The 57,671-nt window shown below is 73.1% G+C and carries 40 protein-coding genes and 2 pseudogenes (2 of these 42 running past the window's edge); 19 read left to right on the top strand and 23 right to left on the bottom strand.

Annotated features, from left to right (window positions below):
- The 4 genes and pseudogenes from J7I97_RS18375 to J7I97_RS18360 form a co-directional block, all read right to left on the bottom strand.
- On the bottom strand, window positions 1-174 hold the 5' portion of the coding sequence (locus J7I97_RS18375; RefSeq protein ID WP_214936202.1) for a PLP-dependent cysteine synthase family protein. Its footprint begins 930 nt before the window's first position; the window shows 174 of its 1,104 coding nt (coding positions 1-174); the start codon lies at window positions 172-174; the stop codon falls past the left edge of the window.
- Window positions 175-234: 60 nt separating this feature from the next.
- The gene (locus tag J7I97_RS18370; RefSeq protein ID WP_251058918.1) at window positions 235-669 is read right to left on the bottom strand and encodes a hypothetical protein; all 435 of its coding nucleotides are present in this window, start codon (window positions 667-669) and stop codon (window positions 235-237) included.
- 158 nt (window positions 670-827) lie between these two features.
- Window positions 828-1,220: pseudogene (locus J7I97_RS18365) on the bottom strand (fasciclin domain-containing protein); the annotation flags it as partial.
- Window positions 1,220-1,864: pseudogene (locus tag J7I97_RS18360) on the bottom strand (molybdopterin-dependent oxidoreductase); the annotation flags it as partial. The pseudogenes J7I97_RS18365 and J7I97_RS18360, both read right to left, overlap by 1 nt.
- A gap of 326 nt (window positions 1,865-2,190) precedes the next feature.
- Here J7I97_RS18360 and sigK point away from each other — a divergent pair.
- Together sigK and J7I97_RS18350 are read left to right on the top strand one after the other, a co-directional pair.
- Entirely contained in the window at window positions 2,191-2,796 is a 606-nt protein-coding gene (sigK, locus tag J7I97_RS18355; protein WP_374103671.1) for an ECF RNA polymerase sigma factor SigK, read from the top strand.
- Entirely contained in the window at window positions 2,793-3,539 is a 747-nt protein-coding gene (locus tag J7I97_RS18350) for an anti-sigma factor (protein ID WP_214936200.1), read from the top strand. The genes sigK and J7I97_RS18350 overlap by 4 nt, the downstream gene beginning before the upstream one ends.
- A 29-nt stretch (window positions 3,540-3,568) precedes the next feature.
- Here the strand turns inward: J7I97_RS18350 and J7I97_RS18345 are convergent, their stop codons facing one another.
- The 4 genes from J7I97_RS18345 to J7I97_RS18330 form a co-directional block, all read right to left on the bottom strand.
- Window positions 3,569-4,234, bottom strand: coding sequence for a hypothetical protein (locus J7I97_RS18345; RefSeq protein ID WP_214936197.1), 666 nt, complete (start codon window positions 4,232-4,234; stop codon window positions 3,569-3,571).
- A gap of 7 nt (window positions 4,235-4,241) precedes the next feature.
- The gene (locus J7I97_RS18340) at window positions 4,242-5,240 is read right to left on the bottom strand and encodes an SCO0930 family lipoprotein (RefSeq protein WP_308364860.1); all 999 of its coding nucleotides are present in this window, start codon (window positions 5,238-5,240) and stop codon (window positions 4,242-4,244) included.
- A gap of 145 nt (window positions 5,241-5,385) precedes the next feature.
- Window positions 5,386-6,801, bottom strand: a complete 1,416-nt coding sequence (locus J7I97_RS18335) for an NADH-ubiquinone oxidoreductase-F iron-sulfur binding region domain-containing protein (RefSeq protein WP_308369174.1) — start codon at window positions 6,799-6,801, stop codon at window positions 5,386-5,388.
- A gap of 29 nt (window positions 6,802-6,830) precedes the next feature.
- Window positions 6,831-7,874 (bottom strand): hypothetical protein, encoded by a 1,044-nt coding sequence (locus J7I97_RS18330; protein WP_214936194.1) that lies wholly within the window; start codon window positions 7,872-7,874, stop codon window positions 6,831-6,833.
- A gap of 460 nt (window positions 7,875-8,334) precedes the next feature.
- On the opposite strand from J7I97_RS18330, the gene J7I97_RS18325 reads away from it, so the two are divergent.
- Window positions 8,335-9,534 (top strand): CdaR family transcriptional regulator, encoded by a 1,200-nt coding sequence (locus J7I97_RS18325; RefSeq protein ID WP_214936193.1) that lies wholly within the window; start codon window positions 8,335-8,337, stop codon window positions 9,532-9,534.
- Window positions 9,535-9,613: 79 nt separating this feature from the next.
- Here the strand turns inward: J7I97_RS18325 and J7I97_RS18320 are convergent, their stop codons facing one another.
- The 3 genes from J7I97_RS18320 to J7I97_RS18310 all read right to left on the bottom strand — a co-directional run bounded on the left by J7I97_RS18320 (window position 9,614) and on the right by J7I97_RS18310 (window position 12,822).
- Complete coding sequence (locus tag J7I97_RS18320; protein WP_251050388.1) at window positions 9,614-10,432, bottom strand: RNA polymerase sigma factor; 819 nt, start codon at window positions 10,430-10,432, stop codon at window positions 9,614-9,616.
- 273 nt (window positions 10,433-10,705) lie between these two features.
- Window positions 10,706-12,112: a DUF1996 domain-containing protein gene (locus tag J7I97_RS18315; RefSeq protein WP_214936190.1), complete on the bottom strand. Its 1,407-nt coding sequence runs from the start codon at window positions 12,110-12,112 to the stop codon at window positions 10,706-10,708.
- 11 nt (window positions 12,113-12,123) lie between these two features.
- Entirely contained in the window at window positions 12,124-12,822 is a 699-nt protein-coding gene (locus J7I97_RS18310; RefSeq protein WP_308364854.1) for a DUF4142 domain-containing protein, read from the bottom strand.
- Window positions 12,823-13,146: 324 nt separating this feature from the next.
- Between J7I97_RS18310 and J7I97_RS18305 the strand changes: the two genes are divergently transcribed.
- The 3 genes from J7I97_RS18305 to J7I97_RS18295 all read left to right on the top strand — a co-directional run bounded on the left by J7I97_RS18305 (window position 13,147) and on the right by J7I97_RS18295 (window position 16,309).
- Window positions 13,147-14,814 carry an alpha/beta hydrolase gene (locus tag J7I97_RS18305; protein WP_214936188.1) on the top strand — a complete coding sequence of 556 codons (1,668 nt, stop codon included), beginning with the start codon at window positions 13,147-13,149 and terminating at the stop codon, window positions 14,812-14,814.
- 209 nt (window positions 14,815-15,023) lie between these two features.
- Window positions 15,024-15,677 (top strand): helix-turn-helix domain-containing protein, encoded by a 654-nt coding sequence (locus J7I97_RS18300; RefSeq protein ID WP_214936187.1) that lies wholly within the window; start codon window positions 15,024-15,026, stop codon window positions 15,675-15,677.
- A 167-nt stretch (window positions 15,678-15,844) separates the two neighbouring features.
- Window positions 15,845-16,309 carry a hypothetical protein gene (locus tag J7I97_RS18295; RefSeq protein WP_214936185.1) on the top strand — a complete coding sequence of 155 codons (465 nt, stop codon included), beginning with the start codon at window positions 15,845-15,847 and terminating at the stop codon, window positions 16,307-16,309.
- A gap of 9 nt (window positions 16,310-16,318) precedes the next feature.
- Here the strand turns inward: J7I97_RS18295 and J7I97_RS18290 are convergent, their stop codons facing one another.
- From J7I97_RS18290 to J7I97_RS18265, 6 genes are all read right to left on the bottom strand, one after another.
- The gene (locus tag J7I97_RS18290) at window positions 16,319-16,732 is read right to left on the bottom strand and encodes a PaaI family thioesterase (protein ID WP_214936184.1); all 414 of its coding nucleotides are present in this window, start codon (window positions 16,730-16,732) and stop codon (window positions 16,319-16,321) included.
- Between the two features lie 47 nt (window positions 16,733-16,779).
- A complete protein-coding gene (locus J7I97_RS18285) occupies window positions 16,780-18,804 on the bottom strand; it encodes an NADPH-dependent 2,4-dienoyl-CoA reductase (protein ID WP_214936182.1) in 2,025 nt (674 codons plus the stop codon).
- An 835-nt stretch (window positions 18,805-19,639) separates the two neighbouring features.
- Window positions 19,640-22,663 carry a glycoside hydrolase family 38 C-terminal domain-containing protein gene (locus J7I97_RS18280; protein ID WP_214936181.1) on the bottom strand — a complete coding sequence of 1,008 codons (3,024 nt, stop codon included), beginning with the start codon at window positions 22,661-22,663 and terminating at the stop codon, window positions 19,640-19,642.
- A gap of 58 nt (window positions 22,664-22,721) precedes the next feature.
- Entirely contained in the window at window positions 22,722-23,594 is an 873-nt protein-coding gene (locus J7I97_RS18275; RefSeq protein ID WP_214936180.1) for a carbohydrate ABC transporter permease, read from the bottom strand.
- Window positions 23,591-24,523 carry a carbohydrate ABC transporter permease gene (locus tag J7I97_RS18270; protein ID WP_374195490.1) on the bottom strand — a complete coding sequence of 311 codons (933 nt, stop codon included), beginning with the start codon at window positions 24,521-24,523 and terminating at the stop codon, window positions 23,591-23,593. The genes J7I97_RS18275 and J7I97_RS18270 overlap by 4 nt, the downstream gene beginning before the upstream one ends.
- Window positions 24,520-25,854 (bottom strand): sugar ABC transporter substrate-binding protein, encoded by a 1,335-nt coding sequence (locus tag J7I97_RS18265; RefSeq protein WP_214936178.1) that lies wholly within the window; start codon window positions 25,852-25,854, stop codon window positions 24,520-24,522. The genes J7I97_RS18270 and J7I97_RS18265 overlap by 4 nt, the downstream gene beginning before the upstream one ends.
- 348 nt (window positions 25,855-26,202) lie before the next feature.
- Between J7I97_RS18265 and J7I97_RS18260 the strand changes: the two genes are divergently transcribed.
- Window positions 26,203-26,664, top strand: coding sequence for a universal stress protein (locus J7I97_RS18260; RefSeq protein WP_308364849.1), 462 nt, complete (start codon window positions 26,203-26,205; stop codon window positions 26,662-26,664).
- Between the two features lie 78 nt (window positions 26,665-26,742).
- On the opposite strand, the gene J7I97_RS18255 is transcribed toward J7I97_RS18260, so the two are convergent.
- The gene (locus tag J7I97_RS18255) at window positions 26,743-27,723 is read right to left on the bottom strand and encodes a serine/threonine dehydratase (RefSeq protein ID WP_214936175.1); all 981 of its coding nucleotides are present in this window, start codon (window positions 27,721-27,723) and stop codon (window positions 26,743-26,745) included.
- 14 nt (window positions 27,724-27,737) lie between these two features.
- Window positions 27,738-28,379, bottom strand: coding sequence for a TetR/AcrR family transcriptional regulator (locus J7I97_RS18250; RefSeq protein WP_214936173.1), 642 nt, complete (start codon window positions 28,377-28,379; stop codon window positions 27,738-27,740).
- Between the two features lie 202 nt (window positions 28,380-28,581).
- Here J7I97_RS18250 and J7I97_RS18245 point away from each other — a divergent pair, with 202 nt between their 5' ends.
- From J7I97_RS18245 to J7I97_RS18220, 6 genes are all read left to right on the top strand, one after another.
- Window positions 28,582-30,267, top strand: coding sequence for a ricin-type beta-trefoil lectin domain protein (locus J7I97_RS18245; protein ID WP_308369175.1), 1,686 nt, complete (start codon window positions 28,582-28,584; stop codon window positions 30,265-30,267).
- A 154-nt stretch (window positions 30,268-30,421) separates the two neighbouring features.
- Window positions 30,422-32,722 (top strand): alpha-N-acetylglucosaminidase, encoded by a 2,301-nt coding sequence (locus tag J7I97_RS18240; RefSeq protein ID WP_251058917.1) that lies wholly within the window; start codon window positions 30,422-30,424, stop codon window positions 32,720-32,722.
- Between the two features lie 206 nt (window positions 32,723-32,928).
- Complete coding sequence (locus J7I97_RS18235) at window positions 32,929-33,210, top strand: hypothetical protein (protein ID WP_214936169.1); 282 nt, start codon at window positions 32,929-32,931, stop codon at window positions 33,208-33,210.
- A complete protein-coding gene (locus tag J7I97_RS18230; protein WP_308369176.1) occupies window positions 33,203-34,291 on the top strand; it encodes a polyprenyl synthetase family protein in 1,089 nt (362 codons plus the stop codon). Before J7I97_RS18235 ends, J7I97_RS18230 begins: the two co-directional genes overlap by 8 nt.
- 59 nt (window positions 34,292-34,350) lie before the next feature.
- On the top strand, window positions 34,351-35,532 hold the full coding sequence (locus tag J7I97_RS18225) for an oxygenase MpaB family protein (protein ID WP_308364839.1): 1,182 nt from the start codon (window positions 34,351-34,353) through the stop codon (window positions 35,530-35,532).
- 106 nt (window positions 35,533-35,638) lie between these two features.
- Complete coding sequence (locus tag J7I97_RS18220; protein WP_214936167.1) at window positions 35,639-37,222, top strand: molybdopterin-dependent oxidoreductase; 1,584 nt, start codon at window positions 35,639-35,641, stop codon at window positions 37,220-37,222.
- Between the two features lie 256 nt (window positions 37,223-37,478).
- Here J7I97_RS18220 and J7I97_RS18215 read toward each other — a convergent pair whose 3' ends face one another.
- On the bottom strand, window positions 37,479-38,351 hold the full coding sequence (locus J7I97_RS18215; RefSeq protein WP_214936165.1) for a hypothetical protein: 873 nt from the start codon (window positions 38,349-38,351) through the stop codon (window positions 37,479-37,481).
- Window positions 38,352-38,570: 219 nt separating this feature from the next.
- Here J7I97_RS18215 and J7I97_RS18210 point away from each other — a divergent pair, with 219 nt between their 5' ends.
- The gene (locus J7I97_RS18210; RefSeq protein WP_214936164.1) at window positions 38,571-39,638 is read left to right on the top strand and encodes an esterase family protein; all 1,068 of its coding nucleotides are present in this window, start codon (window positions 38,571-38,573) and stop codon (window positions 39,636-39,638) included.
- A gap of 12 nt (window positions 39,639-39,650) precedes the next feature.
- Here the strand turns inward: J7I97_RS18210 and J7I97_RS18205 are convergent, their stop codons facing one another.
- The 3 genes from J7I97_RS18205 to J7I97_RS18195 all read right to left on the bottom strand — a co-directional run bounded on the left by J7I97_RS18205 (window position 39,651) and on the right by J7I97_RS18195 (window position 43,292).
- Window positions 39,651-40,946 carry a cytochrome P450 gene (locus J7I97_RS18205; RefSeq protein ID WP_251058916.1) on the bottom strand — a complete coding sequence of 432 codons (1,296 nt, stop codon included), beginning with the start codon at window positions 40,944-40,946 and terminating at the stop codon, window positions 39,651-39,653.
- A gap of 82 nt (window positions 40,947-41,028) precedes the next feature.
- Complete coding sequence (locus tag J7I97_RS18200; RefSeq protein WP_214936161.1) at window positions 41,029-42,288, bottom strand: Ig domain-containing protein; 1,260 nt, start codon at window positions 42,286-42,288, stop codon at window positions 41,029-41,031.
- Between the two features lie 110 nt (window positions 42,289-42,398).
- Window positions 42,399-43,292 (bottom strand): LysR family transcriptional regulator, encoded by an 894-nt coding sequence (locus J7I97_RS18195; RefSeq protein WP_214936159.1) that lies wholly within the window; start codon window positions 43,290-43,292, stop codon window positions 42,399-42,401.
- Between the two features lie 626 nt (window positions 43,293-43,918).
- Here J7I97_RS18195 and J7I97_RS18190 point away from each other — a divergent pair.
- The 5 genes in view from J7I97_RS18190 to J7I97_RS18165 are tightly spaced (at most 7 nt apart) and all read left to right on the top strand, a layout consistent with a single transcriptional unit that may run on beyond the window.
- Complete coding sequence (locus tag J7I97_RS18190; protein WP_308369177.1) at window positions 43,919-51,442, top strand: SDR family NAD(P)-dependent oxidoreductase; 7,524 nt, start codon at window positions 43,919-43,921, stop codon at window positions 51,440-51,442.
- Window positions 51,435-56,039 carry a type I polyketide synthase gene (locus tag J7I97_RS18180; protein ID WP_214936158.1) on the top strand — a complete coding sequence of 1,535 codons (4,605 nt, stop codon included), beginning with the start codon at window positions 51,435-51,437 and terminating at the stop codon, window positions 56,037-56,039. Before J7I97_RS18190 ends, J7I97_RS18180 begins: the two co-directional genes overlap by 8 nt.
- Window positions 56,029-56,391 (top strand): acyl carrier protein, encoded by a 363-nt coding sequence (locus tag J7I97_RS18175; RefSeq protein ID WP_214936157.1) that lies wholly within the window; start codon window positions 56,029-56,031, stop codon window positions 56,389-56,391. The genes J7I97_RS18180 and J7I97_RS18175 overlap by 11 nt, the downstream gene beginning before the upstream one ends.
- A 7-nt stretch (window positions 56,392-56,398) precedes the next feature.
- Window positions 56,399-57,253 carry an alpha/beta fold hydrolase gene (locus J7I97_RS18170; protein WP_214936155.1) on the top strand — a complete coding sequence of 285 codons (855 nt, stop codon included), beginning with the start codon at window positions 56,399-56,401 and terminating at the stop codon, window positions 57,251-57,253.
- Window positions 57,250-57,671: the start of a glycosyltransferase gene (locus J7I97_RS18165; protein ID WP_214936154.1), read on the top strand. The gene runs 742 nt beyond the window's last position; 422 of the gene's 1,164 nt are visible here — the first part of the coding sequence; the start codon lies at window positions 57,250-57,252; the stop codon falls past the right edge of the window. The genes J7I97_RS18170 and J7I97_RS18165 overlap by 4 nt, the downstream gene beginning before the upstream one ends.

Raw genomic sequence — 57,671 nt, 5'->3', positions numbered from 1 at the left:
GAACAGGCCGGGCCGGTCCTTGATGCCGCCGGGATTGAATCCCTCCAGCTTCGCCCAGAAGCCGCGGCCGGCCGGAGTCAGTGGCTCCGACACGCGCAGCAGTGGCGTGTTGCCCACCAGTGATGACAGCTCGGACTGGGCAGGCTGGGGCGTGGTGTTGATCAGTGGCTGCATGTCTGTTCTTTCGTTCTCGCTCGATGAATGCGCGGGGCGGGTTCATTTCGGGCGAGTGCTTCAGATGCGCCACCGGGACGTGCGGACAAGGGCCAGCCTGCCCGTGCGCGCTCGTCGGCGTAACGATTCGTCAGGGCGTCCGAGCAGGCGCCGCCCGGACATGGACACGGACGCGGATACGGCAGCGAGCACGCTCGCTGCGAGCGCTGCCGCGGGCGGATATCCCGCGGCCCTGGCCGTCGCGAGGACCACCGCCGCGGGCGGCGCGCACTGCGCAGCCCCGTGTGGCCGGTGAGGTCCGTAGTGCCCCGCGAAGTCCGCCACCACCACCGGTACGGCGGCGCGGGCGGGCACCGCCCCGTGCGTCCCTTCGGTCGTCCCGTGCCCCACGGCGCACAGGACGGCCATCAGCAGCAGGGTGCCGTGCACCAGGGAGAGGAGGCAGCGCAGCAATGGGCGGCCGGGCCGGTGATCCTTCGCCACAGCCGTAACCATGTCGTGATACTAGCTGCCTATAAACATTGTTCGATCAACTCCCCTTGAATTCAGCCCTAACGAGCCACGCAAATGGCCTATTCGCTGCGGCGAGTTGTTGCGCATGCGCTGGGCCGGCACCCCCTGCGGTGTCCGGCCCAGCGGCCCTGCGGGCTTGCCTACTTGGGCATGAGCACGGTGTCGATGATGTAGACCTGTGCGTTGGCGGTCCTGACGTTGCCGCAGACCACGTTCGCGCTGCCGTTGACCTTGTAGGACTGGCCGGAGCCGGAGCCGGAGCCCGAGCTGGTGAGCATCCCCTTCTGCAGGGTTTCGAAGGAGCCGTTCTCCAACTGCCGCGGGGTCAGCGGCCGGCCCACCACGTGGTACGTGAGGATCTTGGTGAGCAAGGCCTTGTCGGCGAGAACCTTGTCGAGGTCGGCCTTCGGGATCTTGGCGAAGGCGTCGTTGGTGGGGGCGAAGACGGTGATGTCCCGGGCGTTGTTCAGGGTGTCGACGAGTCCGGCCTTCTTGACCGCGGCGACCAGGGTGGACAGGGCGGGGTTGTTGTTTCGGCCAGCGGTACGCCGAGCCAGCGGGCGTTTCCCGCGTACGGGCCGCCGACCTCGTTGGACACGCAGGTCAAGGTGATGTCGCGTTCGCTGAGCGGGCGGGAGAGAAGGTCTTCGAACGTGTAGGTGCGCGGGCGGGCCACCCCTTTGCCGTGGATGCGCAGCCGCCAGGTCCCGGCGTCGATCCTCGGGACCACCAGGGCGGTGTCGACCCGGTAGAAGTCCCGGTTCGGTGTGGTGAACGCACTGATGCCGGGCACGTTCAGTACGGCGCCCCGGGGGATCGCGGGGGCCGGGGATGCGGGAGGCGGCAGGACGACCGTGTTGCGCGAGGCGGCCGCGCCCCGGCCGCGGCGGCCGTTCACCGCACGGCCGAGGACGCCCGCCCCCGTGGCGGCCACCGTGGTGGCGGAGGCCGCCAGCAGGAACCCCCGCCGGCTCCAGCCCGCGCCGACGCCCTCATCGCCGGACGGCGTGGCCGCGGGCGTGAGTCTTCCCGAGAGCACGGAGAGCGCCAGGGCCCCGGCGAAGCCGCCGGCCAGCGAGGGCAGGGCATCGGCCGCTCCGCCCGCGTCGGGCCGCAGCACGGCCGCGGCCGCGCCCACGAACCCGAAGGCCACCATCCCCGCGCCGCCCGCCCGCCGGTCATCCTCACCGTCGTCGGCCTGCTCGCGGCGGCGCTGGGCCTGCGGAAGTTGCTCACACCCGCCATTCGGCACCCTCGGCGAGGCGGATTGGCCTAGCCTCCGATGAGATGAAGATCGGTTGCGGAGTTGACGTTTCCGGGCCGCCGCCGGGACGCCGGATCACCGGCCCCATCCGCAGGCGCGGGCGCTACGAAGTCCGGTCAAGAAGCGAACTGGGCATCACCGGCATCACACCGAAGGACTGCCATGAGACGGACGCACCTTGACGGACCACCCCCGACCACCGGGCGACCCCGCACGCCGTGCGGCGGAGAGGGGCACCTGTGAGGGAACCCCTCCCCTTCATCGGCACCGGGACCGGGAGCGGGGCCGGCGCGGCCGGCGGCAACCGGCTCGAAGACCTGATGGCCCAGGTGGCCCGCGGCGACAAGGACGCCTTCGCCGCCCTCTACGACGCCATCTCCGGCACCGTGTTCGGCATCGTCGTCAAGGTCGTACGCGACCGCGCCCAGTCGGAGGAGGTCGCCCAGGAGGTCATGATCGACCTCTGGCGGCAGGCCGCCCGCTACCGCCCCGAGCAGGGCAGCGTCACGGCTTGGGCCGCCACCGTCGCGCACCGGCGCGCCGTCGACCGGGTCCGCTCCGCCCAGGCCGCCACCAACCGCGATCACCACCAGGCCACGCGGGAACAGCAGCGGCCCTTCGACGAGGTGGCCGAGCAGGTCGAGATCCGGCTGGAGAGCGAACAGGTCCGCCGCTGCATGCACGGGCTGACCGAACTGCAGCGCCAGGCCGTCACCCTCGCCTACTACCAGGGCCTGACCTATCGCGAGGTCGCGGAAACACTGCGCACCCCGCTGCCTACCATCAAGACACGCATGCGCGACGGGCTGATCCGGCTGCGCGACTGCATGGGGGTGACCACATGAGAAACGACGACATGCACACCCTCACCGGCGCGTACGCCCTTCACGCGCTCACGCCCGAGGAGCACGACGCCTTCACCGCACACCTGGCGCACTGCGCCTCCTGCCGGCAGGAGGCGGCCGAATTCACCGCCACCGCCGGCCGTTTGGCCGGCGCGGCCGCCCTGCCCGCGCCGCCCGGCATGAAGACCTCGGTCATGCACGGCATCGACTCGGTCCGCCAGCTGCCTCCGCGGCTGTCCGGGCCGGACACACCCGTCACCTTCACCGGCGTCGTGCGCCGGAAGGCCGCGCCGCTGGTGATCGCCGCCTGCCTGGCCGCGGCAGCCGCCCTGGCGGGCATCGCCGCGTGGCAGCACCAACAGGCCGACGAGGCCAGGCAGCAGGCCCAGCGCACCGAACGACGGCTCCAGGACCTCAGCACGGTCATGGCCGCACCCGACGCCCGTACCGTCCACGGCCGCACCGCTGGCGGGGCCACCACCTCGGTCGTCAGCTCGCGGCAGCGGAACAGGGCCGTCTTCATCGGCGCCGGCCTGTCGGATCCCGGAGCGGGCAGGACCTACCAGCTCTGGTTCGACGACCACGGCACCATGCGCCCGGCCGGCCTGCTGCGGCACGACGGCGCCACCCTCATGCAAGGCGACCTCGCGGGCGCCAATGCCGTCGGACTCACCCTCGAACCCGAAGGCGGCTCCCTCCAGCCCTCCAGCAAGCCCCTCATCCTGTTGGCCCTGCCCGCCTGACGGCGGACAGGGCCACGGAGGAGGAGGTGTCAGGGGGTCGGGGGCGAGACGGTGTGCTCCGGGTGGGGGTGCGCTGGGGTGTCGGGGTCTGCGGTGTCGGGGTCTGCGGTGTTGGCATCTGGGGTGCTGTGCTCTGCAGTGCTGTGCTCTGAGCCGCCGTGCCCCGGGGTGTGCTCGGCCCCGTGGGAGTCACCGGTTTCGACGGTTCCGCCGAGGTGCTCGCGTAGGGGTGCCAGGGCCTCGGCCGAGGCGGCGGTGACCACCCAGCGGTTCCCGACGAGGTAGGTGCCGCCGTACATCCGGGACTCCGCGAGCCACGCGCGCTGGCCCTGGTCGGCGCTGAAGGTGACCATGCGGTACCCCTCCTCCCCCGCCCCGCAGGCGCCTTCCTTCAGTTCCTCCGCGTCGACCGTGACCTCGGCCGCGCAGCCGAGGGCGGCAGCGATCTCCTGGAGCGTGGCGGGACGGGCGGAGGAAGCCGGGCCGGAGGAGACCGAGCCGGACGCGGCCGGGGCGGAGGAGACCGGGCCGGAGGAGACCGGGCTGGAGGCGGGCGTCTCGACCGGATCGGTACCGCCCGCGCCCCGGTGGGCCGCCTGCCCCTGCCCGGTGCACCCTCCGCACACCAGGGAGGCGATCAACACGGCGACGCAGGGCACCACGTGGCGGGCGGTGATACGGGGTGAATCCGGCATGGCTCGCTCACCCGCCCGCCGGGACCTTCTTGCCGGCGTCGTTGACCGCGAACCAGAGCCCCTGCTTGTTGTGTCCGTTGGTCTGGCCGGGCTCGGTGTCGCCGGTGAACAGATAGACCGGCCAGCAGTCGATCGTCAATTGTTCCGTGCCGTCGGGGCGCTTCACCGATCCGACCAATTTGCCGGGAATTCCGGACGCCTTTGTCTTGTCGACGGGCGCGGCGGGTTTCCAGGTGTCCAGGCAGGCACCGAGGCAGCCGAACTTCATCGGCCAGGCACTGTCCTTGTTGAATCGGTAGAGCGTGCGTCCCTGGCCGTCCACTAGAATCTTTCCGAGCTTTTCGTTCGTGGCCACGGAGAGTTCGTCACCGGACTTGGAATTCTGGTCGATGGCCTTCTTCCCGTCGGCTGCCAGCGCGTGCCACGTACCGCCGACACCCTCGCCCTTCGCGTCGCCCGCCTGACCGTCCTTGGCGTAGCGGTACACGGGCCAGCCCGCGAGGGTCAGCTGCTTGCTGCCGTCGGACCGGACGACCTCGCCGAGGAGGCCGGGGTCGATGCCTTCGGCGGCTGAGGCGTCGGACGCCGACACCGGCGGCCACGCCGTGGCGCAGTCGCCTTCGCAGGCGGACTTCGGGGGCTTGGCCGTGTCCTTGTCGAAGCGGTAGAGGGTGGCCCCGGCGCTGTCGGTGACCACCTTGCCCACCTCCGGGATGTCCCGCAGGGCCAGCTGTCCGGCCGGCCCGGTCTTCCCGGCGGCGGAGTCACTTCCGGTGCCGGTTCCGGAGCCGCTTCCGTAGCTCGATCCGGCGCCGGCCGCGGAGTCCGCCCCGTTTCCGTTCGACCCGTATCCCGAGTCATACCCGCTTCCGAGGACCTTGCTGCCGCCAGCGGGCTGTACGGAATTCACCGTACGGGCGGTGTCGGCACCGCTTCCGCATCCTGCCGCCAGCAGCAGTACCGCGGCGACCGATCCGACAGCTGCCCCACGACGCTTCTTGTTCACGATCTCTCCTTCGGGTCAATCCCGGCGCTTTCGTGTCCTCGGTCATTCATAGGGCCTGCTGGGCCTGTCGAATTCAGATTCCCGGGAATTTGTCAGATCGCGCCAAAGGGTGAACTCCTATCGGCCACAGCCGTTTACCGGCAGCTCATTCCTGAATGCGCAGGGCGAGCGCCGGACAGCGGCGCACCGCGCGGAGCGCCTTCGGCCGCAGCCTTCCGGGGACGGGCATGACGCCCTGCGCCGGGTATCCGTCGGCGCCCAGCCGGACGACGTCGGGCAGCAGGTCCACGCACAGCCCGTGGCCCTTGCACAGCGTCCAGTCCACGACGAGCCGTTCGGGGTTCTCGTCGGCCGGCAGCGGCAGGGCCCCGAGGACGCGGCGCCCGCAGCCGCTGCCGAGTGCGTGGTCGCGGAGCTCGTCGGGGAAGACGGCGAGCCCGGAGGCCACGAAGGAGGACGTGCCGTCAGGGTGGCTGCACGCACCGCGGCCGCGTACCGCGCGCATGCGCGCCTCCACCGCTTCGAGTGCGGCTCGCCCTCCCCCGCCCACCAGCTCCTCCACGGCGTCGGCGAGCGAGGGCAGCCCTCTGACGCACGGCCCGCACTGGCCCGCGGACTCGTCCGCCATCCAGCGGGTCACCCGGGCGATCTCGCCGGCCGGGCACGTGTCCTCGGGCAGCGGCAGGACCGCGCCGGCCCCCAGCACCGCGTCGTACGAGGCCAGGGAGTGCCGGGAGAGCGCCGCCGAGCGGGCCGCGGCCGGGCTGAGCCACCGGCCGTGGTACCCGCCGACCAGGACACCCTGGCCCGGCCCCGTCCCGCACAGGTCCAGGACGTACGCCAGCGATGTCCCGGTCGGCACCTCGACGACCGTGGCTCCGGCGACCGTCAGCAGAATGGTGCCCGGCTCGGCCGGCAGCCCGGCCATGCGGTAGCCGGCCGCGCCGAGGCGTGCGGCGACGGCCAGTTGGGCGTACGTCTCCGTATTGGACAGCAGGGTGGGCTGCCCGCCCAGCCCCCGCTCGCTGGTCCGCACCTTCTGCCCCGAGGGGAGCGCGGCGCCGCCGTCCAGCCCGTTGACGAGGGAGGTCCCCTCGCCCGTGACGAAGCGCTCGGGCAGCCTGATGACGCGGACCCGGCGGCCGGCCGGGCCCCGTTCGGCGACGGCTTCGCGCACCGACTGCTCCACGTCCTCACGGGTCACGCCGACGACGACGTCCTCCGCGCCGAGCGCGCCGGCGGCCAGCAGGGCGCCGTCGAGCACCATGTGCGGGACGTGCAGCAGCAGGGCCGTGTCCTTGAGGCAACTCGGCTCGCCCTCACTGCCGTTGACGACGACGGCGGTTCCACCGTCCCGCCCGCGGGCGGACCGGGTGACGGCCCGGAGTTTGCGGGCGAAGGGGAAGCCCGCTCCCCCGCGGCCCCGCAGGTCGATCCCCTCGGCGAGCTCCACCAGGTCATCGGGGCGGTACGCGGGCAGCGCGCCGTGCACGGAGAGGTGGCCGGTGCGATCGAGCCGCGCGGCCGTGTCGAGTCCTGCGAGCAGCCGGGGCTGTCCCACGCACCCCAGCGCCGGCCGCGGAACACCGGTCACTGCCGCCCCCGGACACCGTCGAGCGGCTCACCCGGCCGGTCCTCCGCGGCGACTCCCCGCGCCCTCGGGATGAAGACCGCGGTGTACTCCCCTACTGGCTGCCCGCTGAACGAGGGCCGGGGCGCGGGCTGTTCCGGGGTCGGCGCGAAGGGGCGCCCTTCCAACTGCCCGGCGAGCCGCGCCGTCAGCCGGGCCGCGGACTGCTCCGCGGGCTGCCGGACGAACGGCCTCGGGGTGCGCGGCGGCGCCTGCTCCGGCTTCCGGGGAGCGGAGGGCGGCACGACGGCCGGCCGGGTGGGCTCGGCCCGCAGCCTCGCCCGGAGGCGGACGGCGAGCACGCCCGCGACGCCGATCAGGCACAGGGCGTACGCCACGGTCACCCAACCGCTCGCGGGACGGCCTGCCTTCAGCCCGTGCACCAGGGAAGCGCCCCACGCCGGGTACGCGCCCATGTGCAGGGCCCGCCACCACATGGACCGGCCCTTGGTGGCGAACGCGCTGCGGACCGCGCCGGAGACCGCCACGGCGACGAAGAGGTATCCGGCCAGGGTGCCGAGTCCGATGAGGAGGGGCCTGTCCCGGTCCGCGAAGGGCACCAGTACGGACGCGGCCCCCGTCTGCGCCTCGGCCACCTTGACCCAGATGTGCAGGGCGAGGAAGCCCAGTCCGGAGACGGCGAGGCCGCGGTGCGCCCCTTGGGCGAGGAGCCGGTGACCGGACGTCAGCAGGGTACGGTCCGTGGCCACCAGGCCCCACAGGACGGCGGAGGTGAGCGAGACGAGCGAGAGCACGCCCGCCCCGTAGTCGAGGAAGTCCCACAGGTGCGTCAGGGCACCCGCCCGGGCCGCCACGGCCAAGGAGGCCAGGGAAGCCAGGACGGCGACGCCCAGGGCCGAAGGGTGCAGACCGCCGGCGGCGGAGAGCAGGGGCGGGCGTCGGAAGGCCCGCCGCCCGGCGGCCGCGGCAGTGGCCGCACTGGCATGACGTCTGGTGCGGCGGGCCCGATGTGAGCGCGGAATACGCGTCTGGGGCAAGGGCATCTGGTACTCCCATACGCCCAGGCCCGAGCACTCCACCTCGCACTCGGCGCCCGGGGCAGTCGTCGGAACTGCTCCGCAGCGGGCGGGAGATGGGTGCCTCGCCGACCGGGAGCGGGGGCCGGAGTGCAGAAGCATCGTGGAGGTTCGCAACCTCTCCACAGTATTTATCGAATCGTGACAAGTTCTTGCGACCACGGCATCATCAGATCGAACGTCCCCGGAAGATTCCCTTCCAGTGGTGGGGCGGCGACCGGGCTGACGCCTTGTCCGCCGCCACACCTCCCCGACGGCAAATATGAGGCAAAGCCGCGGGACTGCAAGTGGATGGCACGCTCCTGGAAGGAGTACGAGGTGCTCAACTCCCCCGTCGCCACTGGCGCCGACGGGGAGGGGCGGCGGCCTCGACGGGCTCGTCACCCTTCCACGGGACTGGCCATACCCCGGCATGAACGAGGTAACAATGTGCGAACTTCTGAACCGCATCTGGTCCCGCCCGCGCGGCGAATGGACCCGGGTCCTGCGAAAGGAACTGCCCGCGCTGGCCGCCGGGATCGTGGAGGAGCTCCGCGACGGGATCCCCGGATTCTCGGAACTGATCGAGGACATCGACGAGGACGTGGTCAGACGGCAGGTCGAGGCGGGCCTGCTCGCCACCCTCGGATATGTCGAGCCCGCGGTCCCGAAGCACGAGCAGCAGCCGGCGCCCCGCAATGAGGACCGGGACGGGCGGACGGACCCCGCCCCCGACCCGGACCGGGACCCGGACCGCGATCGGGACCAGCACCAACAGCCTCACCGAGGGCGGCTGGCCCCGCTGACGGTCGTCGCCCGCGACGGTCTCTGCACCACACCCGAACGAGCCCGGCGGGAGCTCTTCACCGCTCTTACGGGTGACATGACCATGTCTGAAATTGCCCTTGTCGAGCTCGCCCGGACGGCCGGCTGGCCCCTTCCCTCCGCCGTGCGGGCGATAGCCCTGGCCAGCCCCGGGGAGACTCAGCAGCTGGCGGCCGTCCTGGAAGACGGCCTGGCCGGGATGGTCGGCGCCCAGCCGTGCCTGCTCGTCCCGAGCCCCGACCCCGATCCCGATCCCGACGCCCGTACCGCCCTGGAGGCCGCACTGCGCGGCCGGTTCGCCGCCGTCGGGCACACCGTGGCACTGCGGGACACCGCCTCCTCGCTGCGCTGGGCGCTGCGGCTGCTGAGCCTGACCCCGGCCCGAGCCGGCCTGGACGCGCGGCCCGTCTTCGTCGACGACCACCTCTCGACCCTGTTGCTGCTCCAGGACGAGCCCCTGGCACACGCCCTGGCCGCGCGCTGGCTGCGGCCGCTGGCGAACCTGACCCCGCGACAGAGCGAACGGCTCGAAGTGACCCTGCTCGCCTGGCTGGAGGGCGGCGGCGCACCCGAGGCCGCGAAGGCGCTGAGTGTGCATCCGCAGACCGTGCGCTACCGCATGCGGCAGCTGGAGAAGCTCTTCGGACCCGGACTGCGTGACCCCCGTACGCGCTTCGAACTGGAGATGGCCCTGCGCAGCCGCCGCCTCATGGCCCAAGTACGGCGCCAGCACTCCCGTGTGACCCGCAGGGCGCGCGCCGTGACCACGGAATTCCGGCCACCGCTGGGCGTGGGACGCATGGCCCGCGTCAACGGCCTCTAGTGAGCCCGCGCACCAAGGCCCCCGGCTTCCGGCCCCCGTCACGGCGACGTGCGGGCCGGGGGCCGGGGGCCGCCGTGTGCTACCGGGCCGCGAGTACCGCCGGCCCGCCCGCGCGCAGCGCGGCGTTGAGGTCGACCAGCTCGGCATACGCCTCGGAGCAGGACCGGCACGCGGCGAGATGGCGGGCGAGGCCGGCGCCGCGGGGCGCCCCGCGGCGCCGGATCGCGGCACCGAGCGCGGTGCCGTAGTGGCGGCACCGGTCGTCGGCCGCCGTGTCCACGTGGGCGCTCAGGTACGCCTCGCGCAGGCCCTCGCGGGCGCGGAAGGCCAGCGACGTGACGGCGCTCGGGGTGATGCCCAGCAGCATCGGGACGTGGTGCGGGCAGTCGTCCTCGACGAGGGTGTGCCACAGGACGGCCTTCCAGCGTTCGGGCAGGGCGTGGAAGGAGCGGGCGACGAGCCGGCGGTCCTCGCTGTCCAGCAGCTCGCGCTGCGGGTCGCCCTCGGGCGGCGCCGGACGGCACCAGGGTTCGACGTCGGGCGTCAGGACGGTCCGCCCGTCGCCGGCCCGCCACTCGACGGCTGTGTGGCGGACCACCGCCAGGAGGTACGGGCGCCAGTGCTCGCGGGGCCCGGCGCCGGACCGGACGGCCTGGAGGGTCCGGATGAAGCCCTCCGAGACGAGGTCCTCCGCGTCCTGCGGAGCCCGGCAGCAGGCGCGCGCACACGCGAGGGCGGCGCCGCTGTGGCGCCGGTACAGGAGATCGCAGATCGCCTGGTCCACCGCGCCGGACGCGAAGGACCGTCGGAGCTGCCGGATGAGTTCCCGGTCGGAGGGTGCGGTCTCGGGCCCGACCTCGCGGTGCGGACCCGCCGGGGTGTGATGAGAGCCGGACATGACACTCCTCATGTGTTCCGGAGCCCGCCGCCCCTTCGGGCAGCGGCCGTGCACGTACGCGGTGCCGGCCCGAAGTCGGCTTCGGAACCGGCACCGCTCTCGGGGCGACGCAGGGGAGGTGGGAGGGGGAGCGCCGGCCCCGAGGTCTCGGTGGATCAGGCGGATCCGGCAGATCGGCGGATCGGCGGATCGGCGGATCGGCGGATCAGCGGATCAGCGGATCAGCGGATCAGCGGATCAGCGGATCAGCGGATCAGCGCAGGCTGAGGCGGATCAGCGGCAGGCGCGCCCGCCGTTGATGCAGCGCACCGCGCCGGCCATCAGGCGGTCCGACATGACGTTGATGAAGTCGCCGTGGTCGGTCACCGGCTTGTGGAGTTGTTCGGGGAAGCTGTCCACGGCGAACCGCGAGCCGGGCGCCACTGCGTACGTGATGCGCTGCACGAGCTGCGGGATGGCCTTGAAGCCGGCCTTGCAGGACCCGTCGCGGGCCGCGAAGGCCACGTGGGTCCGGTGGTTGGCGCTGTCGATGTTCTTGCCGTCCCAGCAGCTCTGGAAGGTGAAGGTGCGCACCACGTCACTGCCCTTGGGGCAGACCGGGTACTTGTCCTTGAGCTGCCGGTTCTCGAATCCGGTGCAGCTCCACGAGGCGTTGGCGTTGCCCGGGCCGTTGGTGAAGGCCTTGGCGTCGCCCGTGATGATCCGCAGGAAGCGGGGCATGGCGGCGACCTGGCTCACGGGGCTGCCCTTGAACTCGATCGTCACCTGCTTCGGCCGCAGGATCGTGCCCACGTTCGCGTCCTTGCCGCCGCCGGGCGCGTTGGCGTCCCGTTCCGCCCGGCCGTCGCGCACGCGCAGCACGGGCCAGTAGTAGGTGGACTGGTCGCCGTTGGTACAGGTCGTCCCGGAGGCGGCGAGGCTCTTGTTGGTGGAGAAGGCGTCCGTGGTCTTGTTGCCCACGTAGTCGTGCATGTGGTGGGCGCCGTTGCTCACACCGGGCGCGACGATGACGTTGTCGGGGTTGAAGTGGCCGTTCTCGTTGCGGCCGCACTGCACGGCGAAGGATCCGGTGGACGCGCCGGAACGGGCGGCGGGCTGGCGCACGTTGGGCCGCACCGAGGTGATGGACGCGAAGTCGCTGCGCGCCGGGCCGCCCTTGCCCTGCTGCGCGCCGCTCTGCGCCACGCCCTGCGCCGCGTTCTGCGCGATGCCTTCGGTCTGGTTCCCGGAGGGCACCTCGTCCGCCGGATCGGCGGCCGGGGCCTTCTTCATCCGACAGGCGCTGAGCCCGTCCAGCCCCTCGGGGCGTGCCGCCGACTGTCCGATGGCGTCGGACAGGCGGGTGATGGTCTTGCCGCGCTCGTCCTTCAGCTGGCCGAGCAGTGCGTCGCTGCGGGCCCCGCCCGAGGACAGCCGCTGGTAGGCGTCGGCGATCTGGGTGTCCAACTGCGCGAGGTTCTCGTCGACTTCGGTCCGGGCCTGGTCGGGGACGTCGCGGAGCCGGTCGCCCACGTCCGGACAGTCGATGGTCGCGGTCACCGGCGCCGTACGGCCCCCCTGCCCCGCGGATGCGCCTTGGGCCGCGATCACGACCCCGCCGCCGCCCAAGACCAGGGCGGACACCAGGGCGAGGGCCTTGTGTGACGGCCGGAGGCGGCGTTTATGGCCCTTTTTGCTCATGTCTCATCACTTCACTTCATCGGTCGGGAAACGGTGGGAGGGGCGGACGAGGCATCCGCGAGGCCGTCGAAGTCGACGAGCCCGCTGTCCTCGAGGACCGAGATGTGGTCCAGGACGGTGGTGTTGGCGTCCGTGGCCAGGGCCCGGACCATGGAGTTGCGCGTCTGCGCCCGCACTTGGGCCACCAGCGCGAACACCTTGCCGTGCGCCCTGCGCAGCAGCTGGATGAACAGCCGTTCGTACTGGGCGCCTTGGGCGCGGTCCAGTTGGGCGAGCCAGTCCTGCTGCTGCGCGTTCGGCTGGCTGGGCAGGTCGACGCCGAGGGCCTGGCCGACCTCGCGGACCCGACGGTCCAGTTCGGTGTGGCCTTCGACGAGGTGCATCCCGGCGGTACGCACCAGGGGGCGGGTGCCGCGCTGCTGGGCCTGCCGTCCCGCGGGCAGCTCCCACAGGCCGGCGAGCCGTACCTTGCGGACGAAGTCCCGGTCCTGGGCCGTCAGCGGCCCGAAGGCCGTGCTCAGGGTTCCGGCGCCGTCGTCGTCACCGGCGGGGGCGGTGGCGGCCGCGGCGGTGGTGCCGCCGAACTTCTGCACGGGAATCAGCAACGCGATCAGGGTGAAGGCGAGGGCGCCTATGACGATGCCCGTGGCCATCACGTGCCTCGAAGCGACCGAGATGCCGCCGACGGCCGACCGACGGATTGACAGCACTGTGCCTCCTTGCTCCGTGGACCGGGAGGGCTGCGGGGTCTCCGAGACCCCGGCCGTCGTGCCGGATGCACCGGCTCTCCCGGGTGGCACGGGACGCTAGTGCCAGTTGTGGTGCCCGCATTGAAGCCCCATCACGAATGGACAAACATCCGGGCAACAGCTCGAAAGGCTGGTACGGTGCCGCGTTCGCCCTCTGAGCCGAAGGGCGGGGCAACTCCCGTGAAACGTCAGCCAGTTGTCCGGATTTCGGCTCGTTCGCGGGGAGTACGAGAGCCGACCCTTCGGGATGATTCGCCCTCGCGCCGCGTGCCACAGGGTGGGCGCATGAGACGAATTGCACCGCTGCTCGCCGCAGCCGGACTGCTCGCGACCACCGTGCCCCTGCTGTCCGCCACGCAGGCGGCCGCCGCCCCGGCGGAGGAGTACGCCAAACAGAAGCCCTCCTGGCACCGCTGCAGCACCGACCAGCCCGCCTCGTACGAGTGCGCGACCATCAAGGTCCCGCTCGACTACCGGCGCCCGCGGGGACGAACGATCGATCTCACCATATCCCGGATCAAGAGCGAGAATCCGGCCAAGCGGCACGGCGTCATGCTGCTCAACCCGGGCGGGCCCGGGGGGCCGGGGCTGGATCTGCCGTTGATGACGGCCGAGTCGATGCCCAAGGAGGTGCGGGACCAGTACGACCTGATCGGCTTCGACCCGCGCGGCGTCGGGGCCAGCAGCCCGGTCAGCTGCGGACTCACCGACGCCGAGCAGAACTCCGACCGGCCCTATCGCCCCGGAACGTTCCCGTCCGACGTGGCCTGGGCGCGCACGGTCGCGGAGAAGTGCCGGGAGAAGGCCGGCGCGGTGCTCCCGTACATCACGACCCGCAACACCGCGCGCGACATGGACGCGATCCGTACCGCCCTGGGCGAGCGGAAGATCTCGTACCTGGGCTACTCCTACGGAACGTACCTCGGCGCCGTGTACACGCAGATGTTCCCGAACAAGACCGACCGCTTCGTTCTGGACAGTGGGGTCGACCCGCAGCGGGTCTGGCGCGGCATGATCCAGGTGTGGGCGACCGAGGCCGAGCCGGCGTTCCAGCGGTGGACGGGGTGGACCGCCGAGCGCGCGCGCGAGTACCAGCTCGGCGACACCCCGAAGGCGGTGTCCGAGACGTTCTGGGCGCTGGTGGCGCGAGCCGACGAGGACCCGATCGACTTCGACGGGGGGAAGGTCACGGGTGACCGGATCCGGACGGCGCGGGGGTTCTTCTTCTACCCCGAGCACGCGGCCCGTCTCGTCAAGGCCCTCAAGGACGCGGCCGAGGGCCGACCGGCCGGCTCCGCGCCCGAGCTGAAGCAGTTCTTGCAGGACAGCAGGCAGGTCGCGGGACGGGCTACAGGGCAGGTCACGGGGCAGGTCACCTCCCAAGTCCCCGAGTCCGAGCCCGAGCCCGCGTCCGCGTCCGAGCCCGCGTCCGACAACGGCACCGCCGTCTTCTGGAGCGTGCTGTGCGGGGACACGGACGCCTGGCCGCGCGACCCCGGGCAGTACCGGCGCGAGGCTGCCAGGGACAAGGTCGCGTACCCCCTCTACGGGGACTTCGCCTCGAACATCAAGCCGTGTGCCTTCTGGCAGCGGCCCATCGAGGCGGCCACGCCGATGAAGACCCGGGCGAACGTGCTGACCGTGCAGAACGAGTGGGACTCGCAGACCCCGCTGCTCAGCGGCCAGGGTCTGCACCGCGCCCTCAAGGGCTCACGGATGGTGCTGGCGATGGGCGGAGAGGGCCACGGCGTGTACCTGGCCGACCCCAACTCCTGTGCGAACGCGCCCGTGAACGCGTATCTGACCACGGGTCGGCTGCCGGCCGAGGACGTGACCTGCCGGACGGCTCCGGGCAGCGCGGAGCAGCGGCGCGAGTCGCCGGCCTCTCCGAAGCCGCTGCCGCTGCCGCTGCCGCTGCCGCTGCCGCTGCCTTCCGGGCCGGGCCGGTTCTGATCCACGGCCCGGGCCGGTTCTGATCCACGGTCCGGGCTGGCGGCACGCGCCGGAAAGCCTTCGCTCCCGGGCATCGCCCACCTCATCATGGACGGTGCCCGGGTCGTGCCATCGGGGGACCACGGCCGGGCCGGAGAAGTCCGGGGGGACTTGTGTCTGCTTCCGTTCCAGAGCGCGCGCCATTGCCGCGGCCCGCGCGCGGCCGGGGTGTGCTCGAAGGAGCCTTCGCCCTGCTGGAGGCACTGCGCCGGCACGGCGACGACGAGGCCGGGGTGACCGAACTCGCCCTGGCCTGCGGGGTGCCCAAGGCGACCGTGCACCGGCTGCTCGACCAGCTGGTGGCGCTCGGCGCCGTCGAACGGCGCGGCGCCCGCTACCGGCTGGGTGCGGAGCTGTACCGGATCGGCCAGGCCTGGCAGCCCCACCCGGGGCTGCGCCCGGCCGCCCGGCTGCCGCTGCACCGGCTGCGGGCCACCACCGGGGCCAGCGTGGTCCTGACGGTGCTGTACGAGGACCAGGCGCTCACCGTCAGTTCGGTGCCCGGTGTCCTGGAGCCGGTGATGCCGGTCCGCGACGGCACCGGGTTCCGCCTGGACACGGCCGCCGGGCGCGCCCTGCGCGGTCCCGTGCGGCCGGGGGCGGTGCTCGACCGGGAGGACGTGATGGCGGGGGTGTGCTGCGCCGCGCTGCCCGTGCGCGCGCCCGACGGCAGGGTGGTGGCGGCGCTCGCCGCGCTGGTCCCGGCGGGGCAGGCGCTGGAGCGGCTCGCGCAGGCCGTCGCCGAGGCCGGGGCGGCGATCACCCGCGCCCTCGCACGCGGGCCGGCCGCGCCGGAGGGGCTCCCGCCGGGGCTGCTGCGCTGACGGCGCCGCCATCTCCTCCACCGGGTCATCTACGCGCGTTCCGCTGAGCGGAACACGCGTGGAGGCGGCCGGGGCCGGCGGGGCAGAGTGGTGGTCGTGCCGGGGGGATCGGCACACCGCCCCGGCGGATCCGGGGCGCCACACCACCACACACGGGGGACACCGTCATGAGCCGCAGCACCGCCCGCCTCGCCACCGCCGCCCTGCTCGCACTCGGCAGCATCGCCGGCTTCGCCGGAGCCGCCCAGGCCGAGCCGGTCGACTACGTCCGGATCGAGCTGCTGGAGCTGACCTGTCACCAGCAGAGCGAGGGCGACCACGACGAGGCGTACATCAAGATCACGGACGCGAACGGGAACCAGATCAAGGTCTGGCCCGGGAGTGCCAAGTACCAGACGATGGGCACGAACTACGTGCGCTCGCTGGATGACGCGAACGGCAACGCAGCGCTCGTCCTCGGCAAGCAGCAGGCCCGCACCCTGACCCTGTGGGACTACGACACGACCAGCTCGGACGACAAGCTGGGCGCGACGCTGGTCACCGGCAGCGAGGTGAACGGCGAGGTCCAGTACCGCTCGCTGGAGGGCTCCGGCGGCGTGTACACGATCGCCTACCGCGTCATCGACATCTGAGCCGCGGGGTCACCCGAGCAGTGCGTAGACCGTGGAGGCCTTCGCGGCCGGTTCGGTGGTGCCCTCGGGGGTCATGGTGATGTCGGCGAAGGCCATGCGCTTGCCGAGTTTGGTGATCCGTACGTCGATCAGCACGTCGGAGCCGACCACGGGGCGCTGGAAGCTCGTTGACTGCTGGACGGTGGTCATCGGGCCGTACGCGCCGCGCGCGGCGGAGATCGCGATGACGGTGGCGGTGTCGGCGGCGGCCATCAGGGCCTGGCCGGAGAGGCCGCCGCCGTCCCGGGCGAGGGTGTCGGACCAGGGCAGCCGCAGGACGGCGTGCCGCTCACCGGTCTCCCGGACGGTGAGGCCGAGCGCGAGTACCCAGGGGGCGAAATTGTCGGCGAGGATCTTGTCTGCGTCTGCCGGTGTCAGCGTCACCCGGTGATTGTGGCGGCCCGGGCCGGGCCGCCACAACTCCCCGTGGCTCAGAGGCTCGCGGCCAGCTCCGTGCCCTGGCGGATGGCCCGCTTGGCGTCCAGTTCGGCGGCCACGTCGGCGCCGCCGATCAGGTGCGCCTCGACGCCGGCCGCGCGCAGCGCCTCGTACAGGTCGCGGCGCGGCTCCTGGCCGGTGCACAGGACCACGGTGTCGGCGGGGACGAGCCGCTGCTCGCCGTCGACGGTGATGTGCAGGCCCTCGTCGTCGATGCGGTCGTACGCGGCGCCCGCGACGGAGACGACCCCGCGGTGCTTGAGCTCCGCGCGGTGGATCCAGCCGGTGGTGGTGCCGAGGCCGGCGCCGACCTTGGTGGCCTTGCGCTGGAGCAGGTGGACCTGGCGCGGCGGGGCGGGCCGCTCGGGCGCCGCGAGACCGCCGGGTCCGGTGTACGAGGTGTCGACACCCCAGTGGCGGAAGTAGACCTCGGGGTCCTGGGAGGCGCCCTCGCCGCTGTCGGTGAGGAACTCCACGACGTCGAAGCCGATACCGCCGGCGCCGACGACGGCCACGCGTTCGCCGACCGGGGCGCCGTCACGCAGTACGTCGAGGTAGTTCACGACGTTCGGGTGGTCCACGCCCTCGATGTCGGGGGTGCGGGGGGTGACGCCGGTGGCGACGACCACCTCGTCGTAGCCCTGGAGGGTGTCGACGTCGGCACGGGTGTTCAGGCGGAGGTCGATGCCATGGACGGCGAGCTGGGTACCGAAGTAGCGGATGGTCTCCTCGAACTCCTCCTTGCCCGGGATGCGGCGGGCGATGTCGAGCTGGCCGCCGATGTGGCCGGAGGCCTCGAAGAGGGTGACGGCGTGACCGCGTTCGGCGGCGGAGACAGCGCAGGCGAGCCCGGCCGGGCCGGCCCCGACGACGGCGACGCGCTTCTTCAACTGCGTGGGAGACAGGACGAGTTCGGTCTCGTGGCAGGCGCGCGGGTTGACCAGGCAGCTGGTGATCTTGCCGCTGAAGGTGTGGTCGAGGCAGGCCTGGTTGCAGCCGATGCAGGTGTTGATGGTCTCGGCGGCTCCGGCGCGCGCCTTGTTCACGAAGTCCGCGTCGGCGAGGAAGGGGCGGGCCAGGGAGACCAGGTCGGCGCGGCCGTCGGCCAGCAACTCCTCTGCAATCTCCGGGGTGTTGATGCGGTTGCTGGTGACGAGAGGGACGGATACCGCGCCCATCAGCCGCTTGGTGACCCAGGTGTAGGCGCCGCGCGGTACGGAGGTGGCGATGGTGGGGATGCGGGCCTCGTGCCAGCCGATGCCGGTGTTGATGATGGTGGCGCCGGCGGCCTCGATCTCCTTGGCGAGGTGGACGACCTCGTCGAGCGTGGAGCCACCGGGGATCAGGTCGAGCATGGAGAGCCGGTAGATGAGGATGAAGTCCTCGCCGACGGCCGCGCGGGTGCGCCGGACGATCTCCAGCGGGAAGCGCACGCGGTTCTCGTACGCGCCACCCCAGCGATCGGTGCGCTTGTTGGTGGCGGCGGCGATGAACTCGTTGATCAGGTAGCCCTCGGAGCCCATGATCTCGACGCCGTCGTAGCCGGCCAGCTTGGCGAGGCGGGCGGCACGGACGAAGTCCTCGACGGTGCGCTCGACCTCGATGTCGCTGAGCTCGTTGGGGACGAAGGGGCTGATGGGCGCCTGGAGGGCACTGGGGGCGACCAGGTCCTTGTGGTAGGCGTAGCGGCCGAAGTGCAGGATCTGCATGGCGATCTTGCCGCCCGCCTCGTGCACCGCACCTGTGATCACCCGGTGCTCGGCCGCTTCCTCCTCGGTGGTGAGGCGGGAGCCGCCCTCGAAGGGGCGGCCGGCGTCGTTGGGGGAGATGCCGCCGGTGACGATCAGGCCGGCGCCGCCGCGGGCGCGCTCGGCGTAGAAGGCGGCGAGGCGCTCGAAGCCACCCTCGTGCTCTTCGAGGCCGGTGTGCATCGACCCCATGATCACGCGGTTCGGCAGGGTGGTGAAACCGAGGTCCAGGGGGCTCAGCAGGTGCGGGTACCGGCTCTGGGAACTCATGAGGGGCGCCTCCTCGCGCGGGGGTGATGAACCTGTTCTAGCGAGACGGGGATGGTTTTGCAACTAGGTGCATAACCAGGTGGGGGCAGCGGAGGGCGCTGCGGCCCGGTATTCCCGGGACCGGCGGCCCGGCCGGCCGGGACCTGTGGCGGAGTTCACGGCCGACGAGGGCGCGCAAGGCCCGGTCGGCGGCCGCCGACCCGCACGGCGAGCCGGGCGGCGAGCCGGGCGGGAGTCCTCGGCAGGGCACCCCGCCGCACCCGTCGCCAGGCCGGGGCTCGCTCGGCTGCGCACCTCCGAGGCCGTGATCGCCGGCTCCCCCGCGCCCCGCTAGCGTCCGGTCCATGACGCGACACGACGTGGTGACGGCGAACGGAGGTGGCGGGCCCCACGGACGCCGCGAATGCCCCGGCCACCCCGGCCGCCCCGGCCGCCCGGGTCACCCCGGCCGCCCGCCCGTGGCCCTGCTGCACGCGCTGGGCGAGCGGGCCGAGGACTGGACCCGCGTAAGGGACGCACTCGCCCGTGACCGGCGGGTGTACGCCCGCCGGCTAGTGCCGTGGCCGGANNGGTCCGACAACGCGGCGAGGTGCCGTGCCTGGGGACACCTCCCAGCGGTAGCTGGGGGAGCGTCGCGACCCGGTGAACCTTGCCGGTCACGGCACTAGCGGCGCTGCGCACCGTACTGGCCGCCGGGCACGCCAAACCACTACCTGAGCCCCGGCGCCTGGGACGAAGCGGCGGGGCCCCGGCCCGGATAGCCGGGCCGGGGCCGAAAGATGTCTGACCGTCAGGCACGTCAGGCGCGTCAGGCGCGTCAGGCGCGTCAGGCGCGTCAGGCGCGATGGAGGCGGACCGTGACGATCTGGAACGGGCGCAGGGTGAGCCGGACCGTGCCGTCCGCCGCCGGGGCGCCTACGGCCGTACCCGCCAGAGGCCGCTCCAGCAGATCGCTCTCGACCGCGGCCGTGAGCGGGAAGTCCGCCGACAGGGTCGCCGTGGCCCGGCCACCCCGGGACTCGTAGAGGCGGACGATCACATCGCCGCTGCGGTCCTCGGCCAGCTTGACCGCCTCGACCACCACCGCGTCCTGGTCCACCGCCACCAGCGGGGCCACCGGACCCGCGCCGGACAGCACCCGCTCGGGCAGGTTGAGCCCGTGGCCCTCGCGGACCGCGTCCCCGATCGCGGCGCCCGGGGCGAGTGAGAAGCTCAGGGTGTGGCTGCCCTGGTCGGTCTCCGGGTCGGGGTAGCGGGGGGCCCGCAGGAGCGAGAGCCGGACCGTGGTGGTCTGGCCGCCGTCCGCACGCACATCACGGGTCACGTCATGGCCGTACGTGGAGTCGTTGAGCACCGCCACTCCCCAGCCGGGCTCCTCCGCGTGGATCCAGCGGTGCGCGCAGATCTCGAACTTGGCCGCCTCCCATGAGGTGTTGGTGTGCGTGGCCCGGTAGACGTGCCCGAACTGGGTCTCCGAGGCCGTCCGTTCGGCCTTCACATCCAGCGGAAAGGCGGCCTTGAGGAGCTTCTCCGTATCGTGCCAGTCCACCTCCGTGACGATGTCGACCGTCTTGGCCCCGGCCCGCAGGGTGATCGACTGAACCGCCCTGGAGGAGCCGAAGGAGCGGGTGACGCGCACCGTCGCCGACTCGGGGCCGAGCTCCGTGATCTCCAGCCCCTCCAGATCCACCAGGTCGGTGACGTTGTTGCGGTAGAACGAGTCGATGTCCCAGGCGTCCCACATGTTCGGGAAGTCGGGGTGGATCTGCAGCAGGTTCGCCGCGCGGCCGGGGGCCACCGACTCCCGGCCCGCCTCCAGGTCGTACGCCGACACGATCAGCCCGCGGCCGTCGATCTCCACCAGCAGCCGCCCATTGTCGAGGATCTGCCCGCCGCCGAGCCGCTCCTCGACGGTGACCGGCTGCCGCGGCGCCACCGGGCGGCCCGCGCCGCCCGCCGGGATGCCGCGCCGGGTGTGCGGGGCGCAGTTGAAGACCAGTTCCTCCTCGCCCTCGCCCGCCAGCGCGATCTGCGCGGCGAGGGTGATCCCGCGCAGCTCCTCCCGTACCTTCGCGTACGTCGCGCGCGCCTCGCGGTGCACCCAGGCGATGGAGGACCCCGGCAGGATGTCGTGGAACTGGTGGAGCAGCACCGTCTTCCAGATCCGCTCCAGCTCCTCGTACGGGTATCCGTACCCCGCCACCCTCACCGCGGCGGTGGCCGCCCACAGCTCGGCCTCGCGCAGCAGTGATTCGCTGCGCCGGTTGCCCTGCTTGGTCTTGGCCTGGGAGGTGTACGTCCCCCGGTGCAGCTCCAGGTACAGCTCGCCGGCCCAGACGGGGGCGTCTTCGTACTCGGCGTGGGCCTTCTCGAAGAAGGCGTCGGGGCGTTCGATCTCGACCCGCGGGGAACCTTCCAGGTTCCGCTGCCGCTTGGCCCGGGCCAGCTGTTCGCGGGTGGGGCCGCCACCGCCGTCGCCCCAGCCGAAGGGGGCCAGGGAGCGCGAACCCCGGCCCTTCTCCTGGTAGTTGCGTGCGGCGTGCGCCAGTTGGGCGCCGCCCAGGTCGCTGTTGTAGGTGTCGACGGGCGGGAAGTGCGTGAAGACGCGGGTGCCGTCGATGCCCTCCCACCAGAAGGTGTGGTGCGGGAACTTGTTGACCTGGGACCAGCAGATCTTCTGGGTGAGGAACCATTTGGAGCCGGAGAGCTTGACGATCTGCGGCATCGCGGCGGTGTAGCCGAAGGAGTCGGGCAGCCACACGTTGCGGGTCTCGATGCCGAACTCGTCGAGGAAGAACTTCTTGCCGTAGAGGAACTGGCGGGCCATGGCCTCGCCGCCGACCATGTTGGTGTCGGACTCCACCCACATCCCGCCGACCGGCACGAACTGGCCGTCCGCCACCTTCTTCTTGACCCGCTCGAAGAGCGCGGGGCGGTAGGTCTTGATCCAGTCGAGCTGCTGTGCCTGCGACATGGCGAAGACGAACTCGGGGTGCTCGTCCATCAGGTTGACCATGTTGGACGCGGTGCGGGAGACCTTGCGGACCGTCTCGCGAAGCGGCCACAGCCAGGCGGAGTCGATGTGGGCGTGGCCGACCGCGCTGATCCGGTGCGCGGAGGCGTTGGCGGGGGCGGCGAGCACCGCGGCCAGCCGCGCGCGGGCGCCGGCCGCCGTTCCGGGGACGTCGCCGAGGTCGACGGCGTCCAGCGCCGCGTCGATGGCGCGCAGGATCTCGTACCGCCGGGCGTCGCTCCCGGAGAGCTGGGTCATGAGGTCGTAGAGGACTTCGAGGTCCTGGACGAGTTCCCAGACCTCGGTCTCGAAGACGGCGAGGTCCATCCGGGCGAGCCGGTAGAGGGGCTGGTCGCCGCTGGTCTGCCTGTCGCCCTCGTAGGTGGCTCGGTGCTCGACGAGGACGGGGTTGGAGGCGGCCTCGACGTACCACTCGACGCGCTCGCCGCCCTCGGCGGAGTCGGCGACGCGCACCCAGTCGTTGTACGGGTTGAGAGCCTTGATCTCCCCGCCGTCGGGGCGGTGGACCAGGCCCTCGCACTGGAAGCCGGGCATCATCCGGTCGAAGCCGAGGTCGAGGACGGCCTCGACGGTGCGGCCGGCCCAGTCGGCGGGGACGGAGCCGGTGACCTTGAACCAGGTGGTGCCCCAGGCCGGGCCCCACGTGTCGCCGATCGCGCAGGATCCGTACGTCGCGGCCAGGCCTTCGGCCACCGGGACGGGCTCGCCCGGGGCCTCCCACCGCTCGATGGTCAGCGGGACGGAGCGGGAGTGGACGGCGGGCTTGATGCGCTCCTTGAGGACCCGGCGGAGGCGTTGTTCGGTGATGCTGCGGTCGTCATGCATGACGGTTGCTCCAGGGGAGGGAGGTCGTGTGTCGTGCAACGAGCGGGCTGTATGGGACTCAGGTCTTGACTGCTCCCTCGCCCACGCCCTTGAAGAAGAAACGCTGGAGGGCGAAGAAGAGCAGCATCATCGGGATGAGCGCGGCCATCGCACCGGCGGCGATGAGCCGCTGGTCGTTGACGGTGGTGGCGCCGGCCAGGGTCTTCAGCCCGAGCTGGAGGGTGTAGTTGTCGCTATTGGTGAGGACCAGCAGGGGCCAGAGGAAGTCGTCCCAGGCGCCCATGAAGCTGGTGATGCAGACGACGGCCAGGGCGCCTTTGGCGGCGGGGAGGAAGACCCGGGTGAAGCGGGTCCACTCGCCCGCCCCGTCCAGGACCGCGGCCTCCTCGATCTCCTGGGGTACGGAGAGGAAGGACGCCCGCATGATCATGATGTTCAGGACGGAGACCGCGCCGGGCAGCCAGACACCGATCAGGGTGTCGACCAGGCCCATCTCGCGGACCGTGAGGAACATCGAGATCATCACGGACTCGAAGGGGAACATCAGGGTCGCCACCAGCACGGTGAACACGGCCTTGCGGCCCTTCCAGCCGGCCCGGGAAAGGGCGTATCCGCCCATCGCCGCGAACAGCGTGTTCGAGGTGATGGCGAGGGCCGCGACGATCAGGGTGTTGCCAACGTACTGGAGCAGTGGGAACGATTCGGCGACCCGGACGTAGTTGTCGAGGGTGGGCTGTGAGGGCAGCACCCCGTCGTACACGTTCTCCGTGCGGCCGCGGATCGAGGTGAGGAACTGCCAGGTGATCGGCCCGAGCATGACCACGAGCATCAGCGTCAGCGTGGCGTACCGGCCGGCCAGTCCGAGCCGCCGGCTGCGGGTGCTTCGGGTGCTTCGGGCGCTCCGGGCGCTCCGGGCGCTCCGGGCGCTCAACTCTCGTCTCCCTTCGACAGACGGCGGCCCAGCAGGCTGAAGACCAGCGTCAGGAGGAACAACAGGATGGAGATGGCGGAGGCGTAACCCGTCTCGCCGGCGAAGCCGAGGCCGACCTGCCGAATGAGGAAGGGCAGGGTGCGGGCGCCACCCCCGGGCCCGCCGCTCTCCCCGCCGAGGATGTAGATCTCGGTGAAGACGCGGAGAGCGGAGATGGCGGAGAGGGTGCCGACGAGCAGCATCATCGGCTTCACCTGGGGGACGGTGATGCTGAAGAAGCGACGGACCGGCCCGGCGCCGTCGAGGGCCGCCGCCTCGTAGAGGGAGGAGGAGACGTTCCCGAGGGCGGCCAGGTAGAAGACCATGTAGTAGCCGAGGCCCTTCCACACGGTCACGATCATCGCGGAGACCAGCAGCATGGTGCTGTCGGTGAGGAACGGGATCGGCCCGGAGATGATGCCGAGCTTCTGGAAGACGGTGTTGACGAGGCCGTCGCTGCGCAGCACCCACTGCCAGATCAGGCCGACGACGACGGCGGAGGCGATCACCGGGGTGTAGAAGGCGGAGCGGAAGAACCCGATGCCGGGGATCTTCGTCCGGACGAGCACCGCGAGGGCCAGCGGCAGGAAGACCAGGCAGGGTACGACGACCAGCAGGTACAGCACGCTGTTTCCGGTGGCGACCCAGAAGTCCGGATCGCCGAACGCCCGGCTGTAGTTGTCGAAGCCGACGAAACCGCCACCTCGCAGGATCTGTGCGTCGGTGAAGGAGAGGATGACGGTGTTCACGAACGGCCAGAGGCTGAACAGTGCCACCATCACCAGGCCGGGGGCGAGAAAGAGGTACGGGGTCCACCAGGTGCGGTGGGGCAGTCCCGTGCCGGCTTCCCCGGTGCGAGCCGCTGCCGCCGCCGTGCGTCCGCCCGTCACTTCTTCGCCGCGTTGGCGAGCAGCTCGTTCGCTTCCTCCTGCGCCTTCCGCACGGCCGTCTTCGCGTCCTGCTCGCCCTTGATGGCCTTCTGCATCTCGCGTACGACCGCGTCGCCGACCTGACTGGTCCACTGGACGGGGGTGTTGGCGTCGAGCGCGGCGGTCTTCAGCTGCTCGGCGCCGACCGCGCGGGCCACGGTCTCGGCGTCCGTGCCGTCGCCCCGGTCGGCGAAGTACGGGTCGGCGAGGCCCTTGGCGTTGGAGGGGTAGATGGTGGCCTTTCTGGAGAACTCCACCTGATTGGGGCCGTTGGTGACCCACTTGGCGAACTCGGCCGCCGCGTCCACGTGCTTGGTGTCCTTCTTGATGCCGAGCGACTGGGCGTAGATGCCGATGTGGCCGAGCTTGCCGGTGACGGCGCCCGCGACCTGGGTGTTGGCGTAGATGGCCGGGGCGTTCTGCTTGATGTCCTTGACGAAGCCCGGGGAGCCGGGGCCGAAGACGAGCTTGCCCGCGCCGTAGAGCTGGTTGATGTCGTCGGCCTTGAGGAGGGACTCCTTGGGCATGGCGCCCTTGGCGTACAGGTCCTTCATTCTCCCGACCCATTCGACGGCCTTGTCGGTGTCGAAGACGAACCGGTCCTGCCGCTCGTTCAGGATCGGTACGCCCATCTTCTGCCAGTCTCCGGGCAGCCGGCTCTTGGGGTCGGCCATGAAGGCGGCGTACTGGCCACCGGACTTGGCCGCTATCTGCTCGGCGTAGTCGAAGAACTGCTCCACGCTGGCCGGCGGCTTGGCCGGATCCAGGCCGGCCTTCTCGAAGAGGACCTTGTTGTACGTGAGGATCTCGGGGGTCACGTACCACGGGTAGGCGTACACGCCGTCGCCCTTGCCCGGCAGCTTGAACTGCTCCCAGGCGCCCGGGACATAGTCCTTGGCGACCTCACCGTCGAGCTTGGCCACGTCGGCGAGCATGCCGCGGTCGGCGAGGAGCTGGAAGGAGTCGGTGGAGAGATTGACGACGTCCGGCAGGGCGCCGGCCTGCGCGTCGGCGACGAGCTTCTCGTTGTAGCCGTCCCCCGGAACGTCCTCCCACTTCACCTTCACATCCGGATACTTCGCCTCGAAGGCGTCGATCACTGCCTGCACGTACGCCGTGAACACCGGCTTCAGCTGGAGGGTGCGGAAGGTGATCTCGCCGGCCACTTTGCCGGTCTTCTCCGCCTCCTTCGCGTCCGCGGCGCCACCGCTCATGCCGCACGCGGAGGCCGAAAGGAGCGTGCCGGCCACGAGCGTGGCGATGGCAATACGGGTGCCGTTCAAACGGGTCATCGTCGCCGCCTTCAGGGGGAGTTCCGGCCTCACTGCCGGAGCGCGGTGCCCACGCTGGCCCGAAATCGGCCTTCCGTCAATGCGGCCGAAGTCCCGATGGGCGGGTACCCCTACCTTCCGAATCGAGACGGCGGAGGGAGAGGCAGATGAAAGTCCCTTCGTCAACAAGGCATTGACCTGGCCTAATGCGCTTTAGTTATTAACCTCTCAACGGCGATATCGATTCGATAACAAACCTGCTTAGCCGTCAGAGGTTGACTTTTTATCGGCGGTTCGAGGAGGCGCGTACTAATGCGCTTTACCATCCAATGGAGAACGGCCATGAGGACGAACCGAGAGGAAACCACTGTGAGTGAGTCCATCGAGCCTCTGATCGTCGTGGGCGTGGACGGGTCGGACCATTCCAAGGAGGCCCTGCGCTGGGGGGTCGCCCAGGCCAAGGCGATCGGCGGCCGCGTGCACGCCGTCATGAGCTGGGAGTGGAACACCAACCCGTTCGCGGTGGGCGCGGGCGCCCAGGAGGACCTGGCCACCGCCGAGGAGGCGGCTCGGCGGAAGCTGGCCGACACCGTCGCGGAGTCGGTCGGCACCTCGCCCGGCGTGCCGGTGTTCCGCCGGGTCGAACAGGGCACACCGGCCCAGGTACTGGTGGACGCCTCCGCGGAGGCGGATCTGATGGTGGTCGGCACCCGCGGCCACGGCGGGTTCAAGGGCGCGCTGCTGGGCTCGGTGAGCCAGCAGGTGGTCCAGTACGCCGCCAGTACGGTGGTCGTCGTGCGCGAGAACGACTACAACGACTACGCGGACTGACGGCGGTCGGGCGGGCGGTCTCTCGGTCGGGCGGACGGGCAGTCGGGCTGGCGGTCGGACGGAAGGCCGGGCAGCCCGTCAGACCTCGGCGGCCGACAGGTCCCCGGGGTCGGTGTTCGCCCCGCACAGGACGACGGCCACCCGCTCCCCCAGCGGTTCGGGGGCCGTCCGCAGGGCCGCCAGGGCCGTGGCCGCGCCCGCCTCGACAGCGATCCGGTGCTCCTCCCACAGGGCGCGCCGGGCGGCCGTGATCTCCGTGTCCGGGACCAGCACCGACCGCACGTTCTTCTGCTGCGCGGCGGCCAGCGCGTCCGCCGAGACCCGGGTGGCGCCCAGCGAGTCGGCGGCCACCGAGTCCACGGCTACGTCGACGGGCCGGCCCGCCTCCAGGGCAGCGTTCAGGGCCCGGCAGTTCTCCGGCTCGGCGGCGACCACCCGTACGCCGTGTTCGCGCGCGGCGGCGGCGATACCGGCGAACAGCCCGCCACCGCCCACTGCCACGACCACGGTGTCCAGGCCGGGCAGCCCGGCCCGGATCTCGTCGAGCAGGGTCCCCGCGCCGGCGGCGATCAGCGGATGGTCGTACGCGTGGCTGCTCAGCGCCCCGCTCGCGGCCGCGAACTCCTCGCATGCGGCGAGCGCCTCGGAGTACCGGTCGCCGACGAGCCGTACGTCGGCTCCGTAGCCCCGCAGCCGCTCCACCTTCACGCGCGGTGCGTTCGCGGGCAGGAACACCGTGGCGGGTACGGACTGCGCGCGGGCCGCCCAGGCACAGGCGAGGCCCGCGTTGCCGCCGGAGGCGATGGTCACCCCGGCGCCCGGGAGGGTGCCGGCCCGGTGGTGGGCGGCGAGGAAGTTGCGGGCGCCGCGGGCCTTGAAGGAACCGGTGTGCTGGAGGTATTCCAGCGCGTACCAGACCCCCTCGGCCGCGGGCACCACGGCCGCCGGCCGTATCGTCCCGGCGATCCGCTCGGCGGCGGCGCGTACGGCGGCGTAGTCGAGCCGCTCCTCCGTGAACTGCTCCTCCGTGAACTGCTGCTCCGTGAACTGCTGTTCCATGAACGCGCTCCCCTTCAGGCAGTGGGCCGGGCGGCCTCGATCAGCTGGCGCAGGGCGCCGTAGTACACCTCGCGGTCGGTCAGGGCGGGCAGTACGTCGGCCAGCCCGCCCGACAGCACGGGGAACTCCTCGGGATCCAGGGCGGCCAGCGCGGCCCGCGAGGCGGCCGTGGCCCCGGCCGGATCACGGTGGTCGACGAAGGCGGCGCTGCCGAGGGTGAGCAGGTACATCCGGCGGTACGTGATCATCGCCTCGGCGGCGGTCATACCGGCCGCCACGCTGTCGGCGAGCGCCGGCTCCACCAGCCGGGCCAGCAGCTGCCGCCCCAGCCAGGGCCGGCCGCCGCGCAGCACCAGCAGCCCGGGGTGGGCGGTGAGCAGCCGGTACAGGGCACCGAAGCGCAGCTCGGCGGCCTCGGCCCAGTCGGTGCCGGCGGGGACCTCGGGCAGTTGGGCGGCGAGGTGTTCGGTGCACAGGTCCAGCAGGCCGGCGAGATCAGTGCAGCGGCGCTGGACGGTGGCATGGGAGACGTCGAGCCGGTCGGCGAGGGAGCGGAAGCTCAGCGCGTTGGGCCCCTGCTCGTCGAGGATCCGCAGGGCGGCGACGGCGATCGCCTCGGGCGTCGCGCGGTCCAGGGCGGCTGATCTTCTCGGCATGAGATACACCGTAACAGACGACGTCACATACAGCGCCTCACAAGCGCGCCTCCTCGATCGTGTGACGTCGACTACGGCCAAATTGCTGGTCATTGGCCGATAAGCATCGACTTTCGTTGACAGAGGGTAATCACACCGCTGCACTGGGCGCACAAGAGTCAGCCAGCCCCCGGTACGCCCGCCCCCACGTCAAGGAGTCTCCGTGCCGCCTCGCCTGCGTGCGTCGCTCCCCTGCCTGACCGCGGCCGCCCTGCTCACCCTCGCGCTCGCCCCCGCCCCCGCCCCCGCCGCGGCCGGGCCCACCGCGACCTCGGACACCCCGCTCGCGCTCACCCCGCCCATGGGCTGGAACAACTGGGCGCACTACATGTGCGACATCGACGAAGCCAAGGTGGTGGCGAACGCCGACGCGCTCGTCTCCACCGGCCTCGCCGCCAAGGGCTACGACACCGTGACCGTCGACGACTGCTGGATGCTCAAGAGCCGCGACGCGAAGGGCGATCTGGTCACCGACACCGGCAAATTCCCGCACGGCATGGCCTGGCTCGGCGACCATCTGCACGCGAAGGGGCTGAAGTTCGGCATCTACGAGGACGCCGGCTACGAGACCTGCGAGCGCTACCCCGGCAGCGGAGCGCCCAACGGCGGCGGCGCGGACCACTACGCGCAGGACGCCCGGCTGTTCGCGTCCTGGAACGTGGACTACGTCAAGATGGACGGCTGCAATCTGTGGGTCCCGCCCGGCAAGACGAAGGAGCAGGCCTACCGCGACGCGTACAACGCCGTGTCCAGGGCCCTGCGCGACAGCGGCCGGGACATGGTGCTCTCCGCCTCCGCGCCGGCCTATTTCCAGCAGGGCGAATGGGGCGGTCCCGACTGGCACAAGGTGCTCGGCTGGGTCGGCGAGACCGGCCAGCTGTGGCGTGAGGGCCGGGACATCCAGGTGTACAAGCCGGCCACGCCCACGGCCTCCCGCTGGAGTTCGGTGATGGGCAACTACGGCTACAACCGCTGGCTCGGCCGGTACGCGGGCCCCGGCAACTGGAACGACCCCGACTTCCTGATCGCGGGCGCCCCCGGCCTCACCGAGGCGGAGAGCCGCAGCCAGGTCGGCCTGTGGGCGATGATGGCCGCCCCCTTCATCCTGTCCTCCGAGGTCTCCCACCTCACCCCGGCGGGGCTCGCCGCCCTCGGCAACACCGACCTGATCGCCCTGGACCAGGACTCGATGGGCCGGCAGGGCGCGGTGGTCTCCTCCAACGCCACCTTCGAGGTCCTGGCCCGGCCGCTCGCGAACGGCGACCGCGCCGTGGCGGTGCTCAACCGGTCCGGCAGCGCCCGGGACATCTCCGTACCGCTGGCCGACATCGGGCTGTACTCCTGCACGGTGGAGGCCAAGGACCTGTGGAGCGGGCGGCGCACCAGGGTCTCCGGCTCCCTCACCGGAAAGCTGGCCGCGCACGACACGGCCGTCTGGCGGCTCAGCCCGCACGGGTGCGACGAGGCCGTTCCGACCGGGCAGATCACCGGCAACGGCGTCAAATGCGCCGACGGGGCCAACACCGCCGGTGTCGGCGCGGTCGTGATGGCGGCCTGCACGGCGGGCACCGACCAGCGCTGGACCCTGGGGAGCGACGCGAGCCTGCGGCTGGCCGGGGACTGCCTGTCGGCGGGCGAGGACGGCCTGGTGGAGCTGGCGGACTGCGCGCCGGGCGAGCCGGGGCAGAGCTGGACGCACCGCCGGGACGGGGCCCTGGTCGAGGCCGTGAGCGAGATGTGCCTGACGGCGTCGGCCGCGGCCGCGACCCCCGACGCACCGGCCGCGCGGCTGCGGCTCACCGCCTGCGGCGACCACCGGGTCGACCAGGCCTGGGCCCTGCCGGTCTGACGGGGCCTCGATGACGAACTCGCCCACGGACGCGTCTGCGAAACCGCCCGCGAACTCGAAGGCGAACCCACCGACGAACTCGACGAACCCGCCGGCGAACTCGAAGACGACCCCACCGACGAACTCGAACCCGACGAACCCGACGACGGAGACGATGACGCACTCAAGGACACCGCGCGGGCGCCGGCCCGTCGCCCTCGCCGTGCTGCCCGCCGCCCTGCTGACGCTGGTCTGCGCGGGGGCCGCCCCCGGAGCCACCGCCCCCGGCGCGGGATCGCCCGCGCGGGCCGACGTAAGGCAGGACGCGCGGCCTGTCGCCCTGCGCCTGGACGCGGGCCCCGCCTCGAAGCCCCGGGCCTTCGACGCGGGGCCCGCGCAGGCCGCCCTCAAGCGGCTGCTGCCCAGGCACTCCGGGCAGTTCACCCTCGTCCCCGATGCGGCCGCCGGCGCCGACACCTTCACCGTGTCGGGGAAGGCGGGCGCCATCACCGTGCGCGGCTCCACCGGAGGCACCCTGCTGACCGGTGTCGGCTGGTACCTCCAGCACATCGCCGGGGCCGACATCGGCTGGCCCGGCGACAGCCTCGGGATGCTGCCCGAGGTACTGCCGCCGGTGCCCGCGCCGGTCACCCGCAGCGCGCTGGTCCCCCACCGGTACGCGCTCAACGACACCGACGACGGCTACTCCGGCCCGTACCGCTCCTTCGAGGAACACCAGCGGCAGATCGACCTGCTCGCCCTGCACGGCATCAACGAGGTGTTCGTGCAGGTCGGCGCCGAGTACCCGTACTACCGGGCGCTCCAGGGCTTCGGCTACTCCCCCGAGGAGCTCCGGGAGTGGATCCCGGGCCCCGGGCACCAGAGCTGGTGGCTGCTGCAGAACCTGAGCGGCTTCGGCGGCCCGGTCACCGAGCGGCTGATGCGGGAGCGCGCGGAGCTGGGCGGGCGGATCGCCGAGCAGCTGCGCGGGCTCGGCATGACCCCGGTGCTGCCCGGCTACTTCGGCACCGTGCCGCCGGAGTTCGCGGCCCGCAACGCCGGTGCGACCACGATGGCGCAGGGCGACTGGGCGGGCTTCGACCGGCCCGACTGGCTGGACCCGGGCTCGCCGGTCTTCGAGCGGCTCGCCGCCTCCTACTACGCCGAGCAGCGGGCGGTGTTCGGGGACAGCGCGATGTACCGGATGAGCCCGCTGCACGAGGGCGGCCAGACGGGCTCTGTGGACGTCAAATCCGCCGCCGGGTCCATCCAGAAGGCGCTCCACACCGCGCATCCGGGCGCGCTGTGGGCGGTGCTGGGCTGGCAGGACGACCCGACGAAGGAGCTGCTCTCCGGGGTCGACACCTCGAAGCTGCTGATCCTGGACGGACTGTCCGACCGCTACAACCGCCTTGACCGGGAGACCAGTTGGGGTGGCGCCCCGTACGCCTTGGGCACGATCTACAACTTCGGCGGGCACACCACGATCGGCGCGAACACCTCCGTGTGGATCGACCGGTTCGGCACCTGGCGCGCCAAGCCGAACAGCGCGCTGCGCGGTATCGCCTACCTGCCGGAGGCCACCGGGACCAACCCGGCCGCCTTCGACCTGTACACCGACCTGGCCTGGGAGCCCGGGCCGATCGACCAGAAGAAGTGGTTCGCCGAGTTCGCCGCCCGCCGGTACGGGCGCCCCGACGCCGAGGCCGCAGCCGCCTGGGAGGAGCTGCGCAAGGGGCCGTACAGCACTTCCTCGGGCCTGTGGTCGGAGTCCCAGGACAGCCTGTTCACCGCCCGGCCGAGCCTGACCGCGGCCGGGACGGCGTACTGGAGCCCCAAGTCCATGCGCTACCCGGCCGGCGGGGTCCGCAAAGCCCTGGACCACCTGCTCAAAGTGGACCGGAGGCTGCGCACCTCCAGCGCGTACCGCTTCGACCTGGTGGACACGGCGCGACAGGCCCTCGCGAACCACTCCCGGGTGCTGCTGCCGAAGATCAAGGCAGCCTACGAAGGCAAGGACCTTGCCCGGTTCCGCGAGCTGACGGCCCAATGGCGCGACGGAGAGCGGCAGTTGAACGCCGTCGTCAGCTCCGACCCGAACTTCCTGCTGGGCCGGTGGCTCGGCGCGGCCCGCTCCTGGGGCGCCGACAAGGCGGAGCAGGACCGATACGAGTACGACGCCCGCTCGCTGCTGAGCGTGTGGGGCCGGCGCGGCACCAGCGAGGGCGGCTTCCTGCACGATTACGCGAACCGCGAATGGGGCGGCCTGATCACGGAGTTGTACGCCCGGCGGTGGGAGGTCTACTTCACGTCGCTGGAGGATGCGCTGGTGAAGGGGGCCGCGCCGAGGGCGATCGACTGGCACGCCTTCGAGGAGGACTGGGCGCGGCGGACCACCGCGCATCCGGGCGCGCCGAGCGGGGATCCGCATGCCCTGGCGGCCGGGGTCGCGGCCGCGCTCCCGCCCGCCCGATGACTACACCACCGGGTGCGGTGACGATCGCCTCGCGCGGCGATCGTCACTCGCCCGTGGGAATCTCGGTACCCGTCCGAGGGAGAAGACGCGAAGGGGCTCGCCGCGCGGGGCGGGCACTCGGTTCACTGGCCCGGAAATGATCAGGGGCGGCTGTCGGGGTGATCCGGCGGTCGCCCCTTCCAACACCCCCCGGGAGTGCACCGAGCATGTCCGAGACCGAGCCGGAGCAGCCCTCCGCGACGCTGGAGCTGCTGACGCTCCTCGCCGCCGGGGCCGCCGACCTGGCCCTCGACCAGTTACGCCAGTCCGCCGACCGGGCGCAGGAGGCGCTTCGCCGCTCCGACCTGCGGGAACTGCTCACGGACGGGGTGGTGGAACTGCGCAAGCGCGGGGAACTCGCCACCCGCCGGTCTGGCACGGGGTCGGAGAACTACCTGGAGACGATGGCCCGCCGCGCCGCCGAGCGGGCCGGCCACCCGCGTGCATGACGACTCGGGATTCCATGACCAGGCCGGACTGCACGACCACGCCGGGTTCCATGACCATGCCGGGTTCAAGGCGCGCGTCGACGAGGTGCTGGTCCGGCTGGCCGACGAGGAGGAACAGGCCCTGCTCGGCCTGCACGTCGAACTCTCTCCCCTCACCGAGCAGTTGCGCCGGTCGCTGGCCCGCGGCAAGCGGATCCGGGCCGCCTTCCTGTACTGGGGGTGGCGGGCCGCCGGCCAGCCCGACTGCGAGGCGGTGATCCGGGCCGCGGCCGCGATGGAACTCGTGCACGCGGCGGCCTGCACCCACGACGACATCATCGACGGCAGCCGGATGCGGCACGGGCAGCTCACGGCGCACGCCGCGTTCGACGCCGCCGGGCAGCGCTCCATCGCGCTCGCGATGATCCTCGGGGACCTGCTCATGGGCTACGCGGGCCACCTCTTCACCACCTGCGGGCTGCCCGGGGCCTATCTCGCGCGCACCGTCCCGCTCTGGTCGGCGCTGCTGCGCGAGACGGTGGCGGGCGAGTTCCTGGAGGTGCTGCGCACGGACGCCTCGCCCGCCCGGGAGCCGCAGCTGGCGGAGTCCCTGGAGGTGGCCCGCTACAAGACCGCCAAGTACACGGTGGAGCGACCTCTTCAGCTGGGCGCCACCCTTGGCGGCGGCTCCCGGGCCCTGTTCGGCGTCTTCTCCGGCTACGGGCTGCCCCTGGGCGAGGCCTTCCAGCTGCGTGATGACCTGCTGGGCACATTCGGCGACCCGGCCAGGACCGGCAAGTCCAACATGGACGACCTGCGGGACGGCAAACCCACCGCGCTGCTGGCCCTCACTTTCGCGGCGGCCGACCCGGACGACCGCCGGCTGCTCGCCAAGCTGGTGGGAAACCCGGACTTGGGTCAGGAAGAGGCCGCGTCCGTAAGGGAGTTGATGGAGCGGTGCGGGGCCCGTCAGCAGGTCGAGGAGCTGATCCGGGAGCGGATCGCCCGGGCCTGCGGCGCGCTGGACACCGTACCGATGCCGGCCGAAGCGCGGTCCGCGCTGCGCGAGCTGGCCGGCGCGGCGGCCGACCGCCCGCTGTAGCCCCCCGCCATCCCGCCATCCCACCAGACACGAAGCACGAATCACGAAGGACGACTCACGTGAACGCCACCAAGACCGCTTCGCCGCGCGCCCGTTACGACGGGGCCGCGCTCGACGCGCTGCGCACCCAGGGGGATCCGCTTGCCGACGCGGCCGTCGCCACGATGTTCCGCCGCGGCGAGGTGGGCGACCTCAACACCCTGATGCGGTTCTTCTCCACCGCCGGGGACAAGCTCCCCGAGCGGCTGCCGGCCGCCGCGGCCGAGTACTTCGAGGCGACGGCCATGCCCCCGAGCTGGGTGGACTGGGACGTCATGGAGCAGGCCCGGCTGTTCTTCATGGACAACGCGGCCCACATCAACACCGGGCTGTCGTTCGCGGCGATGCCTGTGAGCTACGCCGTTCCCCGGGTCTCCCGGCTGCTCTCCTCCACGCACTCGCTCTCGTATCCCTCGCGGCGGATGGCCAACACCGGGCAGTTCGTCACGTACCTCATGCGGACCGACTCCTTCGCGGAGGGCAGCAAGTTCATCCCGGCCGCGCAGAAGGTGCGGCTGCTGCACGCGGCGGTGCGCCACCATCTGCGCGAGGGCGGCCACTGGGACGTGGAGCGGGACGGGCTGCCTATCTGCCAGGAGGACATGATCGGCGGATTCGGCTTCTTCTCGCTGCTGGTCCTGGACGCCATGCACCGGCTCGGCGTGCACATGAGCGAGGAGGGCGCGGAGGCCTACTTCTATGCCTGGCGGGTCGTCGCCGCCATGCTGGGCTGCGACATGTCGGCCCTGCCGGTGACGCTCACCGAGTGCCGCGCCTACCTCGACCTCTACCTCCTCCGCGGCCTCGGGCCCTCTGCGGAGGGGGTGACCCTCAACGCCCAGCTGATGCGGCTGTACGAGGACGTGGTGCCCGGCACGCTCCTCGACCCCATGGTCCCCGCGACCATCCGCTACCTCGTGGGCGACACCATCTCCGGCTGGCTGGAGATCCCGCGCAGCCCCTGGGACACGGCGGCCCGGGCCGTTCCGGTCTTCCTCGGGCTGCTGGAGACCATCGAGGACCACAGCCCGTTCGCGGGGTGGGCGCTCGACAAGGCCGGCTCGATGCTCGCCGGATTCGAGCTGTCCGCGCTGACCCGGGGCCGGGTGATGCACCACGCGATCCCGACGGAGCTGAGGGCGGAGTACGGGGTGAAGGCGCCGCGCGCCGGGCGGTGGGTGCCGCCCGCATCCGTGCACTGACCGGGCGGGCGGGGGCGCATCCGTGCACCGCGGGCGGGGCGCATCCGTGCACCGACCGGGCAGTCGGGGGATAATCCGTAACAATCCCGGCGGACGGTGATCCCGAATGACCCCTGTGAAGGCAGATGGGCGGCGCCCGCCCCGCATGCTCGGCGCCGTCTGCGGTGTGGTCGCCGCAGGCGCTGGCCTGGCGCTGGCGGAGTTGGCCGCGGCGGCCGTGCGGCCCGAGTCCTCGCCGCTCACCGCGGTGGGCGGGGCCGTGGTGGACCGTACTCCCGCGGGCCTCAAGGAGTGGGCGATCCGCGAGTTCGGCACCGCCGACAAGCTGGTACTGATCCTCGGGATCGTCGCGGTGCTGGGCGCGGTCGCAGTCGCGGCCGGGGTGCTCGCCGTCCGCCGCCTCACCCTGGGGATCGCCCTCGCCGCCGGATTCGGGGTGATCGGGGCGGTGGCCGCGCTCAGCCGGCCGGAGGCGACCTGGCGGGACGCGGTGCCCTCGCTGGTGGGCGGGCTGGTGGCGGCCGGAGTGCTGTATCTGCTGGTCACCGCGGCGAAGCGGCCCCGGCCGGTGGGCGCGCCGCCCGGCGGGACGTGGGCGGTGGACCGGCGCGGATTCGGGCGGCTGGTCGCGGCCACCCTGGTGGTGTCGGCGGGCGCCGGGTACGCCGGGCGGCGCCTCGGCGCCTTCGGCTCGGCGGGGGCCACGACCTCCCGGGCGAACCTCGTACTCCCGGCGCCCGCGGTGCCCGCGCCGCCGGTTCCGGCCGGGGCGGACCTGCGGGTTCCCGGGGTGTCGCGGTTCCTCACCCCCAACCGGAGCTTCTACCGCGTGGACACCGCGCTCGTGGTCCCGCGCGTCGACGCTGACACCTGGCGGCTGCGCATCCACGGGGAAGGCGTCGCCAGGCCCCTCACCCTTGATCTGCGGCAGCTGCTCGCCCGCCCGCTGGTCGAGCGTGACATCACCCTCACCTGCGTGTCCAACGAGGTCGGGGGCCCGTACGCGGGCAACGCGCGCTGGCTCGGCGTACGCCTGGCCGACCTGCTGCGCGAGGCGGGGGTGCGGCCGCCGTCGCAGGGCGGACCGGCCGACCAGCTGGTGGCGCGTTCGGTGGACGGGATGACGCTCGGCACGCCCGTCGAGGCCGTCATGGACGGCCGGGACGCCCTGCTGGCCGTCGGGATGAACGGCGAGCCGCTCCCCTTCGCCCACGGGTTCCCAGTACGGATGGTCGTACCGGGCCTGTACGGGTACGTCTCCGCGTGCAAATGGCTGCGCGAGCTGCGGCTGACCACCTTCACGGCGTACGACGCGTACTGGGTCCGCCGCTCGTGGGCGCAGCAGGCTCCGGTCAAGACCCAGTCGCGCATCGACACCCCGCGCGCGCTCGCCGACCTGGCGCCGGGCCGGGTACCGGTGGCCGGGGTGGCGTGGGCGCAGCACCGGGGGATCTCCCGCGTCGAGGTACGGGTGGACGGCGGCCCGTGGCGGGAGGCCCGGCTCGGGGACGCGGACGGCGATGACACCTGGCGCCAGTGGGTGTGGCTGTGGGAGGCGACTCCGGGCCGGCACACCCTGGAGGTCCGCGCCACGGACCGCACCGGCGCCGTCCAGACGGGCGAGCGCCAGGGAACCGTCCCGGACGGGGCGACGGGGTGGCACTCGGTGGCGGTGAACGTCCGGCCCTGAGCAGCCCTGATCTGCCTTGATCTGCCTTGATCTGCCTTTCTGCCTTGATCTGCCTTGGTCCGAAGGACGGGCACTGGGCCGAGCAGGTGCACCGGGCCCGGCCCGCGCGGATCGGCGCCGCCGCGAGGAAGGGACGCCGTCGTGCCCCCGGGCCGCGAGGCCCGCCCATGGACCGACGGAGTGGCGAGGACTGTGCGCGAAGACCTGCGGGGCAGCGTGGAGCTGGCGACCGGCGCGTCCAGCGGTCTGGCCGTTCCTACGGCGCCGCGAGGATCAGGTCCGTCTTGAAGGCCTCCCGCTCCAGCAGCCAGCCCTCCGCCCGGAGTCTGCCCAGCAGCTCGGCGCGCAGGGCGACGGCCTCCCCGAGAGTGGCCGCCTTGGCCGTGATCTCGGTGAACCAGGTCCGCTCGCCGCAGGCGCCGCGCAGCGGGGTCACCTGCATCTCCAGCCGGTGGCCGAGGAGCCGGCCGGGGTAGTTGGTCTGCCGTACGGGGCCGTGCACGAGGCAGTGGGCGGCCACGGACTCGGCCCAGCCCGCGGGCTGCGTCGCCCACTTCCTGAGTTTGCCGGGCAGCCGGTCCCGGGTGAGGGCGCGGGAGGCCTCGGGGCCGGGCAGTTCGCCGGGGTCCAGGTACGGGACCGGCTCGCGCTTCTTGTTGCAGAAGTCCAGGGTGGCCCGCGAGTAGCTCAGGTTGACCTGCGGTTCGTAATTGGTGTCGCCCGCGTCGAAGTTGGCGGCACTCGCGCGGTCGAGCGCGCGCCGCACCGCCGCCGGATCGGTGCCGTCGCCGTCGATACCGAAGCGCCTCTTGTAGGTGAGGCAGAGCCGGTTCTCCTCACCGCCGCGGCGGATCCGGATGATCCAGTCCTGCGCGGCCAGGCTGAGGCGGTCGTCGTCCATGTACTGGGTGAGCTCGAAGCCGCTGGAGGAGCCGAGGGCGAGCACGGCGGCCGCCGCGCCGAGGGGTGCGCCGTCCCGGTCCAGGACTCGGCAGGGATCCACCAACAGCTTGACCTGGTAGGTCGGTTCGGCGTTGGCGGGGGCCTGCGCGGCGGTCTGCTCGGCGGCCTGCGCGGCGGTCTGCGCGGGGGCGGCCGTGGTGGACAGGGCGACGGGGGCGACGCCCACCGCCGCGACCCTCAGGCCGCGAAAACGGCGACACGGAGCACTCGCCACGAATACGTTGATCACGGCGCTTATGACACCAGCCGGGAGGAAGGACACACCCTCAGGAGGGCCCCGTCGGCAGGTCGTTCGACGCCCCGACACGGTGCGCCCCGACCCCGCCGGGGGCGCGGCACACCGTACATTGATGTGACAAACCAGGACATGTGAGGAGCCGGTGCCGTGGAGCTGACCAGCACGTCGTTCCTCGTCACGCTCGTCGTCGTCACCGCGCTCGCCATGCTCGCCCTCCTGCTCCTGTGGAACCGGATCCCCGGGCCCGGCTGGGTGCGCTGGCCCGTGCGGGTGCTGATGATCGGGCTGTGCCAGCTGACCGCCATCTGTGTCGTCGCCACATCGATCAACAGCAGCTACGGGCTCTACTCCTCCTGGGACGACCTGCTGGGCACCGACGCCGGCCAGGACACCTCCGCGATGACGGGGCCGCCGCTCGGGCGGGCCAAGTTCAGCCAGGGCGGGGACGGCACCCAGAGCACCTACTTCCGCGGCTCCCACTCGAAACTCGCCGGGCAGGTGGTCGTGTGGACTCCCCCGGAGTACGAGGCCCCGGGCGCGGAGAAGACCCGGTTCCCGGTGCTGATGCTGCTGCACGGGTACCCCGGCTCACCCCGGACCTGGATGGACCTGGGCCGTATGCCCGGCGCCCTGGAGGAGCTGGTCCAGCTGGGCGCGGCCCACCCGTTCATCGTGGTGATCCCGGAGCTCTATCCGGGCGGGGTGAACACCGACTGCAGCAACACCCCGGAGCGGAAGATCGCCGACTGGCTCGCGCAGGACGTGCCGGATCTGGTCGCCAAGCGGTTCCGTACCTTGCGCGGGCCCGCGGGCTGGGGGGTGATGGGCGTCTCCACCGGTGCTTTCTGCGCGGCCAAACTGCCCCTCCAGTACCCGAAGGTGTTCCGCGCTGGCGCGGCCCTGGATCCGGACCCGCTGACGGGGGACCCGGGGGTGCTGGCCAACCCGTCGCTGCGGGAGCGGAACAGCCCCATGTGGCTGGTCGAGCACACGAAGAAGGCCGATGTCGGGCTGTTCCTGGCCACGTCCGCGCAGGACAAAAGCAGCCCGCCGCAGCAGCTGGCCGCCTTCGCCAAGGCCGCCGAGGGTACCGGCGTCCGGGTGAAGACCCTGATCCGGCCCCAGGGCGGCCACAACTTCCAGACCTGGAGCGCGATGTACCCGGACGCGCTGGGCTGGCTGAGTACGGAGATCTCCCCGCCCGGGGATCGATGACCGCCTCCCGGCCTAACCGCCTGCCGGCCTGACCGGCTGTGGCCTGACCGGCTGTGGCCTGACCGGCTGTGGCCTGACCGGCAGGGCCTGGACGCTGTTGCCTATGAAGCTGCGCTGGTGCGGGAGTTCGGGCTCGGGCACCGCGAGGTCGAGGTCCGGGTAGCGGGTGAAGAGCCGCTCCAGGGCGATGGTGGCCTCCAGCCGGGCGAGCGGGGCGCCCACGCAGTAGTGCGCGCCGTGGCCGAAGGACAGGTTGCGGGCGGCGGTGGGGCGGGTGATGTCGAAGCGGTCGGCGTCCGGGCCGTGGAACGCCTCGTCGCGGCCGGCCGCGGTGTACCCGGCGAGGACCGGGGTGCCCTTCGGGATCACCGTCCCGTCGACGGTCAGGTCCCGGGTGGGGTAGCGGAACGGGAACCAGCTGACAGGGCCGTCGAAGCGCAGGGTCTCGTCCACCACGTCCGACCAGGTGGCCTTGCCCTCCTGAACGAGGGCGAGCTGGTCTCGGTGGGTGCACAGGGCACGGACGGCGTTGCTGATGAGGTTGAGGGTGGTCTCGTGGCCCGCGACGAGCATCAGCCGCATGGTGCCGATGAGTTCGGCCTCGCTGAGCCGGTCGCCGTCGCCCTCGCGGGCGGCGATCAGCGCGCTGGTGAGGTCCTCGCCGGGGTTCGCCCGGCGGGCGGCGGCGATCGTGCCCATCAGTTCGACGAGCTCCCGGACGGCGGCCATGGCCTCGGCGGGGGTGGTGTCGGTGGCGATGATGACCGTGTTGGACAGGTGGTGCAGCCGGCCCCGGTGCTCGGGGTCGACACCGAGGAGCTCGCAGATGACGCTCATCGGGAGCGGCAGCGCGAAGTGCGTGCGCAGGTCGGCGACACCGTCGGGGGCCTCGTCCGCGGCCCGGCCGAGGCCGTCCAGCAGCGCGGCGGTCAGCTCCTCGATGCGCGGGCGCAGCCGCTCCACCTGGCGGGCGGTGAAGGCGTTGCCGACGAGGGAGCGGAGCCGGCGGTGGTCGGCGCCGTCGGCGGTGTGCATGCCCTGGGCGTTGGCGAAGACCCGCAGTGGCCAGTCGGGGGCGATGGTGCCGTCGTGCAGGGCCGGGAAATGCCGGGCGTCCTTGGCCACGTCGGGGTGGCCGAGGAAGTCCTTCAGCGCGTCGTGCCCCAGGACGACCGCGCCGGGTACTCCGCCGGGGAGAACGACCTCCGCCACGGCGCCCTGGGCACGGAGCCGGGCGTTGAGGGCGTGCGGGCAGCCGCCCGCGGGGTCGATGACGTGGGCGGGCACGTCTGTGTTGAGGGGCGGCAAGCCGAATCTCCTGACCATGTGGACGAATATCGGTCAACAGTGCGGCTTGGGGGGCGGGTTGTACAAGACCGCCCCCCACGTCTCAAAACCAGCTGGTGGTGAGCGCGAAGGTGGTGCTCGCGGTGGCTCCGGCGGAGTCGGTGGCGGTGGCGGTGACCTGGACGGTGCCGGTGGCCCAGGGTCTGCCGGTGATGCGGCCGGTGGTGGCGTCGGTGTTCAGGCCGAAGGGCAGACCGGTGGCGGTGTAGCGGATGGCGGGTTTGCCTCCGGTGGCGGTGAGCTGGATGGTGCAGGACTGGTTGAACTTGCATGCTTGCGCGCCGGGGTTGGCGAGCTTCAGGTCACCGGGGGTGGGAGTCGGTGTGGGCGTCGGGGTCGGCGTGGGTGTCGGGGTCGGTGTGGGCGTGGTGCCGCAGCCCGGGGTGGCCTCGGGCGGCAGCGGAACCCGCCAGATCTGGCTGTCGTTCTCCGACCCCACGAGCAGGCTGGTGCAGTCGTAGTACGTCACCGTCTCGCCCTGGGACTGGGCGGGCAGGGCGACGTCCGCCAGCTTGGTCCCCGCGGTGTCGTAGACGGAGGCGGCGTTCGCGCCCAGCGGCCCGCCGCTGCGGAGGGTGTACGAGGCCCCCGAGGGCGAGAACGCGCCGTCGGTGGCGAAGACCGGGCCCGGCCGGACCGGGGTGAGGGTGTTGACCTGCCCGGTCGCCGGGGGCAGCGGGGCCTTGTACAGCTGGCCGGTTGCGCCGATCAGCTTGCTGGCGACGTAGAGCTGTCCCGTGACGGGGTCGGCGAGCAGTGACTCGGCGTCGTGCCTGCCGTCGGCGTAGGCGAAGCGATAGGTCACCGGCGTGACGGTGGCGTTGGCGAGCTGGTCGGGCTCGGCGAAGCCGTGGACGGTGATCTCGGCGCGGCCGCTGAAGTTGTCCCCGATGTCGCCCACCAGGATCACCGGGAGGCCGGCCGCGTCCTTGCCGAGCGCGAGCCCCTCCCAGTCGGTGTTGCCGACCCCGGCGACGGTGTAGGTGGCTCGGAGCAGGCCGGTCGTTCCGGTGCAGTCGATGGCGAAGACCTGGTTGGTATTCCCGCTGTCGTTGACGGCGTAGAAGACACCCGGGTGCTTGCGGCTCATGGCGAGACCACTGAGCTCGGCCAGGCCGCCGGGCAGCGTGCACTTCTTCTCCGGGGCCAGGGCCGGGGCCGCGGCGGCCGGACCGGCAGAACCGGTGGCACTGGCGGTGGCGCTAGCAGTGGCGGTGGCCATCCAGGCGGCCGCCGGAAGGACGGTGGCGAGGACCGCGGTCGCGAGGGCGGCGGCCCAAGGGGGTGCGAGGAGTCGGGACATGCGCACAATGTGATGGGCCATCAGACAATGGCGCCAGGGCCAACCACCGCCTAATTGAGCATTGTTCAATGCCCGGTCGGCATGTCTGCTGGAGACAAGGCGACTTCCGGTCAGCGGGCGGGCTCGCGGACGGGCGCCTTGTGCCGGGCGTGCGCGATGAACGCCCGGGCCGCCCGGCTCAGGGGCCTGCGGGGGTGCGCGATCCCCACGGGGCGAAGTAGGGGCGGAGCGAAGGAGCGGACCTCCGCGCGATGGCCGAAGGCCCGTGACGCCACGTCCCGGTACCAGATGACCGAGCCGCAGCCGTCCGTCACGCCCGTCACCCAGGCAAGCCGTTCGTCGACCTCCAGGGAGGGCACGGGCCGGACGCCGAGGCAGCTGAACATGGCCTCCATCTCGGTGCGCCGGCCGGCTCCCGGGGTGGGCAGGACCATCGGCAGCCCGTCGAGCAGCCGGAAGGGCACCGGGTCGGGCAGCCGGGAGCCGATCGGCGAGATCAGCACCACCTCGCGCTCCTGGATGTGATGTGTGGTCAGATCCTTGTCCACCGGCAGGTCGACCAGGGCCAACTCGGCCCGCCCGTCGGTGAGTTCCTGGGTCAGCGCCTCCCGGCTGTCGTGCTGCTGGAGCCGGACGTCCACGCCGGGCTGCCGCTCGGTGAAGGCCGAGATCAGGTCGGCGGCCAGATCGATGGCCAGGGTGGGGGTCGTCACGAGGGTGAGGGTGGCCCGGGTGCCCTTGCCGTGGGCGGTCCCGATGTCGTCGATCGCCTCCACCGCGTCGAGCACGGTCCGGGCCAGCCGGACCACCCGGGCCCCTTCGGGGGTGAGGTCCACTCCCCTGCCCCGGCGGGCGAGGAGTTCCACTCCGAGGTCGCGCTCCATGGCCTGCACGGCCCGGGACAGGGCGGACTGGGCGACGAAGACCGAGGCGGCCGCACCGGTGATGGAGCGGCAGTCCGCGACGGCGACGAGGTAACGAAGCTGCGCGAGTGTGGGGGTCATGACCGGACGGTAACGGCGGCATGCTGTACCTGTAAGGGCCGCACGGTGAACAAATGTCCGACCTTGGCCCGGCGTTCATGCCGGGTCGGCGATAACACATACCGGTGCGGCATGAGCCCGCGCCGATGCGTTACGCCGTCCCGGGCGCCGGTTTCGCCCCGCCCGGCCGGCATCGCCGCAGACCACCGGCGCGGCCGGGGCGTGCCGCGGGCCCGGCCCAGGGGGCGCGCGGCTCCGCTTCCGGGTCCGAGGGCGCGAAACGACGCACTCCGCATGACCGTTGACAGTGCGGGGCGGTCACCGCACGATGCATCGCGGCATCAGGGAACTTGACCACGGTTCAAGCCCGCCCTTCCGGTGGCGGGTCGCCCGGCCGATCGAAGCACGGCATTTCCGCAGGGTCCCCCGCCCGCGCACTCCCCTGCGTTTCCCTTCCCTCATGCTGCCTGGCCCGCCTGGCGTGCCCGGCCTGCCTGGCCTGTCCGGACTGGCCGGTCTGCCTGTCCGGACTGGCCGGTCTGCCTGTCCGGACTGGCCGGTCGGCCCGGACCGGTCGCCCCGGTCCGCCTGGGAAGCGCCGTCCCGCAAAGCGACATGTCACACAGCACCGATTCAGAGGAGCGCCCGTGACCCCCCAGCCCCTGCGATCCGCCGAGACCCGTGACCTGGTCGTCGCGCTCACCCCCTTCGAGGAGCCGCATCCGCGGATCGTGACCGCCGCCGAGCGGGCGGGTGCCCTCGGGCTGCTCGACCTCGGACGGGACCCCGCGGCCGCGCGGGCCGCCTTCGCGGAGCTCGCCCGGCGGCTCGGCGACGGTGGCGGATACGGGGTGCGGGTGCCGGTGGGCTGCCCGCTCGGGCCGGCCGCGCTGCCCGCCCGGGTGGACACGGTCCTGCTGGCCGACCCCGGGGAGCACACCCCGGAGCGCGTGGCCGCCTGGGCGGCAGCCGACGGGCGGCCCCGGGTGTGGGCCGAGGTCACCGGCCCGGCGCAGGCCCGTACCGCGGTCGGCGCCGGGGCGCAGGCGGTGGTCGCCAAGGGGCACGAGGCCGGGGGGCGGGTGGGCGGGGCCACCACCTTCGTCCTGCTCCAGCAGCTTCTGTCCGACCCCGGGGTCGGGGTGCCCGTGCTCGCCTGGGGCGGGATCGGGCCGCACACCGCGGCCGCGGCCGTCGCGGGTGGGGCGGCCGGCGTGCTGGTCGACGTACAACTGGCTCTGACGGCCGAGGGGGAGGCCGGTCTGCCGACCGAAGTGGCGGCGGCGCTGCGGGTGATGGACGGCTCCGAGGCCCGGATTGCCGACGGGCACCGGGTTTTCACCCGGCCCGGTCTGGCCGTGCCGCACGGCCCGGTCGCGGCCCTGCTGGGGGCCCGGGACCTGCGCGCCCAGCTGCTTCCCGTCGGACAGGACGGGGCCTCGGCGGCCCGGCTGGCCGACCGGTACCGGACCACGGGCGGCGTACTCCAGGCCGTGCGGGCCGCCGTCACGGGGCACCTGGCGGCCGCCGTACGGGCGCCCCGCCCCGTCGTCGCACAGGGGCCGATGACCCGGGTGAGCGACCAGGCGGCCTTCGCCGAGGCGGTGGCCGCCGGGGGCGGGGTCCCGTACCTCGCTCTCGCGGTGATGGACGGCCCGGACGTACGCAGGCTGCTCGCCGAGGCCGCCGAGCGGCTCGGGGACCGCCCCTGGGGGGTGGGCCTGCTCGGATTCGCCCCGCCGGAGCTGCGGCGGGAGCAGCTGGCGGCCGTGGCCGAGGTGCGCCCGCCGTACGCCGTCATCGCGGGCGGCACCCCGGCGCAGGCGGCCGCGCTGGAGGCGGCCGGGACCCTGACCCATCTGCATGTGCCCTCGCCGGCCCTGCTGGAGCGGTATCTCGCCGAGGGCGCACGGCGGTTCGTGTTCGAGGGGCTGGAGTGCGGGGGCCATGTCGGGCCGCGCGCCTCGTTCCCACTGTGGGAGGAGCAGATCGAGCGGCTGCTGGACTGCCCCGAACCCGCCGCCCTGGACGTGCTGTTCGCGGGCGGGATCCACGACGCGCGCTCGGCGGCGATGGCTCTGGCGGCCGCGGCCCCGCTGGCCGGGCGGGGGGCGCGGATCGGCGTACTGATGGGCACGGCCTACCTGTTCACCGAGGAGGCAGTGGCGGCGGGCTCGGTGCTGCCGGGCTTCCAGCGGGCGGCGGTGGAGTGCGTGGAGACCGTGCTGCTGCACACCGCGCCCGGGCATGCCACCCGGTGCGCGGCCACCCCCTACGCCGAGACCTTCGAGGCGACCCGGCGGCGGCTCACCGAGAGCGGAACCGAGCCGCGCGAGGTGTGGGAGGAGCTGGAGCGGCTCAACCTGGGGCGGCTGCGGATCGCCAGCAAGGGGCTGCGGCGGGGCGCGTCCGGGCTGGAGCCGGTGGCAGAGGAACAGCAGTACGCCGACGGCCTGTTCATGCTCGGTCAGGCCGCCACCCTGCGCACCGCGACCACGACGATCGCGGCGCTGCACGCCCAGGTGACCGAGGGCGCCATGAAGGTGCTGGAGGGGCGGGCCCGGGAACTCGCCGCCCCGGCCCCCGAGTCCGCGGCCGACCCGCTCGACATCGCCATCGTCGGGATGGCCTGCGCCTATCCGGGTGCACCCGACCTCGCCGGGTACTGGGCGCGGATCCTGGCCGGGGCGGACGCGGTGACCGAGGTCCCGGCCGAGCGCTGGGACCCGGCGCTCTACTACGACGCCGATCCCGCCCGGGCCGGCGAGCGCACCCCGTCCCGCTGGGGCGGCTTCCTCGGCCCCGTGCCCTTCGACGCCCTCGCGCACGGCATCCCGCCCGCCTCGCTGGCCGGGATCGAGCCGGTGCAGCTGCTGGCCCTGGAGATCTCGGCGCGGGCCCTCGGGGACGCCGGCTACGGCAAGGACCGGGAGTTCGACCGGTCCCGGACCTCGGTGGTGTTCGGCGCGGAGGCCGGTACCGAACTGGCCGGCGCGTACGGGCTGCGCGCGCTGTACCCCGGCTACCTGGGCGAGCTGCCGCCCGGACTCGACGAGCAGCTGCCCCGGCTCACCGAGGACTCCTTCCCCGGCATCCTCGCGAATGTGATCGCGGGCCGGGTCGCCAACCGGCTCGACCTCGGCGGGGCCAACTGCACGGTCGACGCGGCGTGCGCCTCCTCGCTGGCCGCCCTGGACCTGGCGTGCCGCCAACTGCGGGACGGTGACAGCGACATGGTGCTGTGCGGGGGCGCCGACGTACACAACGGGATCAACGACTATCTGCTGTTCGCCTCGGTCCGCGCGCTGTCCCCGGGCGGGCGCTGCCGGCCCTTCGACGCCGCCGCCGACGGGATCGCCCTCGGCGAGGGCGTGGGCGCGCTGGTGCTGAAGCGGCTCTCGGACGCGGAGCGGGACGGCGACCGGGTGTACGCCGTGATCAAAGCGGTGGGCGCATCGAGCGACGGCCGGTCCCTCGGGCTGACCGCACCCCGGCCGGAGGGGCAGCGGCGGGCGCTGGAGCGGGCCTACGCGCGGGCGGGCGTCTCGCCGGGCGAGGTGGGGCTGGTCGAGGCGCACGGCACGGGCACGGTGGTGGGCGACAGTACCGAACTGGCCGTGCTGAGCGAGCTGTTCACGGAGTACGGGGCGGCGGCCGGGTCGTGCGCCCTGGGCTCGGTGAAATCGCAGCTCGGGCACACCAAGTGCGCGGCCGGGCTGGCCGGGCTGATCAAGGCGGCTCGGGCGGTGTACGCGGGCGTTCGGCCGCCGACCCTGCACATCGACACGCCGAACCCGGCCTGGGACGAGGAGACCAGCCCCTTCGCCTTCGACACCGAGGCCCGGCCGTGGGCGGTGCCGGCGCGGCGGCGGATCGCGGGGGTGAGCGCGTTCGGCTTCGGCGGCACCAACTACCACGCGGTGCTGGCCGGTTACGGAGGTGCGGAGGAGCCCGGGCACGGGCTGGAGGAGTGGCCGGCCGAACTGTTCTGCTTCCGGGGCGAGGACCGGCGGGCGGCGGGGCGGGCGATGGCGCGGCTCGCGGCGCGGCTGGAGGAGAACGACGCCGCCGGGCGGCCGTGGGCGCTGCGGGACCTGGCTGCGGAGGCTTCGGCGGGTTCCGGCACGGTGCGGGTGGCGGTGGTGGCCGGGGATCTGGACGAGCTGGCGGTCCGGCTGGAGCGGGCGCGGGCGTTCGCGGCGTGCGAGGGGGTCCACGTACGGGAGGAGTCGGAGTCGGCGGCGGATACGGGCGGGGTGGCGTTCCTGTTCCCGGGTCAGGGCAGCCAACGCGTCGGAATGCTGGGCGAGTTGTTCATGGCCTTCCCGGGTCCCCTGCGAGAGCTGCTGGACGAGGCCCCGAGCGCGGTTGTCTCGGCGGTGTTCCCGCCGGCGGCGTTCACGGCGCGGGGGCGGGCCGCGCAGCGGGCGGCGGTCACCGACACCCGGGTGGCCCAGCCGGCCCTCGGACTGGCGGGGGCGGCGGCGCACGTACTCCTGGAGCGGCTCGGCGTACGGCCGGACTGCGTGGCCGGGCACTCGTACGGGGAGCTCACGGCGCTGTGGGCGGCCGGGGTCTACGACACGGAGAGCCTGCTGCAGCTGAGCGTGCGCCGGGCCGAGGCCATCGTGGCGGCGGCCGGGGCGGATCCGGGATCGATGGCGGCGGTGTCGGCCGCGCCGGAGGATGTACGGGAGATCGCGGAGCGGGCCGGGTGCGTGGTGGCGAACCACAACGCGCCCCGGCAGTGCGTGATCTCGGGGCCGACGCAGGCGACGTCCGCGGCGGTGACCGCACTGCGTGCGGCGGGCTTCTCGGCCGAACCACTCCCCGTCGCCTGCGCGTTCCACAGCGAGGTGGTGGCGGGGGCTTCCTCCGGCCTCGCCGAGGAGCTGGCCGGGACGGCGGTGGCCGACGCCGCCGTCCCGGTCTGGTCGAACACCACGGCTCAGCCGTATCCGGCCGGCGCCGATGCCGTACGAGAGCTCCTGGCCAGCCAGTTGGCGCGGCCGGTCCGGTTCGTGGAGCAGGTGGAGGCCATGTACGCGGCCGGCGTCCGCACGTTCGTGGAGGCGGGCCCGGGCCGGGTCCTGTCGGGCCTGGTGGGCCGGATCCTCGGCGACCGGCCGCACACGGTGATCCCCCTGGACGTACCCGGCGAGCACGGCCTGACCCGCCTCCTCACAGCGCTGGCCGAACTCGCGGCGGCGGGCGTCCCCATCACCCCGGACCCCCTGTTCCGCGGCCGCACCACCCGCCTCCCGGAACGCGCCCCACGCCGCCCCGGCTGGCTGGTGGACGGCCACCTGGTCCGCACCGCGGACGGCACCCCGGTCCCCGGCGGCCTCCGCCCCGCCCACCGCATCCCCCCGACGACACCCCGAGAACCCGACCACCGGGCCCGGCCGGCCGCCCACCCAACCACCACCCCGAACGGCACCCCGGCCCCAGGCGCCCTCCAGCCCGCCCACCACATCCCCCCGACGACACCCCGAGAGCCCGACCCCCGGACCCGGCCGGCCGCCCACCCAGCCCGCACCGCGAACGGCACCCCGCCCTCAGCCGGCCCCCAGCCCTCCCACCACATCCCCCCGACGGCGACCCCGCCCCTGGAACCGACCCCGGCCCCGGCGGCTGACCGCCGCGAGCAGGCAGTCCTGGAGTACCTCCGGGGCTCCAGGGAACTGGTGGAGGCACAACGAGCGGTCCTGCTGGGCTACTTGGGCACAACCCCAGCGGCACCCCAACCCTGGTCCGCAGCAGCCCCACCGCCCACCAGCGCGTGGCCGCAGACCGAAGCCAACGGCTGGACGGGCACAACCCAGGCGGCGGCCCAGGCCTGGGCCGGGACGACCCCACTGCCCGACAACACCTGGCCCCAGGCCGGGGCCAATGGCTGGACCCCGGGCGGGGCGGCCCAGCCGCCCGCATCCGGGATGCCTGGCACGGCCGGGTCCGCCGGGTCCGCCGGGTCCGCCAAGTCGCCGGAGGAGGTGATGGATGTGGTCCTGGAGATCGTCCACACCCGGACCGGGTATCCGCTCGACATGCTCGATCCTGAGCTGGATCTGGAGGCGGACCTGTCCATCGACTCCATCAAGCGGGTCGAGATCATCGGTGCGCTCGCCGACCGGGTCGGCCTCCCGCAGGGGCCCGGCGGCTCCGCCGAGTCCGCGGTTGAGGAGCTGTCCCGCATCAAGACCCTGCGCGGCATCGTCGCCTGGGTCACGGACCACACCGCCGGCCCGAGCCAGGACCCGGGTGCTCCCGCCGGCCTTGCAGCCCCGGCGGGCGATCCGGCAATGCAGGCCGCCACCCGCCCGGCAACGCACCCCGGCGGACCGGGACCGGTGGCCGTGTGGGCCGGATCCGCGCCGTCCGGACCCGTGTCGTCCGGGCCCGTGTCGTCCGGGCCCGCGGGGGCCGGATCGGTGGGGGCCGGATCGGTGGGGGTTGGGCCCGCATGGTCCGGCCCAGCGGAACCCAGGACTGCACAGTCCGGCCCGGCGGAACCCAGGACCGCACAGTCCGGCCCAGCGGAACCCAGGACCGCACAGTCCGGCCCAGCGGAACCCAGGGCCGCATGGTCCGGCCCATCGGGACGCGGGGCCTCCGGCCCGGCAGGGCCCAAGCCGGCAGGTGGGGTCGCGTCGCTCCCGGCGGTAGCCAGCGCCGCGGCGACCGTCAGGGTGGCCCGGCTGCGGGTGGAGTCCGTGGAGGTGGGCGTCGCCGCCGGGGATACGGAGCGGTGGCTGCGCGGCGCGCGGATCGGGGTCGTCGGGGACGGGCAGGGGGTGGCGCTCGCGCTCCGCAAGGCATTGCAGGTGCAGGGGGCCGAGGTGCGGCAACTCGCCGAGGCAGAGGGCGGGCTCGACGGCATCGTGGACCTGTCCGCGCTCCGGGCCGGGCAGGAGCCCGTGCTGCCCGCCGCCTTCCCGGGGCTCAAGCGCGCCCTGACCGGCGGAGTCCGCCGGCTGATTCTCGCCTCCGCCCCCGGCGGCACCGGCCTCCACGCCTCCGCCCCCGCCGGCACCGGCCTGCACGGTTTCGCCCGCAGCGCCGCTCTGGAGTTCCCCGGCACCCTCGTCCGCGCCGTGGACATCGACCCCAAGGAGGACCCCCAGCAGGCCGCGGACCGGCTGCTCGCCGAGCTGAGCGGCGGTGACGCGGCCGACGGGCTCGCCTCCGTCGGCTACACCGCCGAGGGGATACGGGTCACCCGGCGCCCGGTGCCGGCACCCCTCAGCTCCCCCACGGAACCGGCGCCACCCCTCGGCCCCGGCTCCGTGGTCCTCCTCACCGGCGGCGCCCGCGGGATCACCGCCCGGATCGCCCTCGCGCTGGCCCGCGCCACCGGATGCCACATCGAGCTGATCGGCCGTACCCCCGAACCGGACCCCCAGGCGGACGAGTTCGCCCACGCCACCGATCGCGTCGCGCTGCGCGCCGCCCTGATCGCCGCAGGCCTGCGCACCCCCGCCGAGATCGAGGCCGCGGCCTCCCGGCTGCTCGCCGAGCGTGAGGTACGGACCACCCTGGCCACCCTCGCCGGCCCCGGCCCCGGCGCCGCCGCCTCCGTCCGCTACCACCGCGCCGACGTCACCGACGAGCACACCGTACGGGCCGTCGTGGCCGAGGTACGGGCCCGGCACGGCCGGCTCGACGGCATCGTGCACGGCGCCGGGACCCTGCGCGACGGGCTGCTCCGCGACAAGGAGCCGGCCGTCTTCACCGAGGTGTTCACCACGAAGGTGGCCGGCGCCCGCCACCTCGCGGCCGCGGCCGCCGAGCACGGCGGCACACCCGCACCGTCCTTCCTGGCCCTGTTCGGCAGTGTCGCCGGGGTGTACGGCAACCGGGGCCAGACCGACTACGCCGCCGCCAACGACGCCCTCGACGGGCTCGCCCACACCTGGGCGGACTCCTTCCCCGGCCGGGTGCTGTCCGTCGACTGGGGCCCCTGGGCGGCGGAGGCGGGCGGGATGGTGACCCCCGAGCTGGAGCGGGAGTACGCCAGGCGAGGCATCCCGCTCATCACCCCCGAGGCCGGCGCCGCCGCGTTCCTCGCGGAACTCGCGCACGGGACCGACGTACAGGTGGTCCTGATGGCGGAAGAGGGCCAAAAGGGCGAAGAACGCGAAGAGGGCGAGGAGGGTGACGGCGATGAGTGAGCGGCAGCGGCGCGGCCCCCGGCCCACCGACGCGGCGATCGTCGGGATGGGCGCGGTGTTCCCCGGCGCGGCTGACCTGGCCGCGTACCGCCGCAATCTGCTCGCCGGGACGGACTGCATAGGCGACGTCCCGCCCGGGCGCTGGGATCCGGAGGTGTACTACGACCCCGGCGGCGCCGCCGGACCGGTGAGCGGCGACCGGTTCTACTGCCGGCGCGGCGGGTTCGTCGACGGCCTGGCCGCCTTCGACCCGACCCGCTTCGGGATCATGCCGGCCGCCGTGGAGGGGGCCGAGCCGGACCAGATGCTGGCCCTGCACGCGACGGCCGAGGCGATCGCCGACGCGGGCGGCGAGGACCGGCTGCCGGCCGACCGCTCCCGGATCGGGGTGGTGCTGGGCCGCGGCGGGTTCATGGGTACGGCCACCGCCCGCCTGGACCAACGGGTCCGTACGGCACACCAGTTGGCGCAGACCCTGCGCGAGCTCGCGCCCGAGTTGGACGAGTGGCGGATCGCGGCGGTGCGTACCGCCTTCCAGGACGCGCTGGGCCCGGAGCGGCCCGATGCCTCGATCGGGCTGGTGCCCAGCTTCACCGCCGCCCGGACGGCGAACCGGCTGGACTTCCGCGGCCCCGCCTACACCCTGGACGCGGCCTGCGCCTCGTCGCTGCTGGCCGTGGACCAGGCGGTGGGGCTGCTGGCGGGAGGGCGGTGCGACGCGGTGGTCGCGGGCGCCGTGCACCACTGCCATATCGCCACGCTGTGGAGCGTGTTCACGCAACTGCGGGCACTGAGCCCGAGCGAGCGGATCCGGCCCTTCGACCGGCGGGCCGACGGGACCCTGCTGTCCGAGGGCACCGGCGTGGTGCTGCTGAAGCGGCTGGCGGACGCGGAACGGAACGGCGACCGGATCTACGCCGTGATCCGGGGCACAGGTGTGGCCGGCGACGGCCGGGCGGCGAGCCTGATGAGCCCCCTGGTCGCGGGTCAGGTACGGGCACTGGAGCGGGCCTGGCAGGAGGCCGGGCTGGATCCGCGCTCACCCGGATCCCTGGGACTGCTGGAGGCGCACGGCACGGGAACCCCGGTGGGCGACGCGGCCGAACTGGACACGCTGGCCCAGGTGTTCGGCCCTCCCGAGCCCGGCAAGGGCAAGCCCAAAGGCGAGGGCAAGGGCAACGGCATCGGCTTCGGCTCGGTGAAATCCATGCTCGGGCACACCATGCAGGCCTCCGGCATGGCCGGGCTGATCAAGGCGGCGCTCGCCGTGTACGAGGGGGTGCGGCCGCCGACCCTGCACCTGGAGGAGCCGCACCCGGACCTCGCCCGGACCCGGATGCGCCCGGTGACGGCCGCGGAGCCGTGGGAGCGCGGACCGGAGCCGCGCCGGGCGGGGGTCAACGCGTTCGGCTTCGGCGGCATCAACGCGCACGCGGTGCTGGAGGAGGCGCCGGGCGCCGCCGCCCACGCCCCTGCGGTACGCCGCTTCCTGCCCCTGGGCGCATCGGCCCGGCCGGTGGCGGGGGCGGGCGCGCGGGACGACGTACTCCTGCTCGGGGCGGACAGTCCGGCGGAGTTGACGGCCCTGCTCGCCGCCGGCTCGGCGTCCACGGGCGACGGGCCGTGCCGGCTGGCGGTGGTCGGGCCGACGCCGCAGCGGCTCGCGCTCGCGGCGAAGGCGGTGGCGCGCGGCCGGGCCTGGCGGGGGCGCGGTGACGTGTGGTTCACCCCCGAACCGCTGGGCGGGCGCACCGCGTTCCTCTTCCCGGGCCTGGAGCCGGAGTTCGCGCCGGTCGTGGACGATGTGGCCGACCGGCTGGGGCTGGAGCGGCCTCGGCTCAGCCGGGGCTCGGAGCTGGTGGAACGGGCGCTGGACGCGATCGCGACGGGCCGCTTCTTCGCGCGGGTCCTGCCGGAACTGGGCATCGAGGCCGAGGTGTTCGCCGGTCACAGCCTGGGCGAGTGGGCGGCGATGGTGGCCGCCGGAATGTACCCGCAGGAAGCCGCCGACACCTTCCTGGCCTCGCTGCGGCCGGGCTCCCTCAAAGTCCCGGACCTCGTGTACGCGGCGCTGGGCTGCGGGGCGCGGCGGGCCGAGGCCGCGCTGCACGGCCTGGACGGGGTGGTGGTCAGCCACGACAACTGCCCGCACCAGTCGGTGGTTTGCGGTGATCCGGCCGGGGTCGCGCACGCCCTGGAGCGCCTCCGGTCGGACGGGGTGCTGGGCCAGGAACTGCCGTTCCGCTCGGGGTTCCACACGCCGATGTGGGAGCCGTACCTCGGGCAGGTACGCGCGGCGTTCGCGCGGCTGCCGTTGCGGGCCGGGTTCCTGCCGGTGTGGTCGGCGACGACGGTGTTCCCGTTCCCGGCCTCCCCCGGGGAGGTGCGGGAGCTGGTGGTCCGCCATCTCCTGGAACCGGTCCGCTTCCGCGAGTTGACGCTGCGCCTGTACGAGGAGGCGGGCGTGCGTACGTTCGTCACCCTCGGGCCGGGCAGCCTGCCGGGGTTCGTCGAGGACACCCTCCGCGACCGGCCCCACCTCTCGGTGTCGGCGTCCTCTCCCCGCCTCGCCGGCCTGGCCGCCCTGCACCGCACCTGCGCCGCCCTGTGGTCCGAGGGCCACACTCCCCGCTGGGACCGCCTGTCCCCCGTCGGCCGCCCAGCCGCCGACGCCGGCCACACCCCCGCCGCCCGGGGACGGGCGCCCGTACCGCTGAATCTCGACTCCCCCCTGGTCCGCCTCGGCGAAGCAGCCCGCACAGCCCTGCGCGGCCTCCTGCCGGAGGCGCCGCCCGGCGCCACGACCGCGACCCCGCACGAGCCGGTCTCCCTGCCCGGACCGGCCTCCCCGCCCAGACCGGTCTCCCCGCCCGAACCGGCCTCCGGCAGGCCAGTGTTGCTGTCCGCCCTGGACGCCGTGCTCGACGACGCCCGCTCGGCCGCGCGGAGCGTCGCCGAGGCCTGGCAGGCCGTGCGCCCGCCGGAGCCGGGGCCGCGCCCCTCGGGCACGGGAGAGGCCGGGGCGCCCGGCGGTTCCGGGCCCGTCGCCCCGGGGGCGCACCGGCTGCGGCTGTCGCTCGCCGCGCTGCCCTACGTACGCGATCACTGTGTGTACCTCCAGCCCGACGGATGGCCGGAGGACTCCGACTGGTTCCCGGTCGTGCCCATGACGACGATGCTGGAGCTGGCCGCCGGTGTCGCCCTGCGCCACGCCGGGCCGGGGGCAGCCGTCATCGGGTACGAGGACGCGCGCGCCCTGCGCTGGCTGGCCGTCGAGCCCGCCGTCGATGTCGAGGTCGGCAGCCGCGTCGACGGCCCCGGCCGGGTGCGTGTCCGCCTCGGCGAGTACGCGAGCGTCGTCGTCCTCCTCGGCGAGGCGTACGCGCAGCCGCCCGCCCCCGACCCGACGCCCTTGCGCGTCCCGCAGCCCGCCCCCGTCAGTGCCGACGCGCTCTACCGCGACCGGTGGATGTTCCACGGCCCGCGTTTCGCCGGCGTGCACGAGGTGCGGGCCGTCGCCGCCGACGGCATCGAGGGGGTGCTGCGGGCACTGCCCGACCCCGGAGCGCTGCTCGACGCCGCCGGGCAGCTCTTCGGGCACTGGATGCAGCTCCGGCTCCCCGTGGACCGGCTGGTGTTCCCGGCCACCGTCGACCGGATCCGGTTCTACGGGCCCCCGCCCGCCCCGCACGACCTGGTCTCCGCCACCGCCCGGATCCGCGAGGTGCGCGATGTCACCGTGCGCGGGGACATCGAGCTGCGCCGGGCCACCGGCGAGGTGTGGGCCCGCGTCGACGGCTGGACGTACCGCCGCTTCGGCGCCGACGAGCGGGTCTGGCCGATGAAGTTCACCCCCGAGGTGTGCGGGATCGGCGAACCCCAGCCCGCCGGCTGGTGCCTGGCCCGCCGCCGGTGGACGGACCCCGCCTCGCAGGAGCTGGTGATGCGCCGCTACCTCGGCGCCGCCGAGCGATCGGCGTACGAGCGGCTGTCACCGCGCGCCCGCAGCCCCTGGCTGCTCGGGCGGATCGCCGCCAAGGACGCACTGCGCCAACTGCTCTGGGACGGCGGCGCAGGGCCCGTGTTCCCGGTGGAGGTCCCGGTCGGCAACGACCCTTCGGGCCGGCCGCTCGCCAGGGGCACGCTCGCCCACGGCGTCCGGCTGTCGATCGCCCACAAGGACCGGCTCGCCGTCGCCGTCGCCCATCCCACCCGGCCCGTCGGTATCGACGTGGAGCCGGTCACCGCCGATCCCGATGCCCTGATCCGTATCGCGCTCGGGCCCGGTGAACTGCTCCTCGCCGAGGCCCTCTCCGCCCGCGACGGCACCGGACTGCCCGCTGCCCTCACCGCCCTGTGGTGCGCCAAGGAGGCCGCCGCCAAGGCACACGGCACCGGTCTCGGCGGCCGGCCCCGCGACTGGCGGGTCGGCGACGATCCCGGTTCCGGCGGGTTGCGGGTGCTCTCCCCCGACGGGCACCCGTACGCCGTCCGCAGCACGCTCCTGCCCGATGACCACGTCGTCGCCTGGACCTCCCACCCCGCGGCGCCGTCCCCCGCCCCCTTCCACCTCACGGAGACCAGCCATGGCCACTGACGTCCTCGCCGAGATCACCGGCATGCTCCTGGAGATCGTCGGCGACGAGTTCCTCGTCGCCGAGGAGGTCACGATGCGGACCACCTTCAACGAGGATCTCGCCCTCGAAAGCATCGAGTTCGTCGCCCTCGCCGAGTTGCTCCACCATCGCTACGGCTCCGAGGTGGACCTGATGGGCTTTCTCGCCGAGAAGGACATGGACGCCATCCTCGCCATGTCGGTGGGCGAACTCGTCACGCACATCGGCCGGATCACCCACCAGTCCCTGGCCCGCACGACGGCCCCTGCGACCCCGGGAGCCTTAACGGCTCCGCCGGCCCCGGCCGCCACCGCGCACGCGTCGGCCGGCTGAGCCCGCCATGGCCTTCGTCAGCGCGAACTCCCTCCGCTTCCACGTCCAGCGGCTCCCCGCCACCGCCGGGGCCGCCGGTCCCGACCGGCCCGTCGTGGTCTTCCTGCACGGCCTGGTCGTCGACAACCTGTCCTCCTTCTACTGCCCCCTCGCCGTGCCCGTGGCCCGGTCCGGGCACGAAGCCGTGCTCTACGACCTCCGCGGCCACGGCCGCACCGAGCGCCCGGCCACCGGCTACGACAGCCGTACCGCCGTACGGGACCTCCTGGCGCTGCTCGGCGCGCTGGGCCTCGGACACCGCCCCGTGCACCTGGTGGGCAACAGCTACGGAGGCACCCTCGCCCTGCACGCCGCCCTCGCCCGCCCCGACCTCGTCGCCGGGCTGACGCTCCTCGAACCGCCGCTGAGCGGACCCTGGGTGGAGAACATGGTGGACACCCTGTCGGCCGCCGCGCTCAGCCTGGAGGACAGCCCGGTCCCGGCCGAGCTGCTCACCCTGCGGCTGCGCAAGGCCGCCAGCCTCACCGCGATCGCCGACGACCTGCTGAACCGGACCAGCCTCATCGACGACATCGCGGCCGGCCGCCCGTTCACCGCGGCCGACTTCGCCCGGCTGCACTGCCCGGCGCTGATCGTGTGCGGCGAGCATTCCGAACTGGTGCCCGGTGCCCGGGAACTGGCCCGCCACGCACCGCGCGCCTCCCTCGAAGTCCTGCCCGGTCTGGGTCACGACGTACTGAAGGAGACCAGCGGGTTCCTACGGGACTCCGTGCTGGCCCACCTCGATGCGGCGGCCGCCACACGCGGTGCACCCACCGTGCGCGGCGCGCAGGCGCGGCGGGCCGGGGCGCTGGTCCGATGAGGGTGCTGTTCACGGTGCCGCCGCTGGCGGGGCACGTCAATCCGACGGCGGCCGTCGGGGCCGAACTCGCCGCCCGGGGCCATGAGGTCGCCTGGGCCGGTCCGGCCGGAGCGCTGGCCCGGCTGCTGCCCGCGCACGCCCGGATCCTGGCGGCCGGCGAGGAGGCCGGCGGCGGGTACGCGGCGCTGCACGAGCGCTGGCGCGATCTGCGCGGGGTGGGGGCGCTGCGCTTCCTGTGGGAGGAGGCGCTGGTGCCGCTGGCCCGGGCGATGGTCCCGGGCGTGACGGACGCGGTCCGCGTCTTCGCACCGGATCTGCTGGTCGCCGATCAGCAGGCGCTGGCCGGGCCCGTGGTCGCGCATAGGCTCGGGATCCCCTGGGCCACCTCGGCCAGTACCTCCGCCGAGCTCACCCGGCC

Source organism: Streptomyces sp. ISL-87 (genome assembly GCF_018614095.1).
Classification (GTDB): domain Bacteria; phylum Actinomycetota; class Actinomycetes; order Streptomycetales; family Streptomycetaceae; genus Streptomyces.
This window is presented reverse-complemented; position numbering and strand designations above follow the sequence as displayed.

Excerpts from the sequence above, each read along its gene's own strand:
- J7I97_RS18180 (WP_214936158.1), top strand. The coding sequence starts at position 51,435 with ATGAGTGAGCGGCAGCGGCGCGGCCCCCGGCCCACCGACGCGGCGATC.
- J7I97_RS18235 (WP_214936169.1), top strand. The coding sequence starts at position 32,929 with ATGTCCGAGACCGAGCCGGAGCAGCCCTCCGCGACGCTGGAGCTGCTG.
- J7I97_RS18320 (WP_251050388.1), bottom strand. The coding sequence starts at position 10,432 with ATGTCCGGCTCTCATCACACCCCGGCGGGTCCGCACCGCGAGGTCGGG.
- J7I97_RS18175 (WP_214936157.1), top strand. The coding sequence starts at position 56,029 with ATGGCCACTGACGTCCTCGCCGAGATCACCGGCATGCTCCTGGAGATC.
- J7I97_RS18325 (WP_214936193.1), top strand. The coding sequence starts at position 8,335 with ATGTGCGAACTTCTGAACCGCATCTGGTCCCGCCCGCGCGGCGAATGG.
- J7I97_RS18280 (WP_214936181.1), bottom strand. The coding sequence starts at position 22,663 with ATGCATGACGACCGCAGCATCACCGAACAACGCCTCCGCCGGGTCCTC.
- J7I97_RS18370 (WP_251058918.1), bottom strand. The coding sequence starts at position 669 with ATGGTTACGGCTGTGGCGAAGGATCACCGGCCCGGCCGCCCATTGCTG.
- J7I97_RS18315 (WP_214936190.1), bottom strand. The coding sequence starts at position 12,112 with ATGAGCAAAAAGGGCCATAAACGCCGCCTCCGGCCGTCACACAAGGCC.
- J7I97_RS18305 (WP_214936188.1), top strand. The coding sequence starts at position 13,147 with ATGAGACGAATTGCACCGCTGCTCGCCGCAGCCGGACTGCTCGCGACC.
- J7I97_RS18295 (WP_214936185.1), top strand. The coding sequence starts at position 15,845 with ATGAGCCGCAGCACCGCCCGCCTCGCCACCGCCGCCCTGCTCGCACTC.
- J7I97_RS18220 (WP_214936167.1), top strand. The coding sequence starts at position 35,639 with ATGACCCCTGTGAAGGCAGATGGGCGGCGCCCGCCCCGCATGCTCGGC.
- J7I97_RS18170 (WP_214936155.1), top strand. The coding sequence starts at position 56,399 with ATGGCCTTCGTCAGCGCGAACTCCCTCCGCTTCCACGTCCAGCGGCTC.
- J7I97_RS18345 (WP_214936197.1), bottom strand. The coding sequence starts at position 4,234 with ATGCCGGATTCACCCCGTATCACCGCCCGCCACGTGGTGCCCTGCGTC.
- J7I97_RS18265 (WP_214936178.1), bottom strand. The coding sequence starts at position 25,854 with ATGACCCGTTTGAACGGCACCCGTATTGCCATCGCCACGCTCGTGGCC.
- J7I97_RS18255 (WP_214936175.1), bottom strand. The coding sequence starts at position 27,723 with ATGGAACAGCAGTTCACGGAGCAGCAGTTCACGGAGGAGCAGTTCACG.
- J7I97_RS18200 (WP_214936161.1), bottom strand. The coding sequence starts at position 42,288 with ATGTCCCGACTCCTCGCACCCCCTTGGGCCGCCGCCCTCGCGACCGCG.
- J7I97_RS18350 (WP_214936200.1), top strand. The coding sequence starts at position 2,793 with ATGAGAAACGACGACATGCACACCCTCACCGGCGCGTACGCCCTTCAC.
- J7I97_RS18285 (WP_214936182.1), bottom strand. The coding sequence starts at position 18,804 with ATGAGTTCCCAGAGCCGGTACCCGCACCTGCTGAGCCCCCTGGACCTC.
- J7I97_RS18250 (WP_214936173.1), bottom strand. The coding sequence starts at position 28,379 with ATGCCGAGAAGATCAGCCGCCCTGGACCGCGCGACGCCCGAGGCGATC.
- J7I97_RS18195 (WP_214936159.1), bottom strand. The coding sequence starts at position 43,292 with ATGACCCCCACACTCGCGCAGCTTCGTTACCTCGTCGCCGTCGCGGAC.
- J7I97_RS18240 (WP_251058917.1), top strand. The coding sequence starts at position 30,422 with ATGACGCACTCAAGGACACCGCGCGGGCGCCGGCCCGTCGCCCTCGCC.
- J7I97_RS18330 (WP_214936194.1), bottom strand. The coding sequence starts at position 7,874 with ATGCCCTTGCCCCAGACGCGTATTCCGCGCTCACATCGGGCCCGCCGC.